This is a genomic window from Phycisphaerae bacterium, from assembly GCA_017999985.1.
Lineage (GTDB): Bacteria > Planctomycetota > Phycisphaerae > UBA1845 > Fen-1342 > JAGNKU01.
On record JAGNKU010000006.1, the window covers coordinates 233618 to 291288 of the forward strand.

The following is a 57671-nucleotide window of genomic DNA, read 5'->3' on the forward strand; positions in this document are numbered from 1 at the left end:
GCGGCCGTCGCGTTGCTGCGCGAGGCGCACGACCTCCAGCCCGAAGACACCGAGGTGACGCGCGCGCTGGCGAACGCGCTGGGACAAGTCGGGCAGCTCCCCGAGGCCGCCCGAATCCTCGATGACCTGCTGGCGCGGCGCCCGGAGGACGGCGCGGCCAACTATCTCCGCGCGGTGATCGCGGCGCACAGCGGTGATCCGGCCACAGCGCTGCAGCGACTCGAGCAGGCGCTGCAATGGGGCGCGGTCTCCGCCGCCCAGCTTGCGTCTGATCCGAATCTCGAGCCGCTGCGCGCCGATCCACGGTTCCAGGCGCTTCTGACTCCGCCGACCACCGCGCCGGCCGCGCCCTGATCTGCGCCCCGCGGCGGGCTGATCTACGGGTGCCGTGGCCGCGTCCGGGGCACGCAGGCACCGGCCCGTCGCCGACGCCGTGAAACCTGCGAACGCCGCCGATCCGCGGAAAAAACGCGCAACATATTGAAAAATATTGAGTTAGATCGCTTTCAGACATGCCGGTCGCGGCGCGGGCCCACGCGGCCCGCGGACGCCGGCCGATCGAACCGCCCCCGTCCGAGAACGCGTGATACCCCGGAAATTTGGACAAACAAAGCTTGCAACGGCCTGCCGCGCGGAGTATAAAGAGATCAGTGAGAGGAAGGGTGAGCGTCACCCACGTCGGTATTCATGGTCCCAGGAGGCAGAAGCAAACCTCCGTTTGGCAAGCTTCACAACAAAGGGAGAAGGAGATTATGAAGAAAGCACTGTGTGTAATTGCACTTTTGGCGATGGTGGCCAGCGCAGGCGCGACCGTCCGCGTCTTCGCGACCCCAGCCAGCGCCGGCATGGGCTTGGACATCACGGCCAATGCCTTCCAGCCGACGTTCAGCACCGTGACGGCGGACGGCAACAACATCAACGCGTATGATTTCTACTATGGCCACTTCACCGTGACCAACTACCCCACGCTCTCGACGCCGGCCGGCGACGCCATTACGCCGGTTGAAGTCCCCGAAGGCGACTTCGCCTACATCTGGGTGCGCTTCGAGTCCGAGCGCAAGGCCGCCACGATCAACGGCCTGAAGGTCGTCATTCGCGAGCTGGGCCAGACCGACCCGGCCGCTGTCACAACCGCGTGGTACGTCCAGAACGACAAGGGCAACACCGGCCCTGGTATGTCCCGCAAGCGCTGGGACGGCACCGCGACGCCTCCGGGCTATGCCGAGTGGCACAACAACCCGCAGGCCTTCGTGTCCGTTCAGGCGAACGGGCTCGTCAACCTGCCGACGGGCACCGATGCGCAGATGATGGGCACCTGGCTCGCCGGCACCTCGACGCAGCCGCGGTCGAGCGTCCACCTCTTGGGCGCCGTCCAGGGCATGCCGGGCAAGACCTATGAGATCTTGATCCCCAGCCTGCTCGACATCAATTACAGCGCTGATCCGCAGCCGACCGAAATCGCCGGCGGCGTGTTCAAGTTCCTGCCGGAGCCCACCAGCCTGATGCTGCTGGGTCTCGCGGGCCTGGTGCTGCGTCGCCGCTAATTCGCGGACCACGCTTCAACCAGCTCGGTAGTTGATCCCAGGAGCCGGGTGTTGAGCCCGGCTCCTTTCTATTTGCAGCGACACCGCTCCGACCGCGCCACCGCGAGAACGGTTGCGGCGGCGCCACCAGCACGTCGGTTTTCATCCGGGGCGCGTCGGACACCTGCTTGGCCACGAGCGTCCCCTGGGGCTTGCGTCAGCAAGCCGCTCGCCTACTTTCCGTTTGCCATACCCGAATGCCGCCGGGTCCGCTCCCGGCCCTTTTACGGGACGCACCCGGAATTCGGTCATACCCTCCACGGACGCGCCGGTACGGGTTTCGGCCCCGGAACCGCGTTTTCGAGCCCGCGCGGGCCATGCGCCCGATATTCGCACGGAAAAACTTGCGCCGCCCGCACTTGAAATCCCAAATTTGCGAGGCGTAAAACCTGTGCGTAAACAAAAGGGTGTATGTCACCCAAGTAAGAACACGGTCTCAGGAGGCTGGAAGCATACCTCCACTGGCACTTTTGGAAAGGGAGAACCGCACCATGAAGAAAGCACTGTGTCTTGTTGCGATGTTGGCACTTGTGGCGACGGCGAGCGCGGACGTCCGCGTCTTCGCAACCCCTGCCAGCGCGGGCTATGGCTTGGATAACGCAGCCAATGCTTTCCAGCCCACGTTCAGCACGGTCACACCGGGTGGCGACAACATCAACGCGTACGATTTCTACTATGGCCACTTCACCGTGACCAACTATCCGCCGCTGGGCACGCTTCCCGGCACGGTTGCCACGCCGATCGAGATCCCGGCCGGTGACTTCGCCTACATCTGGCTGCGGTTTGAGTCCGAACCCAAGGGCGTGACCATCAACGGTCTGAAGGTCTTGGTCCGCGAAGTCGGCACGACCGAGCCGGCCGCCATCGACGCCGCCTGGTACGTCCAGAACGACAAGGGCAACACGACGCCGGGCATGTCCCGCAAGCGCTGGGACGGCACCTGCACGCCTCCGGGCTATGCCGAGTTCCACATGAACCCGCAGGCGTTCGTGGCGGTGACGGCGAACGGCATCACGAACCTGGCAACGGGCGTTGATGCGCAGATGATGAGCACCTGGTTGGCGGGCACCACCACCCAGCCGCGCAGCAGCGAGGCCCTCATCGGTGCGATCCAGGGCACGCCTGGCAAGACCTACGAGATCCTGATCCCGAGCTTCCAGGACATCAACTACACCAACGGCACCTCGCCCGCTGGCCTCCAGGGCGGCGTGTTCAAGTTCCTGCCCGAGCCCACCAGCCTGATGCTGCTGGGCCTCGCGGGCCTGGTCCTGCGTCGGCGCTAGTTCGCGACGCCGCCAGCTAAGTAGCTGATCCGAGGAGCCGGACGCCACGTCCGGCTCCTTTCTTTGCGCGCGGGGCGTGGCGGCATGAGCCACTCGGCGATCTAAAGCGGGATCACGCCGGCGGCGCGGAGGAGCGGCACCTGCGCCGCCAGCGCCCGCGTGGCGGCCACATCCTGTCGGAGTTGGGCCGCCAGCTCGTCCGGTCCGGAGAAGTGCTGCTGTTCGCGCAGGCGCTCCAGGAAATGCAAACCGACACGCCGCCCGCGCAGGTCCCCGCGGAAGTCCAGCAGATGCGCCTCGACGCGCGACCGCTGTTGCGCGAAGGTGGGCTGTGGACCAATGTTGACCGCGGCCAAGTGCAGCGCGTCGTCTTCGAGCTGGGCAATCGCCGCGTACACGGCCTCCTGCGGCAGCGGCTGTCGCACGTCCTGCAGGTTCGCGGTCGGAAAGCCCAGGCGGGCCCCGCGCGCGTCGCCGCCGCCCGTCCGGCCCACGATGCGGTACGGTCGCCCGAGCATGGCATGCGCCTCGGCGACGCGCCCATCGCGCAGCGCCTGGCGAATCGACGAGCTGCTGATCGTCGGATGCGTCGGCAGCTCGGCGCAGCGGAGCGCGGGCACGACGTGGAGCTCGTAGCCCCAGCGCGCCGCGTGCACGGCGAGCGTTTCATTGTTGCCGGAGCGGCCGCGGCCGAAATTGAAGTCCGGGCCTTCGACCAGCGCGCGCGGCCGACAGTGCGCGACCAGGCTGGCCAGGAAATCGTCGGCGTGCTGAGCCAGGAAGGCGGGCTCGCTGCGCACCACGATCGCGTGCGCCACGCCCAGCCGCGCGAGCAGCGCCAGCTTTTCACCCAGCGTGCCGAGCGCAGCCGGGGCCCGCTCGGGGGCCAGCACCGCCAACGGATGCGGATGAAACGTCAGCACGGCGACTTCCGCGCCGAGCCGCAGTGCCACCTGCCGGGCCGTCGCCAGCAACTGCGCATGGCCACGGTGCACGCCGTCGAAATTGCCGATCGAAAGCACGACCCCCGCGGGCGGCGCGGCGAACTTCTCCAGACCGTGGCAGATGTTCATGCCAGGAGCATAGTCAGGGCCTCAGGCGCTGTCGAACTGTTCCGCCGCGACGAGATCGGCGTACGTCTCGCGCCGGCGAATGAGTTCCGCGGTGCCGCCCGTCACGAGCACCTCGGCGGCCCGCGGCCGGGAGTTGTACTGGCTCGCCATGGCCATGGCGTAGGCGCCACAGGTAAAGACGGCCAGCAGGTCGCCGGCCGCCAGCGGTGGCAGCCGGCGGTCCTTCGCGAGGAAGTCACCGCTCTCGCACACGGGCCCGACCACGTCACAGGGGGCCAGGCCGGCGAACGGCTGGTCGGGCGCGAAATCCGACGGAACGCGGTCGCCGGCGTGTACCGGCCAGATGAAGTGATAGGCGCTGTAGAGCGCCGGGCGAATCAGCTCATTCATCGAAGCATCGACGATCACGAACCGCCGGCGACCCGTGTCCTTGGTCCACAGGACGCGCGCCAGCAATACGCCGGCGTTCGCGGCGATCGAGCGTCCCGGCTCCAGGATTACGTGGAGCCCACGTCCGCGCAGGAGCGGGACGATTGCGGCGGCGTACGCGTTGGCGTTGGGGGCCTCGCCGCCCTTGTAGTGCGCGCCGAAGCCGCCGCCGATATCCAGCGTGTCGAGTTGGAAGCCGGCGGCGCGCAGCCGGTCCATGAGCTCCAGGGCGCGCTGAATGCCCAGCACGTACGCGCGCGGGTCGTAAACCGGCGAGCCGATGTGCAGGTGCAATCCACAGATGTCGAGCCCCGGCTGGCGCGCGAAACGCTCGAACAGCGCGGGTGTCTGCTCCAGCGCGACGCCGAACTTCGTCTCCTTCGTCCCGGTCGTCGTGTAAGCGTGCGTCTGCGGATCGACGTCGGGGTTGATCCGCACCGCGACGCGGGCAGTGCGCCCCAGTCGACGAGCCACCGCGCCGAGTTGTTCGAGTTCCGGCGCGGATTCGACATTGAGCAGCCCGACGCCCGCTTGCAGCGCCGCCTCCATCTCCGCGGCCGTCTTGCCGACTCCCGCGAAGACGATCCGGGCTGCCTCCGCCCCTGCGCGCCGCGCCCGGTACAGCTCGCCGCCGCTGACGACGTCAAAGCCGCTGCCGGCCGACTGCAGCAACCGCAGGATGTGGAGGTTGGGGCAGCACTTGACCGAATAGCAGATCAGCGGATTCAGCTCGGCAAACGCGCTGCGCAGCCGTTCGAAGTGCAGGCGCAACGTGCCGGCGGAGTAGACGTACAGCGGCGTGCCGAAACGCGTGGCCAGGTCGTCGACCGCGCACTGTTCGCAATGCAGTTGTCCGCCGCGATACTCGAACAGGTCCATGCCACACACCATCCGGCGCGCGAGCGCACCGCGAAACTCAGGGGCCCACGCGGACGCGCAACCCCAGCTCCTCGGCCCGCTGGGCAAGGTCGGCTTCGTCCATCCAGCGCACGTAGTATTCCTGTTGCGAGACGTTGTAGATGATGACATGACGCCCCGCCGGCAGGAACAGGCGGTTGTGCGGCCGTTCGCAACAGCACACACCGACTTCGCGGGCAAACGCCGCGTGCTCAGTGAAGCGCCAGTTCTCGAGCACGTGCAGGCGCCACACGTCGCCCAGCTCGGACGCGATGGCCGGCAGCGGAAACTTCTGCGGGTCGCGCAGCCAATCGGCGTGGTGGCTGCGCAGGACGCGCGCCGCCGTTTCCATGCGCGTACGACAGGTCTGAATCGCCTCCCGATCGCGATTCACGACCGACAAGACCACCATCAGCAGCGTCAGCCCGACGAACACGGCCACACGCCACAGCACGCGCCGGCGGCGGCGGCGCAGCGCCTGCAGCAGGACGCGCTGGCCCGCGACGGTCGACGCGGCGGTGACGGGAGGCTCGGGGTTCATGCGTCCGATCCGGCAAACACGGGCTAATCCTCGGGCGGCGCTTCCCTCGCGCAGACTCCTATTCTATAGTTGCGGCCCGTACCGTAACAGCAGCACGCCTGGAGGACCCGATACGTGAGCCTGGCGGACAACGAGACCCTCTGGCTCGGCGGCGGGATCCTGGTCACGGCCGTGATCGCCGGCGCGGTGTTGTTCTGGCTGGGGGCTGAGTTGCGTACGCGCCGCGCCAGGACCACGCCCCGGCCGCCCGGGTCGCCGCCACCGGATCCGGACCCGCCGCGCCCCGCCCCATAACTGAGTACCCGAGCCCTGCAGGGCCTCATGATCGGACGCCACGCCACGCCGCCGCAAGCGCCGCGACCTTCACCGCGTGCCCGTCGCAGCGGAGCACATCGGCGTCCGTGACGCTGCCGATGACGCGGCCGGCGACCGCCGCCTGCGACAACGCGGCCTCCACGGCGCGCCGCTCGGGCGTTTCAACCAAGTACGCGGCGCACAGCTCGTCGAACGGGCCCGATCCCGCGGCCGGCAGATCAGGCACGGTGGCGCCGTGCGCCGCCGCGATCGCCATTTCCGCCAGGGCTACCAGCCAGCCGCCCGTGGACACATCGTGCGCCGCCGCGACAAGCCCGCGACGCATCAGCTCCGCGACCGTCGCGTGAATGCGCGCCGCCTGGGCGAACGAGAACCCGATCGGTGGCAGGCCACCAACCAGCAGGATGTCGCTGCCGGGCCGCTTCAGGTCGGGCGTGAGACACCGCTCCGCATCGGCGACCACGCTCAGAGCGCTGATCAGCAGCGTGGCGGGAATTGCCAAGCGGCGCCGGGCGCGGATCCGCTCCTCGAGCGCCGGCAGAATGCCGCGCAGCCACCGCGCGTCCGCGTCGTCGCCGGCGGCACGTTGCCGCAGCGTCGCCAACAGCGGCTCCACGTCCGCCGCATCAAGCGCGAACTCGTTGTTGAGCGAGTCCTTGCCCGAGATGAACGGCGTGCCAAAGGCCGTCGCCACGTCGTAACAGGCCTGGCACGCCCGCACCAGCGCGCCGAGCTGTGTCGGATCGTCGCTGCGCCCCCAGCAGAAATTGTCGAGAATCGCCGTCGCCGCTGGGTCGCCGCCGACACACACGATGTTGCGAACGGCCTCGTCGATCGCCGCCGCCGCCATCCAGTACGGATCCACGTCCGCAAGATGCGGTGCCAGACCGCAGCCGAGCACGATGGCGCGCGGCGACGCCAGGCGCGGCCGCAAGACCGCCGCGTCACCCGGTCCGCGCCCCGGCCCGGGCAGAGGCTTGACCACGCTGCCGCCCTGCACCTCGTGGTCATACTGCCGGATGATCCACTCCTGCGAAGCGACGTTGGGGCGCGCCAATTCGCCAAGCAGCCGCTCACCGAGATCGCCGGCGGCACCCCGCGATGTCACCGTAGCAGCCAGGGCCGAGGCGTCCGTCGGCGGCCACCACTCGGCGGCACGCTCCAGCCGCGGCACGCCTTCATGGAGGAAGTGCATGTCCAGCTCGCCCACCACGCGGCCGTGAAAACGCAGAACGATGCGGGCCGCCGCAGCGTGCGGCGCGTCCGAAGCAGGGCCAAAGACGCCGATGACGGTCGCTTCCACTTCCTCGGCCCGCATGAGCGCCAGGAATCGCTCCAGGTTCGCCGGCGGGACGGCGACAACCATGCGCTCCTGCGCTTCGCTGATCCAGATTTCGTCATAGCGCAGCCCGGCGTACTTGAGCGGCACGCGCTCGAGCTCGACGACCGCACCGATCCGGGCGGCCATTTCACCCACGGCGCTGCTCAACCCGCCGGCGCCGCAGTCGGTGATCGCGGTATACAGGCAGCCCCCCGCGGCATCGCGCGCCTGCAGCACCGCGTCGAGGAAGCGCTTCTCGGTGATGGCGTTGCCAATCTGCACAGCGTGCGAAAATTCGTCCGCGTGCGTATCGGTCAGCTCGGCCGACGAGAACGTCGCGCCGTGGATGCCGTCGCGGCCGGTGCGCCCGCCGATGACGACGACCAGGTCGCCCGGCTGCGCGGCCTTCTCGACCATCGTGCGCGGCAGGAGGCCCACGGAGCCGCAGAACACGAGCGGATTTCCGAGGTAGCGCGCATCGAAGTAGACGGCGCCGTTGACCGTCGGAATGCCCATGCGATTGCCGTAATCAGCCACGCCGCGCACGACGCCGCGCAGCACGCGCCACGGGTGCAGCACACCCTTGGGCAGCGGCGCCTGCGGCCAGTCCGACGGCGCGACGCAGAACACGTCCGTGCTCGCGATCGGCTTGGCCGCCAGACCGCAGCCAATCACATCGCGGATCACGCCGCCGATGCCGGTCGTCGCACCGCCGTATGGCTCGATCGCGGACGGGTGATTGTGCGTCTCGACCTTGAAGGCGATGCCGTAGTCGTCGTCAAACGCGATGACGCCGGCGTTATCCTGAAACACCGAGAGGCACTGCGGGCCACGCTGGGCCGCCATCAGCTCCTGTGTGGCGCGGGCGATCGTCTCTTTCAGCAGATTGCCGTAGTGGCGTGTTTCGGTGTCGCCGGCGCCGGACGAAGGGAGCGGCGCACCTCGGTAGACCATCGCGCTGCGCAGGGTCTTATGCACGCAGTGTTCCGACCAGGTTTGCGCCAGCGTCTCGAGCTCCAGGTCCGTCGGTTCGCGCCCGCGCGCCCGAAAATGGGCCTGGATCGCCAGCATCTCCGCACGCGAGAGAAACAGGTGGGCCTCGCGCGACAGGCGGTCCAGCGCCGGTCCGTCCAGATCACACAGGGCCACGTGCCGGACCTCGAAGCGATACTCCGGCGGACGCAGCGCCGGTTGGACGCCCGCCGTGCCAGGGACCACCTGCTCGATACAGTCGTTCGCGAGCACCCGCCCCACCGTCTCGTATACCGCGCGCTCGTCCAGGGCACCGCCCAGGACAAAGCGGCGTCCCGTGCGGACGGCTGCCACCGCGAAACCCTCGGCCTCCAGCTCGGCCCGCGTGCTCTCGGCGACCGGATCCATCACGCCCGGACGCAGTTGGATCTCGAACCCGACGGCCCCCGGTGGCGGAGCCGGGATGCGGTCGCCCGCTGCATGAATCGCCGCCGCCTCGGTGACCGGGTCGGTCAGCAGTTCGGCGGCGATTCGTTCGACGTCGTTGCGCTGCAGGTCGCCTTCCAGGAAGAAAAGCCGTGTCGCGGCCGCTGAAGTAAGCCCCGGCAGGCCGGCATCCCGCAAGATCGCAACCAGCGTGTCACTGGTGCCCTCACCCGCGGCGGCGATCCGCGGTGCGATTTCGATTCGATACACGCTCATGGTTCGCTGTCCGCCTCCGTGGGCTGCCGCGCGCTGCAACTAGCGTTAAGGGAGCGTGAATAATACCAGGGGCAGGTTTCTGCGTCGCCTGGTTGATGAACATGCGTGGTCCATTGGCAGCGACTGAGAGAGCATGGCTTAGTCACCGGGATTCCGGGAGCGATTCCGATAAATTCTGTGGAGCAAAACTCATAACTCGTTATTTCATAAGCTATTGCGTTGACATCACGCCGGATGGAAGACGGAAAACCGTCCGCAATTCCGCGCCGGCCAGGAAAATAGACTTGCCTGCGGTGGGTCCAAAGTCGTACCATTACGCCCTAACGCAGGCAGACTCTGGGTGCGGGTCGGAGACCCGCGAATGGCGCGGCCTGTCTGGTTAGGAGCTTATGAGCACACAACCCAATGGTGCCAGCACGCCCGTCGTCAGCACGGCCCACGTGCTCGAGTTTGAGAAGCCGATCGCAAAGATGGAGCAGGAAATCCATCGACTCGAGGCACTCCAGGCTGAGTCCGGGCGCGACTACTCAGAGGTCATCACGGGGATTCGCGCGCAGTTGCAGAATGCATTGCGTCAATCCTATGCCGACCTCACCGCGTGGGAGAAGGTGCTGATCGCGCGCCACCCCCGCCGGCCACTCACGCGCGATTACATCCGCATGCTCACGCAGGACTTCTGCGAGCTGCACGGCGACAAGCTGTATGGCGATGATCGTGCGATAGTCTGCGGTTTTGCCCGTCTGGCGGGCCACCGCGTCATGCTTATCGGACATCAGAAAGGCCGCGAGACGCGCGAGAAGATCGAAGTCAACTTCGGCTGCGCGCACCCCGACGGCTACCGCAAGGCGCTGCAGAAGATGCAGCTCGCCGCCAAGTTCAAGGTGCCGATCGTCTGCCTGATCGATACACCGGGGGCCTACCCGGGTGTCGAGGCCGAGGAACGCGGCATCGCCCGCGCGATCGCTGTAAGTCTCATGGAGATGTCGCGCCTCCCAACCCCGATCGTGGCGGTCGTGATCGGCGAGGGTGGCAGCGGCGGGGCGCTGGGCATCGCGGTAGCGGACCAGGTCGCGGTCATGGAGCACGCCTACTACTCGGTGATCAGCCCCGAGGGGTGTGCCGCGATTTTGTGGAAATCGGGTGAGCAGGCGGCGCTGGCGGCCGAAGCCCTGCGGCTCACGCCCCAGAACCTAAAGCGGCTGGACCTGATCGATGCGATCATCCCTGAGCCGCTGGGGGCGGCCCATCGCGACCCGGACACGACCGCCAAGAACTTGGAGGCGTGGATCGGCAAGACTCTGCGCGATTTGCGGCGGCTGAAGCCCGAGACTCTGTTACGACGCCGCTATGAACGGCTGCGAAAGCTGGGATCGTTCTTCACGGATCCCAAGCACATTGAAACCAAGACCCCCAAGCGCGCCCGGCGAACGCGGACGACGGCGCCCGCGACTGGGAACTGAGAGATCGCCCGCCTGGAAGGGGGCGTGGGCCGATGCTACTGGGGTACTTACGGGGTCCCAAGCAGTCGGGGCCCCTGACGATACGACCGAGACTCGCAGATCGCGCGCGGCCTGGGCGCGGTCGGCGGGCGGGCCGCCGGGAGCGCTGTCGGAGTGCTTGACCCAGCCTTACGCCCGACGGATATCGCGATAGCGCGTGGCGGATCGCTGCGGATCTGCTGGTCGGACGGTCGGCTGAGCGACATTCCGCTGCCCGTCCTGCGGAAGGCGTGTCCATGTGCACAGTGCCGGGAGTCGCAGGGCGCGAAGGCTGGAAGCGGGTTGCCGGTGATACCCGCACCGGCGGCACAGGCCGCGATGACCGCCGTGGCCGGCGCCGAGCTGGTCGGCTACTACGCGGTGCGGATCCGGTGGCAGGATGGTCACGACGTTGGGATTTATGACTACGAGCTGCTGCGGCGGCTCGGGAGTTCCGGGGAGCGGCAAGAGGACGGCGGTGCGAACGAAACGCACGCAAGGGACGTAGAATGTTAGGGGCGTCCGTGGATTTTGTTGGGCCTCGGGCATGGGCTGTGATATACTGAGGTTCCTAACCGAGTAGTGAGGTTTTACCCTTGTCAGAACGAACGATGCACAACGCGGACGTCACAAGTCCGGCGCTCCAAGCTGTTGATCTGCATTTATTTGTGTATGATCGCGCACTCCACCCAGAGTTGTTCCAGCACTACGCGAACCACCGGGTGCTGCAGTCGCGCTACCATGCCGACATCTGGATTATCGGTCTAAGTCACGTCGTTACCGTGACCAGCGGTTCACACTGCCTGACCGAGCTGCTGACGCGCGAGAGCGAGGTACTCCCGACGCGTGGCGTGCTGTCGCGCTTCCGACTGAAGGGCGAGCGCGATCACGAGCGCAAGACGGCCGATGGCTGGAGCTACCTGGTCAGCACTCAGGTCGAAACGATGGACGAGGCCCTGTACAAGTCCGTTCATCACGACCTTCTGCGGCACACCGAGAAGCGCGGCTGGTTCCAGTCGTATGAGCAGTGGGCGGACGGCGACCTCACGCCGTTCACGTACATCGACCACGAGGCCCGTGACCGCGAGTTCCACGTGCATGCGTTCCATGCCTATCCACAGGAGCGCACGTTGGTCAAAACGCAGTCCATCATCGAGTTGCCGGCCTAGTCCGGCCAGCCTGGCCCAATCCGCGGCCACCCGGTCTGGCGCACGCCGCGGGTGGCCGCGTGCTTACCGATCCCCGGCATGGAATTTGCGGCCACCATGAAGCCGACACGCGCGCCAGACGTGATTCAGATCGCCGGGGCCCGCGAGCATAATCTCCAGAACGTCGCCCTGACCATTCCGAAGAACCGGCTGATCTGCTTTACCGGCGTCTCGGGGAGCGGCAAGAGCAGCCTGGCGTTCGACACGCTTTACGCCGAAGGACAGCGGCGGTACGTCGAATCGCTCAGCGCGTACGCGCGGCAGTTCATGGGGCAGTTGCCCAAGCCGGACGTCGACCAGATCTCCGGGCTCGCGCCGGCGATTTCCATCCAGCAAAAGACGAGTGGCTGGAACCCGCGCAGCACCGTCGGCACAATCACGCAGATACACGACTACGCGCGCGTGTTGTTCGCGCGGGCCGGCGTCCAGCATTGCCCGCGGTGCGGGCGGGTGATCGCAGCCCAGACGCGCGAGCAGATGCTCGCGCGCATCCTGGCCCTGCCCGAGGGCACGCCGATCATGGTTCTGGCACCCAAGGTGCGGGCCCAGAAGGGCGAGTACCGCGATCTGTTTCAGGAACTCATGCGCCAGGGCTACGTGCGGGCGCGCGTCGACGGCCAGGTGGTCGACCTGTCCGATCCGCCGGCCCTCGACCGCTACCGGCGGCACGACATCGAGGCTGTGGTGGACCGCTTGACGATCCGACCCGCGGTTCGCGCGCGGCTGGCGGACTCGCTTGACACGGCGCTGACGGCGGGCGAGGGCACGGTCATCATCGCGACGGTGGAGGGCGAGGGCAGCGCCGGGCCGCGCGCGGTGCGCCGTGGCCGGCCCCCGTCGGCGGTCGCAAGCCGCGACATGCTGCTGGCCACGGGGTTCGCGTGCGCCGTGTGCGATGTCAGTTTCGCACCGCCCCACCCGCAGATGTTCAGCTTCAACAGTCCCCAGGGTATGTGTCTGCAGTGCGACGGGCTCGGGACGCGTTACGATTTCGACCCCGACTTGCTCGTGCCGGACCCGGCGCTGAACTTCCTGGCGCCGTGCATCGCGGCTTTGCGTCACAAGCCCGGGCGCTGGCGGCGACATCTGTACGAGGGTGTCGCGCGACACCTCAACATCGACCTTCACACGCCCTGGCGCGACCTGTCGGCCGCAGCGCGGCACGCGCTGCTGTACGGCACGGGCGCTGCGCACATCACGTTTGAGTGGAAGGGACGCTACGGCACGTGGAAGCATGGCGGGACGTTCGAGGGCGTGGTGGCCGAGCTGCAGGCCCGGCATCGCAAGACGACGTCGGCGATGGTCCGGCGCTTCTATGAACAATTCATGCGGCAGGCCCCGTGCACGCAGTGTCGCGGCGGACGACTGAATGAGCAGGCGCTGGCAGTGCGCCTGAGCGGGCGACCGGACGGGCCAGGCAGCCCCAGTGCGAACCTGAACATCCACGAAGCGGCGCAGCTTCCTATCCGGCGCGCGCTCGGGTTCTTCTCGAACCTGGAACTGGACAGTGTGCGGAGCATCATTGCCGCCGAGCCGCTCAAGGAAATCCGCGCCCGGCTGCAGTTCCTGCTGGACGTCGGCTTGGACTACCTGACGCTGGACCGCGCGGCGCCGACGCTCTCGGGCGGCGAGTCGCAGCGCATCCGGCTCGCGAGCCAGATCGGCTGCGGGCTCGTGGGCGTGCTGTACGTTCTCGACGAACCCAGCATCGGGCTGCACCCGCGTGATCATCGCCGGCTGCTGGCGTCGCTGGAACGCCTGCGCGACATGGGCAACACCGTGGTGGTGGTCGAGCACGACCGCGACACGATGGAGGCGGCAGACTACCTGGTCGACTTCGGGCCGGGCCCCGGGGCGCGCGGCGGGCGTGTGGTTGCCGCCGGCCTGCGCGACGAGCTGGCCGCAGCCGCGGAATCCGTCACCGGCGCGTATCTCGCCGGCCGCGCCAGCATCGAGGTTCCGCCGGCGCGCCGTCCGATCACGCGAACGAAGCGGCGCCGGTCGTAGGCGGGCTCACGCGGCACACGGTGTATTGTTGAATGAGGCGACGTATTCGGACGCGCAGGCCGCGCCCGCGCGCCGCGGCGCGCGGATGGCCGCTCACGCGTCGTCGCGCCGGCGGCGTGCGGTAGCGGGAATCGGCTCGTTTTCGGGCGTGCCAGCGCGTGCCTGCAGCGCGGTACCCCCGGCAGCGGGGTTCCAGCGGCGCGGTAATCGGCGGGCGGCTTCTAACCGATACGAGACTGAGTTTGTATCGCGGCGTTGCCCCGAGGACGCATGGTCCAATGCCCGTAACGATGATTTGTCCCAACCTGAAGTGCGGCCGCACGGTCGTCGCCGCCGACTCTGCCCGGGGCAAGGTCGTGCGCTGTGCCCATTGCCAGGCGCTGTTTCTCGTGCCGCGCGACGTGTCACGGCACACACGTGAGACGCGCCCGGCGGATCCCGCCGGCGACGAAGCGAAGCGACGGAACCCGTAGACGCAGAAACGCGCGGCACCCGCCGCCGGAACACGAGAGGGAGCGTCGGAGATGAATCCACCGAACGCGGAGCGGCCACGCCAGTCCGGACAGCCCGGCGCGCGGCGCGGGAGCAATCTGCGGGTCGCCTTCGGCCATGAACCGGAGCTGATCAGCGCCTGCCTGGAGGGCCTGGAAGCGAGCGCGCCGGAGCGGGCCCGGCAGATTCTGAAGGCGGCCCAGGCGGCGCTCAGCGATTTCCCGGACTACGCAGATCTCCATTATCACGCCAGCCGCGCCGCCCTCGCGGCGGGGGAATACGAGACGGCCACGCGGCTGCTGGAGTCCGCGCTGCGTGTGAACCCGGGCTACGTGGATGCGCTGCTGCTGGCGGCGCGCGTCGCCCTGCAGGGGCACCGGCTGGCGGACGCACGCCGACACCTGGAGACCGCCCGCGACCGGGGCGCGGACTACCCGGATTTGCACATGCTGATGGGGGGCGTGTGCTGCAAAGAAGGAAACTGGCAGGCGGCGCGCGCGGAGTACGAGCGTGCTCTGGAACTGAACGCCAACCTGGCGGAGGCGCGCGCCGCGCTCGCGGCGCTGCGACCGGAGCCGCGCAGCGGGACCGACGATGAGCTACCTGCTTGAAGCGCTGGGGCGGGGTCTGCTCGCGGACCTGCGCTCTGCATTCGAGAAACAGTTGCCCGGCCAGCAGGAAGATGACCTCGGCCGGCTGCAGACGCGTTTTTCGGCGTCGCCGACCTCGCTGGACCTGGCCATGCGGCTCGGGATGGCATACCTGCGCGAGATGCGCCTCGCCGAGGCGTGCCGGGCCTTCGAAACCGCCACGCAACTCGGGCCGAGCGCGGCGCCGCCGCGACTGGCACTGGCGTGCGTCTATGACGAGCTGGGCCGGCTCGACCGGGCGCTCCAATCCCTGACCGCCGCCCAAGCCTGTGACGACCGCGACCCGGCCATCGCCTTCGGCATCGCGTTCTGTCACGAGCGGCTGGGGGACGGACGGGCGGCGCGCCAGGCCTATACCCGCGCGATCGAGCTGTGTCCGCAGTTGCGGAACGCGTACGAGCGTATGGCGGCCATCGCGATGCAGGCCGGCGAATGGAACGAGGCGATCACCCAGTACGAGCGCCTCGCGGAAATGGAGCCGGACGACCTGGACGTGCTGCTGACCCTGGGCAACTTATACCTGCAGGTCCAGCGGCCGGTGGACGCCATCGAGCAGTACCAGCAGGCGCTGCAGATCGAGCCGGACGGGCACGACGGCACGCTGGCGACCGCGGACAACCTGGTTGAGGAGGGCCGGCTGGGCGAGGCGATCGTGACGCTCGAGAAGCTGGTGCACAAGTATCCGGGCATGGCCCCCTTCCATGTCCGGCTCGGGGACCTGTACGTGAAAGCCGGCGACGACACCCGCGCCATCGAGGAATACCACACCGCCCTCGCCACGCAGCCGAGCTTCCTCGAAGCCACCGTCAAGCTGGGCACGCAGCACATGCGCCAAGGGCGCTACGTCGACGCCGCGGTGACCTTCAACCGCGCCGTGGAGCTGAACGACCGGCTGATGACGGCATTCGTCGGCCTGGGCGTTGCGCAGTACGACTCCGGTCGCAAACACGAATCACTCGCCACGTTCGACCTGGCCGCCAGCCTCGAACCGAGCACGACGCTGCTCTTCTCGGAAACGACGCGGCTGCACCTCAAGTCGGAGCAGCAGCGCCACGTCGGCGACGACGACAGCGACCGCGACGAGCATGAAGTGGCCATCGACGCGGGGGACAGCGAGACCCTGCTGCAGGAAGCCCTGCGGCGCCACGAACAGGCGCTGCTGCACTCGCCGAACCACGCGGACCTGCACTACCGCTACGGGCTGCTGCTGCGACAGGTCGGGCGTTACGACGAGGCCACCACCGCGTTCCGCAGCGCGGTCGCGATCAACCCGAACTACTGCAAGGCGCTGGTCAAGCTGGCGATCTGCCTGAAGGAAGCGGGCGCGGTCGACGAGGCCATCGCCACGTTCCAGCGTGCCCTGCACCTCGACGAGAAATACGTCGACGTGCACTACGAGCTGGCGCTGCTGTTCGCCCAGCGCAACCAGTTCGACCTGGCGGCGGAACAGTTCGAGCAAGCCGCCGCCGCACGCGGCCAGAAGATCGCGTTCCGCGAGAACCTGACGCTGGCGCTGCAGAACGTCGGCATGATCGACCGCGCGTCGGCGACGTGGCGGCTGCTGTGCGAGCTGGCCCCGCCCGACGACGCGCAGCTCACCACCCGCGAGCAAGCCCTCCGAAACACGAAGCACAAGTAGTCACGCAGACAACTCGCGGTGCCGCCCGCGGCAGGCTAGACTTGTGGCGCGCGCCAGCCGGTTGCGCGCGCCCACGAAGGCATTACCGAGACCATGATGAAAACCGTGATTGTGCTGAACAACGACCAGATGGGCCACGGCGACCCGGCCCTGGGTCAGAAGATCCTGGCCACGTTCTTGCGGAAGCTGCCCGCCGTCGCCGGCGTCACCGCCATCGTGCTCTACAACAGCGGCGTGAAGCTGATCACGAAGGGTTCCCCGGTGCTGACCGAGCTCACCCAGCTCCATGAGATGGGGATCGACCTGCGGCCGTGCGGCACGTGCCTGAACTTCTACCAGCTCCAGCCCGAACTCGTGCCGGCGTCGAACATGGACGAAATCCTGCGCGAGCTGGCGGCGGCGGAGAAGGTCATCACGCTCTAGGCATCACCACTTCTTGAAGACGAAGAACACCGCGCCGACGATCAGGCCGAAGCCGACGAGGTAGTTCCACTTCAGCGGCTCACGCAGGTAGAGCACCGAGAAGCCGCAGAACACGATCAGCGTGATCACTTCCTGCAGCGTCTTGAGCTGCGCGGCGTTGAACTGCTGGTGCCCCCAGCGGTTCGCGGGCACCTGGAAGCAGTACTCCACGAACGCAATCAGCCAGCTTACGAGGATGACTTTCCACATGGCCACCCCCTTGAACTTCAAGTGGCCGTACCAGGCCATCGTCATGAACACGTTCGAGATCGTCAGCAGAATGGCGGTTCGCATTGCGGTTTCAGTTCCTATCGGGTACGCCGGCCGCCGCGCACGAGCGACCGTGCCCAGAGTTTAGCACGTCCGACGCCGGATGCGCAGGCCGCGCTCCGGCGCGACCCGGACGGAACGCGGTAGAATATGGGCGATGGTCTTTCACCCGGATCGCAGCCCGATGCGTAAGCGACGCCTGGTGCGCGCCGGCCAGCTCTTGATCCTTGTGCTGGCGGCACTTGCGGTGGCCCTGCCCTTGATCCTCCGCCCGTCGGTCGGAACGCGTCCCGCATCGCCGAGGCCCGCCGTAGTGGACAGCAATGGCCCAGCCGAAACCGAGCCCCCGCCCGCGGAAGAGCCGGTCCCCTACCAGCCGGAGCCCACGACGCCGGGACCCGCTCGCGACGAGGCGCCGGCATCAACGACCGATCGCCGGCACGTAAGTCAGGGCCCGCCAGCTCCGGGAGCGGATGCGACCTCGCGCCCAGCCGCGGCCGGACGCAACTCCGAATGGGACCGCTCGGACGAAGCCAAGCGGCGCGGCATGGAGCAGTTCGGCGGTACGCCGCTGACGGAGGGCGCCGTCGAGTCCGGTCTGGCATGGCTCGCAGCCCACCAGGCGGAAGACGGCACTTGGGACCGCCTGCACTTCGACCGCCGCTGCCCGCGTGATGACCGCTGCACGGGCGTCGCGCTGCAGCGTGAGACGGACGACCTGACGGCGGGCGTGACGGGCCTGGCGCTGCTCGCGTTCCTGGGCGCGGGCTACACGGACCGTGCCGGCCCCTACCCCGAAGTGGTGCGCAGCGCGGTGGGTGCGCTGTTGCGCCGGCAGGAGCCGCACGGCGGGTTCTCGCAGGGCGACAGTATGGCCGGCTACAACGACGCCCTCGGAACCCTGGCGCTGGCGGAGTATCTGGCGCTCACGCAGGACGACCGCGTCCGCGCGCCGCTCGCGCGGGCGGTCGCGCGCATCGTGGCGAATCAGCAGGCGCGCGGCGGCTGGGACTATGTCCGCTCTCCAACCTCGGGCCGAAATGACACTTCCATCACGGCGTGGATGGTCCAGGCGCTGCATGCCTGCGCGGCGGCCGGTGTGGCGGTACCGCAGGAGACGCTGGTGCGCGCCGCCATGCACTTCACGCAGGCCACCGAGCCGGACGGGCGGGTACGCTACGCCGATGCCGGCGCGGGCTACGAGCTGGATGCCACTCTGCACCCGGTCTACAGGTACGGCGTCGGGATGCTGGCGGCGGGACTGACGTGCGAGCAACTGCTGGGCTGGCGCCAGGATAGCACGACGCCGCTGCTGCAGTGCGCGCTGCTGGCCAGTGAGCTGCCGTCGGCGGCGCGGGCGCGGGGACGCGACGCGACGGGGGCGCACAACGAGTACTATTGGTACTATGGCACGCTGGCGATGTTCCAGCGCGGCGGCGACGACTGGGAGCGCTGGAACGCCCGGCTGCGCGACGCGATCCTGCCGCTGCAGGATCGCTCCAAGACCAAGTCGGGTAAGAAGCGGCACACGTACGGCAGTTGGCCGCCGTATGGCGCCAGCTGGGGGCAGTTCGGGCGGATGGGCGGGCGCGTCTATACGACCGCGATCTGCACGCTGACGCTGGAGATCTATTATCGGCACACGCCGGCGTTCCTGGCGGGCGAGCTGCACTTTACGGCGGATGACTGGCGGATGCACCTGCGCGCGCGGACGCCGCGCGATCGGCTGGCGCTGGTGGCGTGCCTGGCGCAGTTGCGCGTCGAGGTGTGCGAGCCGGTGCTGGTCGATCTGCTGGCCGACCCGGAGCGACCGGTCGCGTTGGCGGCGGCGGAAGCGCTGGCCATGATCGACTCGCCGATGGGGGTGGCGCTGATCGATGACGTGATCACGATGCTGCCGCCGTGGGAGCGCGCGGGGCTGGAGCGGGCGCTGGCGCGCGGCAAAGCGGTGGCGGCGCTGCCGTCCGTCGAGGGGGAGGTGCGGATGTTCGACGCGCGCGCCGGGCTGGCGACCCTGGAGTTGCCACGGAGCTACGTCGGCATGCCCGTACGCGTGCTGCGCGGCGACGACCTGATCGCACAGATGCAGGTAATTCAGCGCTTCACCGGGCGTAACGTGGTGGTCGCCCAACTCGTGTCCGACCGGCGCGCGACACCGCAACGTGGCGACCGCGTCGTCGGGCCATGATACGTCGCGCGCGTGCAAGAGCTGCGGGGGTAGCGCAACGGATGCCGGTGATCGGGCGATTCGGAGTGTGGCACGCCAGTCACCGCGCGCGGATTACTGCAGCAGCAAATCCCACGCACTGAACAGGTTATCGATCTCGTCGCGCGTTGCCACCGTCCGCCAGCGCGCGATCTGGCACGGCATCTGCCCTCTGACGGCTACGTGCCCGAGCGCGGCCTGCACGGATGCGGCGCGCGGGGCACGAGCTGGCGCAGGAGTCGCCGGATGCAACGACAGCTTCCGATTGCGTCCAGGGCACGGGTCGCAAGGCCCACCCCCGCGTCCGGAGGTCGCGTGCCTCAGGAGCACATCAGGACACCGGACAGCGACGCTGCGCCGCGGGACTGGAGCCAATTGGGGCGGCGGGTGCTGGCCGAGGCGTGGTACCGGCTCACGGATGAGCACGGGCCAGGTCGCGGCATTGCGGCCACACCCGTCGTCCCGGCTCCCCATGACAAGGAACAGCCGTGATCTACGGGCTGTACAACTCGGCCGCGGGAATGCTGACCAGCGAGTACCGCCAGGCGGTGCTGGCCAACAACATCGCGAACGCCGACACCGTCGGCTTCCGGCGCGACATCGCGACGTTTGCCGAGCGCGTGCCGGCCCGCGCCGCCGGTATTCGCCAGGGTGCCAGCGCGGTTGACCTGGCCGGGCTCTCCGGCGGGATGTGGCTCGGCGAGACTTTTACCGACCACACGGCGGGCACCCCGGTCGCGACCGGCAATCCGTACGACGTGGCCCTGGACGGACCGGGCTTTCTGGCGGTCGAGGTGGACGGACAAACGCTCTACACGCGCGACGGGCGCATGACCAGACGCGACGACGGGCTGCTCGTCGCGGCGAGCGACGGGGCGCCGATTCTGGGCCGCGGCGGCATGCCGATCCGGCTCAATCCGCACGGCGGCGACATCAGCGTGGACACGCAGGGGCGCGTGCAGCAGGACGGGGCCGTTGTCGGCGAGCTGGAACTGGTGGACTTCGCCGACTACGGCACGCTCCGTAAAGCCGGAGCGGCGCGCTTCGCCGGCCCCGCTGAAGGGACCGTGGAAGCCCCCGTGCTGGTGCAGGCGGGCTACGTCGAGAGCGCGAGCGTGCAGCCGGTAAACGAGCTCGTGAGCATGATTCAGGCCGCGCACGCGTACCAGATGAACGCGCGCATGATTGCGCTCCAGGACGAATCGGCCGGCAAGCTGATCAACGTGGTCCTGCGGACGTAGGGCCGCGGGAAAGAACGTGACTCCGCGGGTGCGGGTCACGCGTGAAGGATTGTGAACCATGGCCATCACCGCACTCCATACCGCCGCGACGGGCATGCAGGCCCTGTCGACGAAGATCGATGTGATCGCGAACAACATCGCGAACGCCGACACGCCGGGGTTCAAGGCCGCGCGCGCGAACTTCCAGGATCTGCTGTACCAGATTCGCGCGCAGCCGGGCGTGCAGACGAGCGACGAAAGCGAGACGCCGCTGGGCACGGAGGTCGGCCTGGGCGTGGCCCTGAGCAACACGCAGGTGATCTTCAAGCAGGGCTCGGCGACGCCGACCGGCGAGCCGCTGGACATCATGATCCAGGGCGACGGGTTCTTTCAGGTCGAGCTGCCCGGCGGAGCGACGGGGTACACCCGCGCCGGGAACTTCGTCCGCAACGCGAACGGTGAACTCGTGCTGGGCAACAGCTACGGCTACCGTCTGAAGGATTCGCCGACCATTCCGGACGACGTTCCGAAGGAAAACGTCGGCATCTCGAGCGATGGCCGGATCATGGCGACGAACCCGGACGGCACGACCGAGGAGCTCGGTCAGATCGAGCTCGCGCGGTTCGTGAACCCCAACGGTCTGCTGCAGCGCGGAGCGAACATCTTCACGGCGACGCAGGCCTCGGGGGAGCCCATCGAGGGGACCCCTGGCGAGCAGGGCCTGGGCGAGATCATGGCGGCGCATCTCGAGCAGAGCACGACCGAGGCCGTCGCCGAGCTGGTCGAACTGATCAAGGCCCAACGCGTGTTCCAGATGAACTCACAGACGATCCAGGCGGCCGACGAGTCGCTGCGGACCATCGCCAATCTGCGGAGGTAGGCGTGATGAGCAGGCTACTGCTGCTGGCGGTCTGTCTGATGGGGACGGCGGGCGTGGCCGGCGCCGCCGACGCCGACGCCGATACCGTCTCCCTGCGGCTCCGCCCGCAGACGACGGTGTACGGCGAAGCCGTCACGCTCGGGGACGTGCTGGTGTTCGCGAGCGCGGCGGACGAGCTGACCGAGCGCATCGCCGGCGAGCCGGTGTGCGCCGATGCGGCCCGACCGCTGACCGCGGTGAGCCACGACACGATCGTGCGGCGTCTGGACGAACTGGGCGTGAACCTGTCGCGCGTGCTGGTCGGCGGCGCGCTGCAATGCGTGATTACGCGGCCGCCGCCGGCGCAGCCCCTGGAGCCCGAGTCCGTCGCGGCCCCGCTGCTGGGCGCGCCGGCCGCGCCCGTCGCGGAGGGGGGGCGCGCGCTCGCGGAGGTTCTGCGGGCCCACGTCAATGGCGAGCTGGCCAGTCTGGGCGGGACCGCGGAGATCGACTTCGAACGCGCGGGGCAGGAGTTTCTGCAGCTCACGACGCCGCCGTGGGATTTCGGCGTGAGCAGCAGCAGCCGGGACAAGCTGGGGCTGCGTGAGTTTCACGTGGTGATCCGCCGGGACGGCCATGTGCAGCGCAAGGTGGACTTGTACGCCCAGGTGCGCCTGGTGCGTCCGGTGGTGGTGGCCCGGCGGCCGCTAAACCCGGGGAATTTCATCCGAAGCGACGACGTGGCCGTGGAGACGCGGGTGTTTGCGGATGCGGCGCACCGCGGCCCGAGCCAGATCGAGGAAGTCGTTGGCCAGCAGATCAAACGCTTCGTGCCCGCGGGCGAGGCCGTGCGCGCCGATGCCATCAAGCCCGCCGACCTGGTCGTACGCTCGCGGCCGGTGACGGTCACGAACGACAACAGCGCCGTACATGTGCGGTTGACCGGCATGGCCCTGGATTCTGGCGGCTACGGCGACACGGTGCGCATCCGGATGGGTGACACCCGCGGCGAGCGCCAGTTGCTGCGCGGCGTGGTGACCGGCCTGGGTACGGTGCGACTGGTGGAGGGCAACCTGTGAGCCACACGCGCACACTGCGGCGGGTCGAGTGGTGGCTCGCGCTGGCGGCAGCCGTGGTCGCGCTGACGGCCGCGCCGCGTCCGGCGCAGGCGCAGAACAACTCGCTGCTGGGCAACGGATGGCGGGCGGCGGACGCGGCGCGCGACACGCCGGCGCCGGCGTCCAGCGGCGCGGCACTGCTCGGCACCGCGGGCAACGCGCGCGCCACGCTGGCCCAAGACCGTCCGGAGCCCAAGCCAAACACGGTGCTGCTGCGCAGCTCGCCGTTCGCGGTGAAGACTCCCGATCCCGAGAAGATCAAGGTCCATGACCTGGTCACGATTATCGTGCGCGAGAGCAAGACCGCGACGACCGACTCGAAACTCGAGTCAAAGAAAGACTGGAAGCTGGACTCGGCCCTGACGAAGTGGATCCGCTTCAGCGACAAGCACGGGCTCATCCCGGCGAAGCAGGAGCAGGGCAGCCCGGCGGTGCTGTTCGACTTCAAGAACGACTACAAGGGCGACGGCTCGTATGACCGCAAGGACGAGCTGACCACGCGCGTGACGGCGCGGGTCATCGACGTGAAGCCCAACGGCAACCTCGTCCTCGAGGCGGTCAAGGAAATCATGATCGACGACGAAGGCTACCGGATCACACTGACGGGCGAATGCCGGAGCAAGGACGTGATGCCGGACAACACGATCCTGAGCACGCAGATCGCTGACCCGGTGATCGACGTGCAGCACTCGGGCGCGGTGCGGGACGCGACCCGCCGTGGCTGGATCCAGCGGGCGCTCGACCTCGTACGGATCTTCTAGGCACGGGCTAAGCCCCGGCCGGCGTGCCGGGGCCAGGAAGGCTGACGGAATGCGTAGATGCACACCGACAATCGGACTGCTGCTGGCCGCGACGGCTGGCGCCCTCGGCGCCGACGTCCGCGTGCAGGACATCGCGCGGCTCCAGGGCCAGCGCACCAACCGGCTGATGGGCTACGGCCTGGTGGTCGGCCTGCCCGGCACGGGCGACGGCGAGAAGTACCTGCCGACCATGCGGTCACTGGCCCGCATGCACGAGCGCTACCACGCGCCGATCCTGGACGAGGCCGAGGTCAAGGGCAACCGCAGCATCGCGCTGGTTTCCGTCGAGGCGGTGATCCCCGAGCACGGCGCCCGCGAAGGCCAGGCGCTGGACGTGATTGTCTCCGCCGTGGGCACCTGCAAGAGCCTGCGGGGCGGGCAATTACTCACGACGCCGCTGCAGTACGCCATGTTCGCCGAGGACGATCCGGCCACGCAGCGGATCCTGGCGCTGGCCGCCGGGGCGCTGGAGACGCCGGACGAGAAGACACCGACGCGCGCGGTCATCCGCGCGGGTGCGGTGCTGGAAGCGGATTTCCTGTACACGTTCATGCAGGACGGATGCATCACGCTGGTGCTGGATGACGCACATGCGGGGTGGACCTGGGCGCACATGGTCGCGCGGGCCGTGAACCACGAGCTGTCCAGCCCCGCCGGCCGCGGGGCGCCGGCCGACGCAGGCGCGACGGTGGCGAACGCGACGCCGGCGGTGGCCACCAGCCCGAGAAACGTGGTGGTGCGCATCCCGCCGTATGAGCTGGACAGTCCGGCCCGCTTTATCAGCACGGTGGAAGAGACGCCGCTGTTCGATCTGCCGGCGCCGGCTGCCGTGGTGACGATCAACCGCACGACCAAGAACGTCGCGTTCACGTCGGGGGTGCGGGTCTCACCGACCGTGCTCCAGATCCCAGGCGTGGGGACGGTGCGCATCGGCACGACGGAAACGCCGCCGGACACGCCGCCGACGCCCGGCAACACGATCGGGTTCAACGAGCTGTTTGACACGCTGTCGGCGATCAAGGTGACCCCGGACCAGTTGATCGACGCAATCGAGCACCTGCACCGCAGCGGCACGCTGCACGCGCAGATTCAATACAAGTAGAGGCCCAGGCATGGCTTTGACTATCACCCGCGCCATGATCGCCCGCCCGACGGCCATCACCGGCCGGACGGACGTGACGCCGCAGACGTTGCGCGCCTTGCTGGCGGCGGGCCGCAAGCTGGACGAGACCGATCCGGCGGTCGTGCGGCAGACGGCAGCGCAGTTCCTGTCCGAGCTGTTCTTCAAACCGCTGCTGGCCGAGGCCCGCGAATTTCCGCTGGGGCGCGATTTCGCGGACGGCGGACAGACGGAATCGACGTTTGGAGCGAAGCTCGACGAGCGCTTCGCGGACGGTATCGCCACCGCCAGCAGCGGGCTGGTTCGGCAGATGACCCGGTACTTCGGCGCCGTGCCCCCGCCGGCGGCCTCGGACGCGCGGCGCGTGTCCTGGACGACGCAGACCCAGTTGGCCCCCAGGGCGGAGGTCCCCGCGGCATGAGCCCCAGTAACCCGACATCCCGTGCTCCCGCGGTGGCGAAGTCGCCGCCCGGCACCGGCGGCCTGGCGCCCCGGCTGCGTGAGCTGGGTGAGTGCCTGACGGCGTTGCACGCCGCGATGAAAACGCTGGGCGAGCTGGCCGCCGAGAAGCTCGCGGGGCTGCGCGCCGCGGACACGGCGGCGCTGGAGCGCTGTGCCCGGCGCGAGGAGGAAGTGCTGCGGGAAGTGTTCCGCGGGGAGCAGCGGCGCAAGGCAGTTCTTGCGCGCGTCGCGCAGGGACTGCACATGGCGGAGCCCGCGCGGGTGCGGCTGCCGGAGGTGGCCGAACGGCTGCCGGAGCCGCTGGCCTCGTCGCTGCGGGCCAGAAACGCGGCCCTGCGCGCGACCGTCGGCGACTTGCAGAGAAAAAACCGGCTCGCGGCCCGCGTGGCACAGAACCTGCAATCTCACATTCGCGGCGTGTTTGCCGAGGTGGCGCGCGCCGCCCAGGAGTCACTGGTGTACGGACCGCAGGGTCAACACGAGGTCGGACGACCACGCAGTTGGGTCGAGGCGATTGGGTGATGCCGTGGCAGTCTTAGGCGCCGCATTTCAGATCGGACGCAGCGCGCTGGCCGCGTATCAGAGCGCGATCGCCATCACCGGCCAGAACATCGCGAACGTCGGCAACCCGGACTACACGCGACAGACCGGCCGGCTCGTGGCGATGTACGGCGGCATGACGCTGGGCGGCGTCGCGCCGGGCATGGGGGTGAACCTCAGCGGCCTGCAGCGGCACGTGGACGAAGCGGTCGAGGCCCGCCTGCGGCTCGCCCTGGGCGACCGGGCCGGGGCCCAGACGGCCTACACCGCGCTGAATCGCATCGAGTCGCTGTACAACGAGCTGACGCAGTACGACCTGTCGACGCAACTGACGACCTTCTTCGGCAGCTTCTCCGACGTGCAGACCAATCCCGCGGACATCAGCGCCCGCAATCTGATCCTCGCCAACGCCGACACGGTCATCCAGACGCTCCAGCGGCAGCGCACCGGCCTGCTCAGCGAGATCAGCGATCTGAACGACACGGTGGCGTCGCTGGCCCGCGACGCCAACGCGCTGACCGAGCAGATTGCTAAGCTGAATGAGCTAATCGTCACGACCGAGGCGCAGTCGCCCGGCAGCGCCGGCGCCCTGCGCGACAACCGCGACGCGCTGCTGCGTCAGCTCGGCGAGCTGATGGACATCACGACCCGCGAGCAGGACAACGGCGTGGTCAACGTCTACGTCGGCAGCGAGCCGCTGGTGGACTTCAACCGCTCGCGCGGCCTGACCACCGAGACGGTGCGGGCCGACGGGCTGGCACGTACTACGCTGCGGTTCGCGGACAACAACAGCAGCGTAATCGCGCGGTCGGGCAAGCTGGCCGCGATCGCCGAGACCCGCGACGTACACCTGGCCGGGCAGCTCGAACGGCTGGACCAACTCGCCAAGGCCCTGATCTACGAGGTGAACTGCGTCCACAGCAGCGGGCAAGGACTCGTCGGCTACCAGCGGCTTCAGGGGAGCTACGCCGTGCACGACGCCAGCGCCGCCCTGAACAGCGCTGAAGCGGGCCTGCCTTTCGACGTGCAGAACGGCACGTTTTTTGTGCGCGTGCGTGACCAGGCCACCGGCCAGGTCACGACCCAGATGATCGAGGTCGATCTCGACGGACTGAACAACGACGACACCACGCTGAGCTCCCTGGCCGCCGCGCTGAGCGCCGTGCCGGGGCTCAACGCCACGGTCACGGGCGACAACCGGCTGCGCATTGATGCGGCCGCGGGCTTCGAGGTGTCGTTCGCGGACGACACGTCGCACGCGCTGGCTGCCCTCGGCATCGGCACGTTCTTCACGGGCACCGACGCCGCGACCATCGCGGTCAACGCGGCGCTCACGAGCAACCCGCGCCTGCTGGCGGCCGCGCTCGACGGCGCCGCAGGCGACGGGCGTAACGCCGGTCGCCTGGCCGCGCTCGGCAGCGCGACCAGCGCTCTGCTCGGCGGCGTGAGCATCGAAGCCTACCACGCGATGACGATCAACGGCCTGGCGGTGACAACCGCCGCGGCCAGCACGGCACAGGAGGCCGCCGACATGGTCTACAGCAGTCTGCTCGCGCAGCGCGAAGCGACCAGCGGCGTCAGCCTGGATGAAGAGGCGATCAACCTGACCAAGTATGAGCGGGCCTTCCAGGGCGCTTCGCGTTTCCTGAACGTCCTCGACTCGCTCTCGGACGAGATTCTCAGCCTGGTGAGCTAAGCGCCCCGGCGGAAAGTGGAAGCATGGCCGTCACTGGAATCAGCCTGGCACGCATCAGCCAAAACCTGAAGGCGTACAACCTTCTGGAGGCGCTGCGCCAGAACCAGACGGCCCTCTATCGCGTGCAGACCAGCCTCTCCACCGGGCTGCGGTTTCTCCAGCCGAGCGAAGACCCCTTGCGGGCGGCGAGCGCCATCCAGCTCGACCGGCGCCTCGACTGGATGAACAAGGTGCAGGGCAACCTGGAAAAAGCGAACGCCACGATGACCGAGGTCGACGCCGCCGCGCAGGAGGCGATCGAGCTGCTCACCGAGGCCCAGGCGCTGGCCGTGCAGGCCACGGGCGACACGCTGTCGACCGAGGAACGGCAGGCGCTGGCGACGGTCGTGGACTCGCTGCTAGATCGGCTCGTCACCGTGGGCAACCGGCGGCACCTGGACACCTATCTGTTCAGCGGCCTCGCGGGCGTGACGCCCTTCAAGCGCACCGGCGAGGGCGTGGTGTACTACGGCGACGCAGGCCGCATGGAAACCGTGCTGGACACCGATCTGTCGGAGGACTCGTTCACGATCTCCGGGCTGGAGTTCTTCGGGGCGGTCTCGGCGGAGGTCAAGGGGGTCGTCGATCTCGACCCGGCCGTGACGCGCGCGACGCGCCTGTCCGACCTGAACGGCGCGCGCGGCACCGGGGTCACGCTGGGACGAATCAACGTCGTGACGGCCACCGGCCAGGCCCAGATCGATCTGAGCGGCGCCGCCACGGTCGGCGATGTGCTCGACCGGCTCACGGCCGCGCTGCCGGCCGGCGTAGCGGTCGCGCTCGGCCCCACCGGCTTCCTGCTGACGCGGACGAACCCCGCGGCCGGCGAGATCACGATCAGCGACGTCGGGGGTGGCCACACCGCGGCGGACCTCGGCCTGGCCTGTCGCTTCAATGCTCCGGCGCGGGCCGGCGAAGACCTCGATCCGCGCGTGACCAGCCTGACGCGCCTCGCGGACTTGGACGGCGGCACCGGCCTGAACCTGGGCGGCGGCCTCGTGATTCACAACGGCGGGCAGAGCGCCACCATCACGTTTGACGGCGCCGTGACCATCGAGGACGTGCTCAATCGCATCAACCACGCGGGGGTGAACGTCTGGGCGCGCGTGTCGGACGACGGCCGCTCCATCAACATCGTCAGTCGCGTATCGGGGGCCGATCTGCGGATCGAGGAAAACGGCGGACAAGCCGCCACCGCGCTCGGCGTGCGTTCGCTGCACGCTGGCACGCTGCTCGCCGGATTGAACGGCGGCCGCGGCGTCGAGACGGTGCCGGGCGGCGATTTACGGATCACGACGGCGGACGGCACGACCATCGATGTCAGCCTCGACGGGGTGCTGACACTGCAGGACGTGCTCGACCGGATCAACGCAGCCGGCGGCGGCGCTGTCACGGCGGGGCTGGCGAACCCGGGCAACGGCATCGTCATCACCGACGGCACGGCCGGCGCCGGCACGCTGACGATCGCGGCGTTGAACGACTCGCCCGCGCTGCTCGACCTGGGTTTGGACGTGACCGCGACGGGCAACCAGCTCGTCGGCCAGGACATGAACCCGCTGCGCGCGGACAGCCCGTTCACGGCGCTACTGGAGCTGAAGGACGGGATGGAGCGCGACCATCGCCAGACCCTGACGTACGCGGGCGAGCGCATCGACCGGATCCTGAAGTACATGCAGCAGAAGCACGGCGAGATCGCCGCCCAGGCGCGCACGCTGGCGGACCGCGGCGAGCGGGTGGAGACGGAGATCACCGCCACGCAGACGATGCTGAGCGACGTGCGGGACGTGGACATGACGGACGCGATCGTGCGCTTCCAGCAGTTGCAGACGGCCTTGCAGGCGAATTTGAGCACGGCATCGCAGGTCCTAAACCTGTCGTTGCTGGACTATCTGGACTAAGGGCGTGGCCGGTCCCGGGACGGGGCCGGCGGCCGGGGAAACGAGGCAGACACAGGGTTGCGGGCCGCGGCAGTGGCTCGGCGAACCGCAACCAACGGTTGGTCCGCGGAGCGCGGGTCGGGCAATGGAAACGCCCGGTCCGACGGGCGGAGTGTATGGACAGCCGGCCTACGGCGGCCGGCCGCCCGTCGGGCGAACCACAGGACAGCGAGCCACGGGAGCAATGGGATGCTCATTCAGACGACGCGTTTCGGACCCATCGAGGTGGACGACGCCAAGATCATGTCGTTCAAGGACGGCCTGCTCGGGTTCCCGAACCACCACCGCTTCGCGCTGCTCCAGACGACCGCGGATCCCGCCTTCTTCTGGATGCAGTCGGTCGATGACCCGGACCTGGCGTTCGTGGTCTGCGATCCGCTGCTGTTCGTCCCGGACTACCAGGTTCCCATCCGCAAGGACGACGTGGCGGCCCTCGCGCTCAACGACCTGAACGATTGCCAGGTGCTCGTCATCGTAAACAAGGTGAACGGGGACCTGACGGCGAACCTGCTGGGACCGCTGGTGGTCGGTGCGCACTCGCTCCAGGCCAAGCAGCTCGTGCTGTCCGACAAGCGGTACGGGACCCGCCACCGCTTGGTGTCGGCGCCCACCGCCCGGACGGTGGCCAAGACGGCCTAAATCGGCGGTGGCATTCCGCCGGAGAGGTGCGGTATAATGTACACGGGAGTGCACCAGGTTGACGGAGGGCGTGAGGCGCAGCGTGATTGCCGCGCCGCGGGTTGGTCTGTGGACCCGCGTTCCGCCCGGGAGGGTGCCCTGGACACGAGCCCCGCGTCGACGCCTGTCCGGCTACGCATCGGCATAAACCAGGAAGGAGCCGCGTATGTTGGTGCTTTCAAGACAACGCGACGAATCAATCATTATCGGCGACAACGTGCAGATCACGATCGTCGATATCCGGGGGGACAAAGTGCGCCTGGGCATCGAAGCCCCGGCCGACATAACCGTGCATCGCAAGGAAGTGTTCGACGCTATTCAGCGCGAGAATCGCAGGGCCGCTGGTGTGACGACCGACGACCTGGCGGCGGTGCCCGCGCCCAAGCGTGGCCCGCGGCCGCGCCCCGCCAAGTAGTCGTCGAATCCCCCACTGTCACTCGTTCCCACCCCTGTATCAATCCAGCCACGAACCGTTCAAGGAGGATGGCCCATGGCTCGAATTAACACCAATGTCTCTGCGCTCACGGCCCAGAGAAACCTGAACAGCGCCTACAAGAAACTGAACACCACAATGGAGCACCTGAGCACCGGGCTGCGGATCAGCCGCGGTGCGGACGACCCGGCCGGCCTGATCGTCTCCGAGCGCCTGCGCGCCGAGATCAGCGCGGTCAAGCAGGCGGTCTCCAACACGGAGCGCGCCAAGCTGATCGTCGCCACCGCGGAAGGCGCGCTCGACGAGGTCTCCTCGCTCCTCAAGGACATCCAGGCCAAGATCGTCGAGGCCGCCAACGAAGGCGCGTTCTCCGCCGAGGAGATCGCCGCCAACCAGCTCCAGATCGACTCGGCCATCGACAGCATTACGCGCATCGCGAACACCACGACGTTCGCCGGACGCAAGCTGCTCGACGGCTCGCTCGCGTACACCACCAGCAACGTGGACCTGTCGCACATCCGCGGCCTGCACATCAACGCCACGCAGTTCGGCACGCGCGCCGCGATGGCCGTGAACGTCGCCGTCCAGTCCGCCGCCCAGCAGGCCCGGCTGGAGTTCCCGTACGCGGCCCTGTCGAACTCCCGCGAGGTCAGCATCGAGCTGCGCGGCACGCGCGGCGTGACGACGCTGACCTTCGCCAGCAACGCCACGGCCAGCCAGATCATCGAGGCCGTCAACGCCGTCGCCGACGCGACCGGCGTGGAGGCCACCTCGCATGTGACCTCGGGTGTGGCCCTGTACAGCCGCGACTACGGCAGCGCCGAGTACGTCAAGGTCCGCGTCCTGTCCGAAGGCCAGGAGTTCATGCGGGTCAACGACCTGCGTGAGGATAAGGGCACCGACGCCAAGGCGACCATCAACGGATCCGCGGCCCGCGCGCAGGGAAACCACCTGACGATGAAGACCTCCAGCATCGATCTGGAGCTGAACGTCGCCGCCGGCTGGGTCAGCAGCTCCTCCTTCTCCATCACGGGTGGCGGGGCGCTCTTCCAGGTTGGCCCGCAGGTCAACTCGAACCTGCAGGTGAATATGGCGATCAACTCGGTCCACGCGTCCGAGCTGGGCGATTCCGAAATCGGCTATCTGGCCCAGGTGAAGACGGGCGGCGAGTTCGCCCTCACCGAGGAGGAGCCGAACTACACGCGGGCCTCGGATATCATCTCCAAGGCCATCGACCAGATCTCGATGCTCCGCGGCCGCCTCGGCTCGTTCGAGCGCAACACGCTCGACACGAACCTGAACCAGTTGGGCATCACGTCGGAGAACTTGCAGTCGGCCGAGTCCTCGATCCGGGACGCCGACTTCGCGTCGGAGACCTCGCGGCTGGCCCGCGACCAGATCCTGGTCAACGCGGGCACCACGGTCCTGACGCTGGCGAACCAGACCACGCAGTCCGTGCTGCGGCTGCTGGGCGGCTAAAACGCGCCGGGGTCCACACGCCGCACCGACGGCCGGTCGTGCCGGTCGGCGGCCCGATAATCGGGCGGCCGGCGGCGCGACCGGCCGTCTGGCATCCGGTGGGCTGAAATTACTAAAGGCCCGGCGCGATCGGGACGATGCCCCCGGTGTCTCAAAGCCCTACAGACGGTCACAGGAACCGTCGTGGCAGCTGATTGGCAGCAGCACACCTGCACCGGCCGGGCGGATGATTTCCGCCGGCCGCCGTGTGCCGCCCTTGGAGGCGTAAGCCATGAGTCGTATCAACACCAACGTGTCGTCCATCATCGCGCAGCGCATCCTGACGACGCAGAACACGCGGCTCAACCAGTCGCTCCAGCGCCTGAGCACGGGTCTGCGCATCAATTCCGGCAAGGACGACCCGGCGGGCCTGATCGCATCCGAGACTCTGCGCGCCGAGAAAAACGCCGTGCAGGCCGCGCAGACCAACGTGGCCCGCGCTGTCAACGTCGTCGCGGTTGCCGAGTCCGGGCTGAGCGAGATCACCACCCTGTTGACCGACCTCGAGGACCTGGTCGACCGCTCGAGCAACGAAACCGGCATCAGTGACGACGAGCGCGTCGCCAACCAGCAGGAAATCGACCTGATCCTGGCCTCCATCAATCGCATCGCCAACTCGACCGAGCTCCAGGGCCGCAAGCTGCTCAACGGCGACCTGGCCTACACGACCTCGACGGTGTCGACCGCGAAGATCGCCCACCTGCAGCTCAACTCCGCCCGCGTGCCGCAGGGCGGCACCCGTTCGGTCGCCGTCCAGGTCACCCAGGCCGCTTCGCTCGCGGTCGTCAGCTACACGGGCGGCGCCATCGGCGCTACCCCGGTCACCATCGAAGTGCTCGGCAACCTCGGTGCCGAACGCATCACGTTCGCGTCCGCGTCCCTCGCCGACATCGCCGCGGCCGTCAACCAGTCGGCCGCCCTCACCGGCGTGTCCGCCACGGTCGACGGCTCGGTCGTGCGACTCACCAGCACCGAATACGGCTCGGCCCAGTTCGTCAAGGTCCGCGTGCTGGACAGCGGCACATTCACCGTCGCCGGCAGCGGCGAGGACTGGGGCCGGGACGTGGTCGTCAACGTGAACGGCCAGACTCTGACCGGCACCGGCCTCCAGGTGAGCGCACGCTCCACCGCGCTCGATGCCGACATCACGCTCAAGGATACCTTCGGCAGCGTCACCACTGGAGGGACTGCGCTCTTCGGCATCACCGGCGGCGGCGCCAAGTTCAGCATCTCGCCCAAGCTCGACTTGAACTCGATGGCGACGCTCGGCATCAACACGTTGACGACCGCGTCGCTCGGCGACGGCAACGTGGGCTGGCTGTACTCCATCGGGACCGGCCAGGAAAACGCCATGAGCGAGAAGAACTACTTCACGGCGCAGCGGATCGTGCGCCGGGCCCTGTCGCAGGTCGCGACGCTCCGTGGCCGACTCGGGTCGTTCGAGCGCAACACGCTCGATACGACGGCGAACTCGCTCAACATTCAGTTCGAAAACCTGTCCTCGGCCGAAAGTGCGCTGCGTGACACGGACTTCGCCGAGGAGACCAGCAACCTGACGCGGGCCCAGATCCTGGTGCAGTCGGCCACGAGCGTGCTCAAGCTGGCGAACCAGGCTCCGCAGAACGTGCTGGCCCTGCTGCAGTAAGCGTGCCGCGCAACTGACGTGTCCGGCCTCGCAGCCGACGCTTTCAACGAGCCCCGGTGACCCCGGGGCTCGTTTGCACTCCGCGCGCGGCGCGCTGAGATCAGTCGCCGCGCTGCGCCAGGTACCAGCGCACCGTCGCCGGCACCCCCACTTCGTAAGTCACCGTCGGCTGCCACCCCAGCACCCGCCGGGCCTTCTCCGCGGAAAAATACGACCGCCGCCCCATGAGCCACACGGCGTAGCGCGTCACGAACGGGGGTTTTCGCCAGCGGAACAGGTGCCCGAGGCACTCCAGCATGAACCCGACGAAGTACGCCGCCTGGTACGGCGCGTGCCGCTTCACCGGCGGCGCCCCGATCGCGCGGGCCAGCAGGTCGAAGTACTGCTGCTGGGTGATCTCGCCGTCATTGCTGCAGTTGAACGCCTCGCCGTTGCAGTCGGGGCGCGCCGCGGCGGCGATGGCGGCCTCGGCAATGTTGCCGGCGTAGACCACGTTGAGCCGGTTGTCGCCGCGGCCGAGGATCTTCGCCTGCCCGTTGCGGACCATCCGGTAGAGGCGCGCGATGGTCGTACGATCGCGCTCGCCGTAAATCCAGGCCGGCCGGATCACGGTTACCTCGATGCGCTTGGCGCGGTGCGCCTCCCACGCGAGCCGCTCGGCCGCGACTTTCGACTTGCTGTAATAGGCCCACTTGTACAGCTTGTAGCCCAGGTCGAAGGTCTCATCCACGGTGATGTCGTGCGTGTAGTAGCCGTAGGCGCTGATCGAGCTGACATGCATGAAACGTCGCACGCCGGCCGTGATCGCGGCTTCCAGGATGTTGCGGGTGCCATCGATCGTGATGCGCTGGAACTCTTCCCACGGCCCCCAGTCGCCGACCTTCGCGGCCGAATGATACACAACGTCGACTCCCGCGCAGGCAGCGGCCAGCGACGCGGGGTCGGTGATGTCACCCTCCGCGAACTCGACGCCCTGGGTCTTCAGCCAGGTCGTGTCGCTGCCGCGCCGCACCAGCGCGCGCACCGGCAGGCCGCGCTTGCGGAGTTGCTCAACAATGTGACTGCCGAGCAGGCCGGTTGCGCCGGTCACGAGGTTCATGCCGCCCATCGCGTGCCTCTACTCCCCCTGCCGCATGAACGCGATCGCATGGTCCGCGATCTGCGTCGCCCCCACGCCGCAATACTCCAGAACTTCTTCCGCCGTCCGCGTGGACTTGGGGATGCGCTGGCAGCCCAGCGTGGCGACCCGCAGCCGGCCACCACGGGCGGCAATCTCGGCCACCGCCGCCCCCCAGCCGCCGCCGTAATTGTCCTCGACGACGACCGCCCGGCCGCCCGCCCGCTGCAACGCCTCGCACAGCCGGTCCGCATCGATCGGCAGCGCGTACGCATCGATCAACGTGGCGCGGATGTTCTGCTGCGCGAGCAGCGCCACCGCCTGCCTGGCCACGTGGACCATATAGCCCGATGCCACCAGCGCCAGATCATCGCCGCCATTTAGGATGTGGAACCCGCCCGGCTCGAATTTCGTCTGCGCATCGTACAGCAGCGGCACATCCGGGCGATGCGTCCGCATGTAACACAACCCCGGGTGCAGAGTCATCAGTCGCGTGCACTGGTACGCCGCCACCGCATCCGCCGGATGATAGAACCAGCCCACCGGATTCCGGCGGTCATCGCCGCGCACGGTCGTGAACGCGCGGAAGAACGCGACGTCGAGCAGGCCCATCTGGCTGGGCCCGTCGGCCGCGAGCGAGATCCCCGCGTGCGAGCCGACCAGCTTGACGTTCGCGCGGGAGATGCTGGCCATCTCGACCTGGTCGTAGGCGCGGGCGATGAACTTCGCGAACGAGTTCACGAACGGCATGAACCCCGCGGCCGAGAGCCCCGCGGCGGCGGAAACCATGTTCTGCTCGGCGATCTTGCACTCGAAGAACCGCGCGGGATACGCCTTCGCAAACATCTCCGCGAAAGTCGAATTGCTGACGTCGCCGTCCAGCGCGACGACCTGCGGGAGCAACTCGCCGGCGATCTTGAGCGCCGCGCCGTACGCGCGCCGCGTCGACAACTTGCCCTTCTCCACGGCGCCCCCCAGACCCGCCGCCTGCATCGCTGCGTGAAACGACGGCCATTCCACGTCGGTCGGTTTGGCCCGCGCCGGCGCATGGGCGGCGGGTGGCGCCGGTGGCAGGCCGAGCTTGGCGCCGGCGGCCGGCAGGGCGGCCGCGGTGCGATCCAGCGCGGCGTAGGCTGCGTCGAGCGCGGACTCGGGCAGCGGCTTGCCGTGCCAGTTGCCCTTCTGCAGCTCCTCGACCCCCCAGCCCTTGATGGTGTGGGCCACGATCGCGAGCGGTTTATCGGACTTGCCCGCCTTACGGAACGCCGTCGCTACCGCCGCCGCATCGTGCCCGTCGATTTCCACGACGCGCCACCCGAAAGCCTTGAGCTTGGCCACCAGGCGGTCCGCACTCTGCTGGGGCGAGACGTTGGCCGCCTGGCCCTGGCCATTCGAGTTGAACACGGCACAGACATTCGTCAGGCCGTGGTCCACGATGAAGTCCGCCGCCTCCCAGATCTGACCCTCGCGCGCCTCACCGTCGCCGATGAGCACGTAGATTCGCCGGTCGCGGCCATCCAGCCGGGCCGCCAGCGCCAGCCCGGCCGCCACGCTCAGGCCCTGCCCCAGGCTGCCCGTGGCCGCGTCGAAGAATGGAACGCCCTCGGCGGGGTTCGGGTGGCCGTCCAGCACGCTGCCGACGGCACGGAGCTGGTCCAGCTCGTTGGCGGTGAGGCGAAACGCGGAACTCTCGCTGCGACCGACACTTGCGCCCAGGTCCGCCAGGGCGGCATAGACGATGGGAACCGCGTGTCCTTCGGACAGCACGAGGCGGTCAGCGGCCGGATGCCAGGGGTTGGCGGGGTCCCAGCGCATCTGGCGGTACATCAAGTGCACAACGATGTGGGCGAGCGAGAGCGCGCTCGAGGGGTGCCCCGAACCCGCCTTGGCCGTCATCCGCACGGCCAGCTTGCCGAGTTCCGCCGCTTTGTGGTGAATCGCCGCCGCCAGCGCCATCCTGGTCTCTCCCACGCACGATCCTTTGGTTGGAGGATAAAGGCCGGCAGTCTATCCAGGGGGCCCGGCGCGGGCAAGGGGCGCCGCGCCGTTGGCGCCGGCATGGGCGTCTGGCATAATACATGGTCTGCGATGTTACTGGGTTCACAGGTTAGCGACCGCCGCCTCGGCGGTTAGACAGCAGCGGTGACGGTCATGCATTACCCACATCGAATCAGCAAGATCAAACGCAAGCGCAAGTGCGGCTTCCGGGCGCGGATGCGCACGCAGAGCGGCCGCAAGCTCATCAACCGCAAGCGGCGCGTCGGGCGGCGCGTCAGCGTGGCCTGAGCCGGCGCGACCACCTTCACGCGGATCAGCAGTGGTCAAGGCGGGGCGCCGGGGTTCTGCGCACACCCGGATTCGACTTGCCCGCGCAGGGCCGGCGCGCAAGAACGGACGCCGCGCACCGGGGAGCACGCGGCGTCCGCATTCGGTCGAATTCAATCCACGCGGGTACGGCTGCGATCACTCTGCGAACCAGTCGCCGATGTAGTTGTCGAGACTGTCTTCGAAGTAGCTGCCGACGAAGTACCCGTCGTCCCACTCACCCGCGTAGATGCCCAGAGCGTACCCCAGCGTATCCGCATCATCTTCGAAGTAGATGTCGCCGAACTCGTCGACCCAGCCGAAGAGCGCGAACTGGCCCGCGCCCCAATAGGAAGTGCCCTCGACCGTGCCGTCGTCATACACCGTGAACTCGAACGTATGCGCCCAGCCGTCAGGCTCGCTCAGCTCACCGAGGTAGTCGCCGACGTAGTCCGAGTAATCGCCGACGTACGGTCCACCGTCGCCCCAGTCCACCTCGCCCTCGGCGATCACATCCACATCCTGGTAGAGGTAGATGTAGTCGCCATCCGCGGTCCAGGCCTGGAAGACGACCTGGAAACTGCCGGGCTCGAAGAACGTGATGCCGGTGCGCGGTGCGAACGGATTGTCGATGAAGTAGTTCCACGTCCCAACCACGAACCACTCCAAGTACACGAGCTCCGAAACCAGCGGGCCCTGGACCCAGCACTCCTCCGTTTCATCGACCACCATCGTGACCGGGCAGAAGCCGGCGAGCTCGTCGGCAGCGGGCACGCCGGCCCCGCCATCCCGGCCGACATTGACGGTGCACGTGTAGACGCCCAGCACGTCCGGGTCGTCCCACATGTCATGGACCAGCAGCGTGATTTCGAGGAAGCCCGCCGCCGTCGCGCGGAAGGTCGTCACCGGGGCCGTCGGGTCGCCGATGATGTAGCCGGACCCACTGCTGATGAACCAGTCGAAAATGAAGTCGCCCTCGTCGGCGCTGCCCGGGTCAAAGGCGATGTCGATGTCTTCGCCGAGCGGGATGATCCCCGGCGGGCAGATAATGCCGCGCTCGGGGTCGAGGTCGAACTGGGATTGCGGATCATACGAGCAGGCGAAGATCCGCGTGGGCTGGCGGACGTTCTGGTCGTGATAGCGCAGCCGCCCCAGCGTCGCCACCGGGTTCGCCTGGCTCAGGTCCACCAGGATCAGGTCCAGTTCGAGCAGCGTCCCGTCTTCGGACAGCTCACCGTTGATGAACGCCACGTCGAAGAGCTGATGCGCCTCGGCCACCGCCCCGCCCGCGAAAAGCTCGACATCAAACGTCAGGTCGGCCAGGAAGCGCCGCTCGATGGTGATGTTGCCGGCGTCATCGAGCTGTGTGCCCGTGAAGACCGGCGTGACCCACAGCTCGAAGCCGACTTCGCCGTCGGGCGTCAGGTTGACCGGCGTGCCGGAGAGATAGTTGATGGTGATGCCGGCGTCTTGACCGCCACTGAGGCTGAAATCCGGGAACACCAGGTGCCGGTCAAACTCGGTCTGGAGGACGCCGCTGTTGTCGAAGGTCAGCCGGTTGACGACGTCAGTCAGCTCGAGGCAGAAGCCCTCGGCGTCGAAGAGCTTGAAGGTCTTGCCGGCGAGGCGCTGGATGGCTTCGGGGATCACGTCGATGACCACGATGTCGCCGAGGTCGGTGCGCGCATCCACCTCGACGATGCCGACCAGGGACGCGATGTTGGCAATCAGGCCGATGCCGGCTTCAAGGTCACTGTCGATGAGCGGGCAGTCGGGGTTGGTCTCCGGGTCGGTGATCGAGACGATGACCTCCTCGCAGACTTCGAGGCCCTTCTGCAGCGCCGTCAGCTTCGTGGACATGCCCTGCGCGTGCAGCGCGGCCTTGGAAAAATTCGCAACCCGGCGGGCGCGAACCTCTTCCTTGCGTGTGTCGGTCTTGAGTCCCGCCGCGGCGCCGGTCACGCCGCCCTGGGCATCCGTGACGCGGACCGTGACCTCGTCGCCGTCATAGACCAGGTCGGCCGCGGTGTTGCTCGACAGGCGCGCATTCACGGGCCGGCCCGAGCTGTCGAGGGAGAGCTTGAGGGTCCGGCCGTCGGTCGTCAGGATGTTGGCCTCGGTGATCGTCGTGTCGCCGTTGGCTTCCTCCCGCGCGCGAAACGTGTACTGGTTGCCCTGCTTGTCGGTGGCGACGGCGAAGTTGCCCCCGCCGGCGTCAAAACTGACGCGCAGGGTCTCGTCCGTCGCGCCGCCATCCAGCGGACAGCCGCCCAACTGACTACCCAGCAGCGCTGCCCCCAGTACGCACGCCCAATGAATCTGCCTGCCTGTCATGATGCCCACCTTTTGTTAAAGGGACTCACACCGGTTCACGAACTGAACACACATGCGATGAGCCAGTTGCCCGCCGGACTCGCCGCAGGTGCGCTACGCGACGCACCTCCGTCTTCCGTGGCCAGACGAACCAGAATGTACCCGCGCGCAAGCGTCTCCACCACCATTAGCGGGCCATGCGCGCGCTTCTGACAAGCGCCGCCGGGCGCATGCGAAATGCGCGCCGGCGGGTCGCCGGCGCGCGTTCCTCTGTAACTCATTTCGCCGCAGTGAGTTGTGGCTGACTAGGGCTGGGTCAGCAGCGTCACAAACGGGTTGATGTCGCCGAAATCCGTCTGCCCGTCCGCGTTGATGTCCGCGTTCGCCCAGTGGCAACCGGGGTACGCGGCCGCGTAGGACGCCTCACCGTCCAGTGCCACGATGAAGGGGTTGATGTCGCCGAAGCCGATCTCGCCGTCACAGTCCGTGTCGCCGCGCGCCCATACTGTCAGCGTCGCAATCGCACTCGTGGCCGATCCGCAGGCATTGTTCACGACGACGTCGTAGTCGCCCGCATCCGCATAGTCGGCCGGCGCGATCGTGAGCGTCGCCGTCGTTGTGCCATTCAGACGCCCGCCCTCGTCCAGCGGTACACCCGCGTAGCGCCACTGGTAGGTCATCGGCTGCGAGCCCGTGGCCGCCACGGTGAACGTCACGCTGTCCCCGGCCGTCGTCGCCTGTGTAGCCGGCTCGGTCGTGATGGCCGGACAACTCGCGTCCACCACGTCACCGGTGACGACGACCGCATAGCCCTGGGCCCCGGAGTTCACGGCCGTCCCCTTCACGCGGACGGTCCAGATACCCAGCTCCGGCAAGTCGACATGCACCTGCTCGACGTTGTTCTTCGCGTCCGCCGTGCCGCCCGTCACCGACGTGCCGCCGGAGAACACGTTGCCGAGGTAGACCGCGCCCGTCGGCGAGGTCACCACCAGGTCGAGATTGTTGACCGGCGGGCTGGCCGAGTTGATGGCCGCGGGCGCATCGTGCCACACGAGCGTGACGCGGAGCTGAAGCGTGGCGCCGTTCACCGCCACGTCGTAGGCCGCGTAACCGCCGGTCGCCAGCGCCGTGGGGCTGTTGTTGCGCACGTCCTGCACCACGAGGCCGCGCGCATCGCCCAGGAAATACAGCGCGTTGTCCGCCAGCACCCGCCCCCAGCCTTCCTGGTTCGATGGATAGCCGGAGATGCCGGTCATGTCGACCGCCGAGTTGAGCAGCACGGCCTTGATGAGCGGGCCGGACGGGACGAACGCGTGGGCGGCGTCGGGGGCGCCCGTCGGATAGTAGCCGTCGGTGAAGTACTGCCGCACGAGCAGGCCGGTCGCCGCGATCGCCGGGCAGGCCATCGACGTGCCGGTCTTCGCGACGGTGTTGCAGGGCGTGCTGCTGCTGTAGTAAGCGGAAAGCGTGCCGCAGCCCGGCGCGAAAATTTCGGGCTTGCGCCGCCCGTCAGCGGTCGGGCCGGTGCCGCCGGAGCAGAAATTGCCTTGGCTCGGCGTGTCCTGCGACGCACCGATTGCGAGGCAGTTCTTGGCGTTCTCGGGGTTCTTGAGGTAGCTCTGGTTGGTCACGGCAAAACAGACGAGGTTGTCGTCGTACATCCAGGAGAAGTTGTCGATGGCGCGACACACGCCGTCATACGCGGTGGTGGCGTCGTTGCCCCAACTGTTGGTGTGGACGGTGGCGCCCTGCACGCGGTGCAGGTCCAACCGGCTGAACATCAACGACTCGGTCATGCTGGGCGTTACGTTGTGCACCATCTTGGCCAAGTAGGCCACGCCGCGCGTGTCCGTCCACACGCCGGCATCGCCGACAGCCGTGCCGGCGGTGTGCGTGCCGTGCGAGTCATTGCCCTGCGTCGTGTTGTAGGCGAGGATCTTGCGATGGTCAGGGCCGGGGACCACCGTGTCATAGAACGAGCAGTGTCCGACGGCGACGCGGCCGTCGATGTGCCCCAGGATCTGGCCCTCGCCGTGCAGGCCGTGGTCATATAACGGCGTCACGTTCGCGATGTTGCTCTGCACGATCCAGCGGTCGGTGCTGTTGCGCAGCGTGAATTCGGGATACTCCTCGACATACTGCACCGCCGGAATCGCGGCCAGCGCGGCCACGCTTGTCGCCGGCAACACCACGTTGAAGACGTCCTGACTGCCGTCCCAGTCCGTGGCGACAATCTCCGCGCCGGCCACCCGCGACAGCGCGTCGCGGCCGGTGCTGAGCGTTTCATCCGGGAACAGATACACGGTAACAGCGAGCTTGCCGGCGTTCGCAATGGCCTGCCGTTCGGGAGTCTGGAACGTCGTCTGGCCGATCCGCGGGTCGAGGCGCCACTCGGGGCGGTAGTCGCCGGCCCACCGCACGAAACCAAGCCGCTGTAACGCGCCGGGGGTGACAGCGGAAACGTCGGCGATGAAGGAATTGACCGGCAGGTAGTCGCCAAGCTTCACGCCCGCGTCGCGCAGGGCCGCGGCCCGGGCCGGGGTCAGCGGTCCGTCGAGCTGCAGCACGCCGTGCCGGGCATCGCGGAAGGCCTTGTCCGGGGTCATGGCCGCAAGATTCGGCAGCGTCGCCGTCGCGACCGCGCCGGTGCGGAGTTGCAGCATGCCGGCGGGCGGCGCCGTGCTGCCGTCCGGCCGACCGGTGGCGGCGGCGAACGGCGCGGCGCACAAGAGCCAGAACCCCACTCCCAGTGCGAACCAGCCTCGATGATGCGACATGGATGCGGTCCTCGTTAGCTTCTTGATTCTACGCCGGCCCCGCCCGGCATGCACAGCGGCGTCGCGCGGCTCGCGCTGCCTTCGCGATCAGTAACGGCCGACCGGAGTGTAACGGGAGCAACCAACGGCATTCTTCCCCGACCGAGACGGCCGCCACGCAGCGCGACAGACGGAATGGCTGATCCTCGGCCGTGCTGTATGCATTCTAGCCAGAAACGGTCCTATTTGTCAATCGAGCGCCATACGGCGGCGCACGCCGCCACTATCATCATCGGGCGGTTGCGGACGCGACTTGCGCCGCGCGAACCCGGCATTGTAAGTGCTTGTGGACGCTGATATAGTGTGCCTGACCGGGCGCGGACTCGCAGCCCGCGCCGCGTGGCGCCCGTAGCTCAACTGGACAGAGCATCGGTCTTCGGAACCGAGGGTTAGGGGTTCGAATCCCTTCGGGCGCGGTCGTTGGCCTGGCGGCCGCGTCGGGCCCGGGTGGGTGCTGTGTACGTCGGTCGGCGCCCGTGGATTCCCCGTGGATTCTCTGAAACGTACGCTGTATGGTTACGCTGGTGCGCGTCCAATACTGAAACTGGTGGGGCCTTGGGGTACGAACATGTCGAATTCCGGGTTCGCCGCGTCGTCCGTCGATCCGTCCGATACGCAGGACGAAGAACTGATTGGGATGGACCTGCTGCGGGCGTGTGAAGCGGCCGCGCTGAACGTCTTTCACTGGATCGGTAAGGGCGACAAGAACGCCGCCGACGCCGCCGCCACCGATGCGCTGCGCGGCATGCTCAACCTGACCGACATGTGCGGAACGTGCACGATCGGCGAGGGCATCAAGGATGAAGCGCCGGGCATCTTCATCGGTGAGAAGCTCGGCACGTGGCGGGCAGGTTCGCCGGTCGTCAGCATCGCCGTCGATCCCATCGACGGCACGACGCTGACTTCCAAGGGCCTGCCCGGTGCGCTCGCGGTGATCGCCGCCGCCAAGGCGTCCGGCGAAGACCACCGTACATTGGCGGCGATCCCCAGCTTCTACGTCGAGAAGATCGCGGTCGGGCCGCGCGTGAAGGAGGGCACGGGCATGGTCCGGCTGGGGGCGCCGGTGGATCAGAACCTGGAAATCATCGCGCTCAAGCTCGGCAAACGCGTCCGCGATCTGATCGTCTGCGTCCTCGATCGCCCGCGGCATGAGAAGCTCATCAATGACATCCGCCGGACCGGTGCCGCCATCCGCCTGATCGGCGACGGCGATGTCTCGGCGGCGATCGCCCCGAGCATCCCGGAAAGTAACGTCGATGTGTACATGGGCTCGGGCGGCTCGCCGGAGGCGGTGCTGGCGGCGGCGGCGATTCGGTGCCTGGGCGGCGAGATCCTGGCGCGCATGTGGCCGCGCGACGAGCACGAGCGCAAGCAGCTCGAGGCCGACGGCTACGGCGAACTGATGAAGAAGATCTTCACGACCGCGGACATGGCGGTGGGCGACGACGTGGTGTTCGTCGCGACCGGCATCACGGACAATTCGCTGCTGCACGGCGTGGCGGTGCGCGAGCATATCGCCACGACGTACTCGGTCGTGATGCGGGCGCATTCGCGGACGGTGCGCTATGTCAAGGCATACCACGACCTGACGCGGAAGACGATCCACCTGGCGAGCACGTCGCGGCACGAGCACCTGTAGGCGCGGCCGCGGCGCAGGCGTTTGAAACCATGGGTGCCCCAACGGTCCGCAACGGCCGCTGGGGCATCCAGCGTTTTGGGGTATCATCGGGGCATGGCGCTCACGATCCGGCGGCTGATCTCGTGGCTGGGCACGCTCGCGGTGCTGGGCGCACTCGCGGTCGGCATCTCACGTCTGCCGGCCCAGGGCGGCCTGGTCGGTGAGTTGCGCTGGGTGTTCACGCAGCCGATCCCGGCGGCAACGAAGTACAGCCGGACACTTGAGTTGCTGTGGCAGGCCAAGCAGCGCGCGCCAGATGGCCCGTTCAACGTCATGCGTGTGCTTCTGCACGACGACGATACACGCGTCGTGCAGTGCGCGCTCGTCCTCGTAGGCGATTCGATCAGGTCGGCGGCAGCATTCGCGGTAGACTGGGGAGCGCGGCTCTTTGAAGAGTGGTTCGCACACAGTACAGCTGACCAACGGTTCGCGCACCTGCCGTACACACTGCTTCAGTGTTACTGGGACGCGGGCTCACGAATGTACGCTCCTCACTTTGCCGAGACATCCACGCGTGATGAAGTCGCAGCCGGGCAATTAGCGCCCTGGCGCGGCGCGGACGACGTGTGCTGGATCGTTGCCGGCACGCTCGAAAAAGGGCCGGACTGGCGGCCGCTCGCGGATGCCGGGGCTTTTAATGACGCTGCGCCTACACAACACATACGCGTGCGACTGCTCGTGCTCGATGCACTGCTGACACGAGACACCGCGTTCGTCCCGACGCCGCTCGACGAAAGTACGCTGCAGACAGAGCTCAGACCTCCACTCGAGCAGGTGCTCTCGCTCCTGACGGACTTGCGTGAGAAGGTCCGCTGGGCGGCGGGGCGCATTCTGACCGTGGCCGGCGACCGTCGCGGGCTGCCCGCGTTTCGCGAATGGCTGAAAGCACACCCGAATATCCCTCCTGGTGCGACGCAGATGCTCGCGGAACTCTTCGGCCCCGACTGGAGAACAGCCCCATGAGAGCCGTCGTGCAGCGCGTGACGGAGGCGCGGGTCACCGTCGACGACGCGCTCGTCGGTCAAATCGGAGCCGGGCTGCTCGTGTACGCCGCCGCGGCGCCCGACGATGGCGCGGCCGACGTGAGCTACCTCGCGGAGAAGATCGCGCACGTGCGCGTCTTTCCTGACGCGGACGGCAAGATGAATCGTTCGGTGATCGAGGCCGGCGGGTCGGTGCTGCTGGTCAGCGCGTTCACCGTCCAGGCGGACGCGCGCAAAGGCCGGCGGCCGTCGTTTGATACGTCGGCGTCAGGGCCGGTCGCCGAGCCGCTCGTGGAACAACTCGTCGCCGGCGTACGCGCGTACGGACTGACCGTCGCGACCGGCCGTTTTGCGGCGCACATGCACGTCGCTTCCGTGAACGACGGGCCGATCTGCATTCTGCTCGACTCGCGCCGCGTCGTGTAGTCTGCTGGTTCTCAGAATCGGGGAGTGCCAAGCTCCGCTTCTGCAGCAGCAAACCAGAGGTTTGCGCTCCCCTTCTCGCCCTGCAAGAGCCAAGAAGTGGTGAGAAAATTGCCATTCTGACCCTCCCCCTGCCCCCTCCCTAAGAGGAAGGGGAGTCCGCCGCTTCACCGGCGTCCGCCGGTTCCGGATGCGTCGTCACGCGGGCGAGGCCGGGGATCGCGGCGCGCAGGCGGTTCTCCAGCTCGCTCGAAATGTCATGCACCGCGCGGACCGGCAGCCCCGGCTCAAACGTGCAGTGCATCGACAAGAACAGCTCCCCCCCGGCCCGCCGCAACGCCACATCGTGACACGCCGTCACGCCCGGCGTGCCCGCGACAATCTCGCGTACCTGCCGCACGAGTTCTTCCGAGCTGTGCGTGATGTCGCGCGACGCGGCTCCGCGCTCACGCCGGGGCTCGATGTGCGTGGTCACAGCGGCGAGATTCGGCAGCTCGGTGTGCAACGCCGCCTCGAGCCGATCCGCGTCGGCGTGTGCCTGCCGCAGGTCCATGTCGCCATCGACCTCGATGTGCAACTCCATGAACAGCCGCCCATGTTCCTCGGACACCAGGATGTTGTGCACGGTCTGGCCCTGGTTCACGGCGATGGCGCGGATGCGCTCACTAAGCGTCTCGCCCGCGTCGCAGACGGGCTCGACGTGCACGACCACGTCCGCGTGGGGCAGCTCGGCCTGGACACGCGCCTCCGCCGCCCGGCTGATCTCATGGCTGGTTTCAAGCGAGAGTCCGCGCCGTACGCCGATCGTCAGATCGACGAACGTCTGGTTGCCGGACGGGCGCAGGCGGAGCTGGCGGCACTCGAGCACGCCGTCGAGCTGGCGGATGGCCCGCGCGACGCGCGCCGTCAGGCCCGTCGGCGCCCGATCGAGCAAGGCATCGACGGTCCGCCGGCCCAGCTTGAGGCTGACCCAGATGACGATCACGGCGACGATCAGGGCCGCGACGGCGTCTCCCCGTTGCAGCACATGCCCGTGGCCGGTGTACTCGCCGAGCTTCACAAGCCCGAGCCCGACCAGCACGACGGCGGAGCTCCACACGTCGGTGCTGAAGTGCAGCGCGTCCGCCTCCAGCGCCTGGCTGCCGTGCTTGCGCGCCACCTTCAGCAGCGCCCGCGAGCGCGAGATGTCGATGATGATGGAGATCACAATTACGCCGAAAGCGGCCAGTGTCGCCTCGACCTCGACCTGCTTGAAGAACAGCCGTTCGACCGCCTCGTAGATGATCCAGCCGCAGGTGACCAGGAGCAGCACCGTCTCGGCCAGCGCGGAGAGGTTCTCGATCTTGCCATGGCCGTAATGGTGCTCGGCGTCGGCGGGCCGGTCGGAGAAGCGCACGGCGAAATAGGTGATCAGCGCGGCGACGAGGTCGATGCCGGAGTGCGCCGCTTCCGCCAGCAGGCCCAGGCTGCCGGTCATCAGGCCGACGATCACCTTCATGGCGGTCAGCACGATGGCGGCGCCGACCGACGTCAGCGCCACGCGGCGTTTCTCGTGTCCCGCCGTGAGTCCGGCCGCCATGTGAGTCACTTCACCGCTCACGCGGAAACACCCTCTTCGCACCAAAGTGCAATCGGCCGGGCACACACGCCCGGCCTGATCGCGTCGCCTGCCTACGGCGGCACCGCGCCTCACGGCGGCGCGGTCCGGCGCGGCGTGGCTACTCGTTCTTTTCGAGGCGCCCGGTGCCGGTGATGTTCTGCGTGATCGTGGGCGCGCCCGAGTAAGTGACCACGCCCGAGCCGGCAATCACGACATCCAGCGTCTGCGCTGCCTGCACGTCGGCCGTGCCGACGCCGTCGATTTCGATGGAGACATCGTTGGCGGCGAGCGCGCCGGCCGAGACGCGGCCGGCGCCGTTGAGGTCGACCACCAGCGTCTCGGTCTGGCCGTCGAGGGTGATGACGCCGGTGCCGATCACGGAGGCGCTCATATAGGTGTTGTCGATGCCGCTGACGACGATCTCGCCGGTTCCGGTGATGCGCACGTTGCGGACGTTGGGGACCGTCACCTTGATGACGAGCGGCGTCACGGTCTGGAGGACGCGTTCCGGGCTGATGTAGAGCCGGCCATTCTCGACCTTGGTCTCGACGTACGGCAGGATGTTCTCGTCGGCGGTGATTTCCAGCGGCCCGAGTTCGCCCATGGTGACCTCGACGCGTCCGGAGCCGAGCAGTTCGAGCTGGGTGAAGTCCGCGACCGTGCGATTCTCGGTCTTCGCCACGCCATCGCCGAAGACCGTGAACAGCAGGGACGCCGAGCAACCCGACGCCGCCAGACAGAGCGCCAAGATGAAGACCCCGAGTCCGTTTCGCAAGGCACGCACGGCACACCTCCGGTCAGGTCGAAGCGTTCGCGGAAACTCGTCGGACACGGCCCGACGGCGATGGTGCGCATTGTGCGGGTGCGGCGGGGGAACGGCAAGCGGGGGCCTCGAAGGCACGCAGGGGAAGCCACGGAGCCACGGAGGGGAAGCGACGAAGCGACGGAGCGACGGAGGGTGGGTGCCGCGGCGGTCAGAGCCCCGAACGCGAGCGAGCGGGTCCGCGCAGCGCGCGATGTGCATGGGAACGTGGGAAGGTGGGAACGGGGGGACGTGGGGACGGGGGAGGCGACTGAGCGACGGCTCGTGTGGCATGGCCGCGTCCCGCGGGCAATGACGGCGCCGAACACACGCTGCTCATCGCGAAAACGTCCCTCACCCGCAACGCCGCGGCCATGTCAAGAGCAGTGGCACACGGTGCGTTATGCAGGCGGGATGGTCACTTCGAGCCAGCGGGTGTCCGCTGCGAGCGTCACGTCGCAACTAGTAATGGCCGCTGGGAGTAATGCGACGTCGCCGCAGCGAAATGCGCCGCCGGTGGAGAAGCGGCCGCCGCCCGCCAGAATGATCCAGATACGCACCCGGCCGGGCGGAATCGGCCAGCTTTGGCCGGTCGGAGCCTCCAGCACATCCAGCATGAAACGTGGGCAGGATGCGACTCGCGTCGCCCGCGTCGGACCGGCCCCCGGGACCTGCTCGGGCTGAGGCCGGATCATCTCCGCCGTCACGTCGTAACGGATGTTCGCCAACGCCTCGGCCACATGCAGCGTGCGCGGCCGGCCGGCGGAATCGACGCGGTCCCAGTCGTACGCGCGGTATGTCACGTCCGACGGCGTCTGCACCTCCGCGACCACCAAGCCGGCACCCAGCGCGTGCAACGTCCCGCTCGGCAGATAGAAGCAGTCGCCGGGGCGGGCATCCCACGCGTGCAGCAGCTCCGCGATGGCAGGCGTGTCCGCCGCGCGAGCCACGTCGTCCGCCGTCACGCCGGGCTTCAGACCAATGTACAGCCGCGCGCCCGGGTCGGCGTGCAGCACGTACCAGGCCTCGTGCTTGACGCCGGTCTGCGCGGCATGCGGGTCGCCAACCGGCTTCGGATGAACCTGCACGCTCAGGTTCTGGCACGCGTCGAGGAACTTGACCAGCAGCGGAAAACGCCCGTCGGCGAGATCGGCCGCGCCGAGCAAGTCCGGGCCCCACGCCGCCACCAGTTCCCCCAGGGTGCGACCCGCGAACGGACCGTCACGCACGCGCGACTCATGGCCCGGCAGGCTGACCAGCTCCCATGATTCGCCGATCGGCTCATCCGGCGGCAGGTGCTTGTTCAGCAAAGTGGCCAGGCGGCCTCCGCCCCACGGCTTGGGCACAAAGAGCGGCGTGAAGGTGATCGGCTGCGGCGCGGGGATCATCGGGATGCGGTCGCTCCTTCGCACGCCGGCGGCGCGGCGGGAAAGGTCAGATGCGGGCGCAGTGCGTCGACCGTCGCCGGCCCGATGCGTGCGACACGGTCCAGGTCGGCGGCCGTGCGGAAGGCCGGTTGCTCGGGCACCGACGCGCGATACGCGATGATGTGCTGCGCGAGTGTCGGACCGATGCGTGGCAGCAGCTCCAGTTCGGCGGCCGTGGCTATGTTCGGGTCGATACGCAGTTGAACCTGGGCCGCGGTGACGGGCCGCCCCGCGCGCGACTGCCAGCCGGCGTATCCAGTCGCGAAGTGCAGCACCAGCAGCGCGATCGCCGTGCCCAGCGCCGCCCGCCGCGCGGGCGTCGGCGGCTGCGCGGGCGCCGTCATGGTTCGCCGCCGGCGATGAGCCGCTTGCGCATTTCGAGCAGGCGACCGAACGCCGGTTTGGGGGTGAGGTTCGCGTGCAGCAGCCCGCCGCTGGCGATGACGTCGTCGGGTTGGTCGACGAGGGTCTGGATGCAGACCGTATCGACGTACGGCTTGGAGAGCGCGATCTCGCAGAGCGTGGTGAGCCAGTCGGCCTGCACGGCGTCCGACCAGGGGCCGTGCCATTCGCCGCCCGGGGTGGTGCCGTTCTGGGAATCGGGGGCGACGCACGACGGTGCCCCGAGGGCCGTGACGTGCAGCGGCTTGCCGAGGTTGGCGAGCTTGTCGATCAGGGCGCTGACCTGGAACGGGTCGCGCAGGTGGTAGCCGTCGCTGCCAATGCCGAACAGGAACTGCAGGCCGAAGCCGTCGAAGTTGATGCCTGACTGCACGGCCATGTCGGCGTACAGCAGCGGCGGGACGGTTTGCTGGTTGCGGGCGTAGTACTCACCCCAGGGCTGGTTGAGATCGATGAGCACCTGGGCGCGCGGCGCGATCTGTTTCGTGACGGTGGCCGCCATCCGCGTCAGCTCCATCGTCTGCTCGAAGCTGAAGCCGAAGACGTTGTCTGCCTGGAGCCCGCTGGCGACGACCCAGGACGTCACTTGGCGGGCGAAGCGCTGTACCGTGCGCTCGACGTGTTCGCGCGCGGCTTCGTAAATGGACTCGAAATCGTTCTCCCAGATATACATCCAGTCGGGAACCGAGCTGACCCCGAACGCCAGCAGCGGCCCGCCGCGCACGGCCAGCTTGTTCGTGCTGCACGCCTTGATGACCGCCTCCACCGCCTCGTACGCGGGCGCCTGCTCGGTCGGCTGAATGCTGCGCCAGATGAATGGCACGTAGGCAAAATCGAAGACATCGCCGAGGCGCTTGGTGATTGCCTGCTGGACCGTGGCGCCGGCGACGCGGACCCCCAGGAATGCCCGCCCGAAACCGCCGGTTTGCTGCCGGCGGCCGAGGAATACGCCGGCGTGGAAACGCGACATCTCCTCCGCCGCCCAGAGCCCATGCGCGAGCGATTCATCAGCGTGCTGAGCGGCCTCCTCCGGGTGGTCGGAGGTCTGGAGGGCCCGGATGAACGCGTCGCGGCTCTGATCGATCCGGGCGGCGATGTCGTCCATGCCGCTGTAGTCGAACAGGCCCCATTCCTCGCGTTTTACGGTCACTCGCATGAGCTGGTGGCGGGCCAACTCCACGTGCAGGTTGTACGGCTGCTCGCGGGCCGGCAGACGCGTGGTCTGCAACTGGATGGTGCCGAAGCCCTCGACGGGCCAGAGCAGCGAGAGGCCGACCGGATCCTGCATCCGCGGCGTGCAGCGGATGACGCCGTCCTCCCAACGGATTTCCGCGCGCAGCGGCACGTTGTCGTTCCCGACGAGGTGGGCGCCGTGCAGATTGGGCGGATTTTTCCGCTGACGGGTGGGGTAGCACGTAAACCTGTGCACGTCGACCGGCCTCCAATCGCCGCCGCACAGACCGCCCCTGCCCCCGACGCGGTCGCACGGTGAACAACCATGATAAGGCCGCGCCGCGTTGCGGGAAAGCAGAACCTGCCACCCCCCCTGCCGCACCCCCCGGCCTGCTCGCCAGCCCCGACCACCGCCGAGGCTGAAGCCTCGCCGGCGGCATTGCGGAGGCGTGTCCGGCGGCGGAGCGGATGGCGGCCAGAGGTCCGCGGCAGCCGCTCCGCCGCGCCCGTCACCCTTAGCGCCAGAGCGTGCCTTCGGGCTCGATCTCCTGCACCACCAGCGGGTCCGCCGAGCGCGAGGGGATCTCGAACGCCAGCGACGGCAGCGTCTCGTCGAAGCGATGGCGCAATTCGATGCGTGCCCAGTCGTACGGCGGGATCATGACGTGCCAGAACACGTGCAGCTCCCACTCGTCCGAGAGGTAGAGGTAATGCGTCACCACGAGGATGTGCGGGGTCACGATGGTGCCCGCCCACTCCGTGGCGCTCGTGATCCCCAGGGCCGGGCGGTTCTCCTCGAGCCAGGGGATGAAGAGGTCGCGCACCGGCTCCGCCTCCGGCCCGACGAGGTCTTCCTCCTCGGACGTGACGTGGATGTTCACCGTCGCTGTCTCGACGTCGCCGCCGCGCGCCGCCTGGATCGTGACCGTGATGTCGCGGCCGGTATCCGGCACCGAATTCGGGTCATCGGCCGGAGCGGGGACGACGCTGATTTCGGCGACCTCGCCGGCCTTGATCGAACGATTCTGCACCGTGACCGTGGCGCCGGGCGCGGTCGCGGTCACATCGACAACACCGGCCAGCAGACTGGGCAAGTTCGGATCATTCTCGATCGTCACCAGCAACAGGCACCGCTGGCCCGGAATCGAGTCTGTGACCTCTGCCGGAACGACCGTCAGTGTAAACGGCACCGGCGTCAACCAGTCGGCCAGGTCACACCCGCCACACAGCCCAACCAACACCGCAACAACCACCCATCGTGACACGGCTCGCCTCCTTTGGCCACCGAGCAGCATGCGCTCCGGCCGGGCGCCCACCATAGGCGCGCACACACCGACGACCGGATCGACCAGTCTGCCGCATCTGGACACCCCGCGCCCGCACAACGCTGGACCGGCCCACACGCGGGCCGGTCGCGAAGGTCCAGTTCAATCTATGAAGGCCGAAAGTGTCTCGTCCAGAGAGCGGCCGCGCTCCCGGCAGCGCGCTACAATTTCTGACAGTTGGCGGCCCCCGTTGCCGGACAGAGCGGCGTCGGCCACAATCCGGTGGGCCCTACTCAAAGGGAGCAGCGATGGCAACCCTCGCCCAGACGCTGGCCGAGCACGCGCACCAAACGTCGTTCCGCGATCTGTCTCCGAAGGTCGTCCACGAGGCCAAGCGTCGCGTGCTCGATTCCATCGGCTGCGCCCTCGGGGCGTGGACCAGCCGCCCGGCCAGCGTGACACGGGCGCTGGCCCAAAGAGTCGCCATTCCGAAGGGAGCCAGCCTGTTGGGTTCGCGCTACCGGACGACGCCGGACCTAGCCGCCTTTAGCAACGGGGCGCTCGTCCGCTACCTGGATTTCAATGACACATACCTCAGCCGCGAACCAGCCCACCCGAGCGATAACATCCCGGCGGCCCTCGCCGTCGGGCAGGCGTGCGGCGCCCGCGGGCACGAGATCATCACGGCCATCGCGCTGGGCTACGAGCTGCAATGCCGGCTGTGCGATGCGGCGTCACTGCGGGCGCACGGCTGGGACCACGTCGTGTATGGCGCGTTCTCCACGGCCCTGCTCGCCAGCAAGCTCTACCAACTTTCGGTGGAGCAGACCGTCCACGCGCTCGGCATTGCCGGCGTGTGCAACTTTGCGACGCGCCAGACGCGGACCGGACAGCTCGCTGACTGGAAGGCCTGCGCATTCTCGAACGCCGCCCGCAACGGCGTGTTTGCCGCGGCGCTCGCGCGCGAGGGGCTGACCGGGCCGCACGAAATCTTCGAGGGACCGAAGGGGCTGTTCAACATGGTCACCGGTCCGTTCGAGCTGCGCTGGGCCAGCGACCCGGACGACTGGATGATCCGCCGGACGTACGTGAAGTTCTGGCCGGCGGAGTATCACTCGCAGTCGGCGATCGACGCGGCGTTGCAGTTGCGGCCGGAGATTGGCGATCCCGACCGGATCGAGAGCATCCGGATCGAGAGTTTCGAGGCAGCGGTGAGCATCATTGGCAGCGAGCCCGAGAAGTGGCGGCCGACCAGCCGTGAGACGGCGGACCACAGCATGGGGTACTGTGTGGCAGTGGCCCTGTTGGACGGCGAGGTCACGCAGAATTCGTTCTCCGATGCGAAGATTCATGACACGCGCGTGCTCGACCTGCTCGACCGCATCCGCATCGTGGAGACCGACGAATGCAACGCGGGCTATCCGGACGGTATTCCGAACAAGCTGATTGTCCGGCTGCAGGACGGACGGGAGCTGACACGGCTGGTCAAATACCCGCGCGGCCACGCCGGCAATCCGATGACCGACGCGGAGGTGATCGCGAAGTTCCGCGCGCAGGCCGCCGGCGTCGTCAGCGATGCGACGGCGCAGCGCATCGTCGATCTGGCGCTGTCGCTGGACGAGCTGGCGGACGTAACCCCCTTGCTGGAATTCGAGCCGGCCTAGCCCGCGCGCCCGGCGCGCGCGAGTTCGCGCCCTATGATCGAAGTGTGACGACAGGTTGAACCACGACGATGGAAGGATCGCCCATGAGCGAGCAGGCCACCCTGGCGTACGGCGGCAAGACGTATGCGCTGCCGGTGAAGACTGGCACGGAGCACGAGCAGGCCGTCGACATTTCGGAGTTGCGGGCCCAATCAGGGCTGATCACGCTCGATGACGGTTACGGCAACACGGGCTCGTGCGTCAGCAACATCACCTTCATCGACGGTGAGAAGGGGATCCTGCGCTACCGGGGCTATCCGATCGAGGAGCTGGCTGAGCACTCGACCTTCATCGAGACGGCCTACCTGATCATCTTCGGCGAGCTGCCGACCGAGACGCAGTTGGCCGAGTTCCGCAATCTGCTGCTCGAGCACATGTTCATCCACGAGGCCATGCGGCACCACTTCGAGGGCTTTCCGCCAAACGCCCCGCCGATGGCCATTCTCTCCGCCATGATCAACACGCTGGGTTGCTTCCAGCCCAGCCTGACCGAGCCGGAAAAAGACGAGCACTTCATCGACTCCGCCGCCCGGCTGATCAGCAAGGTCCGCACGATCGCCGCCGCCGCGTACAAGAAGTCCATCGGCGACCCGATCGTCTACCCGCGTTTCGACCTGTCGTACACGGCGAATTTCCTGCACATGCTGTTCTGCCGGCCGAACAAGATCTGCCGGCCCGACCCGGCGATCGAGCGGGCGCTGGACCAGATCTTCATCCTCCATGCGGATCACGAGCAGAACTGCTCCACGTCCACCGTGCGGATGGTGGGGTCATCGCAGGCCAACCTGTACGCGTCCGTCGCGGCGGGCGTGTGCGCGCTGTGGGGACCGCTGCACGGCGGGGCAAACGTCGCGGTCATCGAGATGCTGGAGACCATCCGAACCAGCGGGGAATCCATCCCCGCCTTCATCGCCAGGATCAAAGACAAGCAGGCCCACGCGCGGCTCATGGGCTTCGGCCACCGCGTGTACAAGAACTATGACCCGCGGGCCCGGTTTATCAAGCAGTCCTGCGACGCGGTGCTCAGCAAGCTGGGGATCCAGGACCCGCTGCTGGACATCGCGCTGCAGCTCGAGGAAGTCGCGCTCAAGGACCCGTATTTCATCGAGCGCAAGCTGTACCCGAACGTGGACTTCTACAGCGGCATCATCATGCGAGCCGTGGGCATTCCGCTGGACATGTTCACGGTCCTGTTCGCAATCGGGCGTTTGCCCGGCTGGATCGCGAATTGGCGCGAGGTGCACTTGAACCCGCACGCGCGCATCTATCGCCCGCGGCAGGTCTACAACGGACCGACGCAGCGCAAGTACGTACCGGTCGAACAGCGCCGCTGACGACGATTCGCGGCGGCGCGCCGCGACAGCAGAATCACGCTGTGTGCCCTGGTGTCTTGGTGGTGAGAATCGAGTGATGAGCACGACACCCACGCGCAGCGCACGGCTGCGGGCCGCGCTGCGCGATCACACGGTCGTCATGCCGGGCGCGTTCAACGCACTGACGGCGCGGGCCATTGAGCAGGCCGGCTTCGAGGCCGTCTATCTCTCCGGCGCCGCCCTCGCCAACAGCCTGCTCGGCGTGCCTGACGTCGGCCTCACCACGCTCTCGGAGGCCGCCTATCACGCCACCCGCTGCGCCGCCGTCACGACCGTGCCGCTGATTGCCGACGCCGACACGGGCTTCGGCGGGCCGGAAAACGTGGCGCGGACGGTCGTGGAGTTCGAGCGCGCCGGCCTCAGCGGGCTGCACCTGGAAGACCAGGAATTCCCCAAGCGCTGCGGACACCTGGCCGGCAAGGACCTGGTGGCCATGGATGAGTTCTGCGCAAAGGTGGCCGCGGCCGTCGCCGCCCGGCGGGACCCGGATTTCCTCCTGATCGCGCGCACCGACGCGCGCGGCGTGACCACGTATGACGATGCGGTCGCGCGGGCGCATGCGTATCTCAAGGCCGGGGCGGACGCGATTTTCCCGGAGGCGCTGCAGAGCCGGGAGGAATTCGAGCGCTTCGCGCGCGATGTGCCCGCCCCCCTGCTCGCCAACATGACCGAGTTCGGGCGTACGCCATACTTGTCCGTCAGCGAGTTCGCCGCCCTGGGCTATCGCATCGTGATCTTCCCGGTGACACTGCAGCGCGTGGCGCTGAAGGCGGTGACGGAGGCATTGGAAGAGCTGCGCACGAAGGGCACGCAGCGCGACATGCTGGAGCGGATGCAGACACGGCGGGAACTCTATGATCTGCTGGGCTACGCAGACGGCAAAGATGGTATGCAGGGCGTTTAACTAACACGAGCCACGGCCTGGCCGCGACAGACCGTGCCACCCCGATTGCTGCCCAATGGAGAATCAGCATGACCGACGCGATCGATGCATACCATCCGGGACTCGAGGGCGTGATCGCCGGCGAGACGTCGATCTGCTGCGTCGAGCAGGGCCGCCTCCTGTACCGCGGCTACGACATCGCCGACCTGGCCCGCCACGCCAGCTTCGAGGAATGCGCGTTCCTGCTGCTGCACGGGGAGTTGCCCACGCCGCAGGAGTTGACGCTGTTCCAACAGCAGATCGACGGCGAGCGCGAGCTGCCCGGGGCCGTGGTCGATGTGCTGCGCGCCATCCCGCGCCAGGCGCCGATGATGGACGTGCTGCGCACCGGCGTATCGTTGTGCGGAAACTTCAGCAGCGCGCGGTCGCAGGGCCGCAGCAGCCTGCTCACCCGCGCCGTCCGCGTGCTCGCCGCCGTGCCGGCCCTGATCGCGGCCCGGCTGCGGGCCATGGACGGCAAGTGGCCACTGGAGCCGAAGCCCGGCCTCTCGCACGCGGGGCAGTTCATTTACATGGCGTTCGGCCGCGAGCCGACGGAGCTCGAAGCCCGCGTGCTGAACCTGACGCTCGTGCTGTACGCCGAGCATGAGTTCAACGCGTCCACGTTCGCCGCCCGCGTGTGCACGAGCACGCTGAGCGGCCTGCATTCATCCGTGGTCGCGGCCATCGGCACGCTGAAAGGTCCGCTGCATGGCGGCGCGAACGAGGAGTCCCTGAAGCTGATCCAGCGTTACGCGTCCGCCGCCGAAGCCCGCAAGGGCGTCCTCGACGCATTGGCGCGCAAAGAGAAGATCATGGGCTTCGGCCACCGCGTGTATCGCAACGGCGACCACCGGGCGACGATTCTCGAACCCTACGTGGACAAGCTGGCGGAGATGCGCAACGAACAGTGGCGGGCCGAGGTCTATCACGCGATCAAGCAGACCATGTGGGACGAGAAGAAGCTGCATCCCAACGTCGATTATCCCTGCGGCCTGGTCTACCACTTCCTCGGCTTCCCGACGGACATCTTCACACCGCTGTTCGTGACCGCCCGCGTCGCTGGCTGGTGCGCCCACATCATCGAGCAACACCAGCACAACCGCCTGATCCGCCCGCGGAGCCGCTACACGGGGCCCGCGTTGCGCACCTACCAGCCGCTGATCGATCGCTGACCGGCCGCGACGTTTCGCGTTGACACGCGCCGCGGGACCTCGCACACTGCGTCCATGGCGTCGTTCTGGTTCTGGGCCTTCCTCGCCTACTATGCCATCGCCCTGGTGGCGATCGCCCGCATTCTCATTCGGCCCAAAGAGCCGACCGCCATGGTGGCGTGGATCTTCGCGCTGCTGTGCGTGCCCGGCCTGGGCCTGCTCGCATACTGGCTGTTCGGCTCGCGCCGCTTGCGCCGCAAGGTCCGCCGCCGGCGCCGGCGCGTGGCCAGCCTGCTGGCCGAGTTCAAGCGCCGAGCCGAGGAGCGTTCGCACCCCAGCACCGAAACGCACGACGCTGAACTACCCGCCGACCTCGCGGGCATCGCCCAGCTTGGACAGCGCCTGGTCGATATGCCCCCCGTCGGCGGCAACGAAGTCACGGTGCTGGAAGAAGCCAACGCGACGTACGCCGCCCTGTCCGACGCCTTGCGCGCCGCCCAGCATCACATCCACCTGGAGTACTACATCTGGCAGCCGGACGAGACCGGCCGCCTCTTCCGCGACATCCTGATCGAGCGCGCCCACGCCGGCGTCCAGTGTCGGCTGCTGCTCGACGCCGTCGG

General features: G+C 68.0%; 50 protein-coding genes and 1 tRNA gene (2 of these 51 running past the window's edge). 36 read left to right on the forward strand and 15 right to left on the reverse strand.

Translation table 11 applies throughout. The annotated features are described in order from the left end of the window. The 3 genes from KA383_10085 to KA383_10095 form a co-directional block, all read left to right on the forward strand. On the forward strand, positions 1-354 hold the 3' portion of the coding sequence (locus KA383_10085; GenBank protein ID MBP7746473.1) for a fused MFS/spermidine synthase. The gene continues 2772 nt to the left of window position 1, outside the view; the window shows 354 of its 3126 coding nt (coding positions 2773-3126); its start codon lies beyond the left edge, outside the window; it ends in the stop codon at positions 352-354. A gap of 398 nt (positions 355-752) precedes the next feature. Then, a complete protein-coding gene (locus KA383_10090; GenBank protein MBP7746474.1) occupies positions 753-1544 on the forward strand; it encodes a PEP-CTERM sorting domain-containing protein in 792 nt (263 codons plus the stop codon). Between the two features lie 530 nt (positions 1545-2074). Further along, positions 2075-2866, forward strand: a complete 792-nt coding sequence (locus KA383_10095) for a PEP-CTERM sorting domain-containing protein (GenBank protein MBP7746475.1) — start codon at positions 2075-2077, stop codon at positions 2864-2866. 101 nt (positions 2867-2967) lie between these two features. On the opposite strand, the gene ribF is transcribed toward KA383_10095, so the two are convergent. The 3 genes from ribF to KA383_10110 are packed head-to-tail and all read right to left on the reverse strand — an operon-like array spanning position 2968 to position 5806. Continuing rightward, positions 2968-3939 carry a riboflavin biosynthesis protein RibF gene (gene ribF, locus KA383_10100; protein ID MBP7746476.1) on the reverse strand — a complete coding sequence of 324 codons (972 nt, stop codon included), beginning with the start codon at positions 3937-3939 and terminating at the stop codon, positions 2968-2970. 21 nt (positions 3940-3960) lie between these two features. Next, positions 3961-5247, reverse strand: a complete 1287-nt coding sequence (gene lysA / locus KA383_10105; protein ID MBP7746477.1) for a diaminopimelate decarboxylase — start codon at positions 5245-5247, stop codon at positions 3961-3963. Between the two features lie 37 nt (positions 5248-5284). Next, positions 5285-5806 carry a hypothetical protein gene (locus tag KA383_10110; protein ID MBP7746478.1) on the reverse strand — a complete coding sequence of 174 codons (522 nt, stop codon included), beginning with the start codon at positions 5804-5806 and terminating at the stop codon, positions 5285-5287. A 114-nt stretch (positions 5807-5920) separates the two neighbouring features. Between KA383_10110 and KA383_10115 the strand changes: the two genes are divergently transcribed. After that, positions 5921-6100, forward strand: coding sequence for a hypothetical protein (locus KA383_10115; GenBank protein MBP7746479.1), 180 nt, complete (start codon positions 5921-5923; stop codon positions 6098-6100). A 25-nt stretch (positions 6101-6125) separates the two neighbouring features. On the opposite strand, the gene KA383_10120 is transcribed toward KA383_10115, so the two are convergent. Continuing rightward, entirely contained in the window at positions 6126-9116 is a 2991-nt protein-coding gene (locus tag KA383_10120) for a phosphoribosylformylglycinamidine synthase (GenBank protein MBP7746480.1), read from the reverse strand. Between the two features lie 389 nt (positions 9117-9505). Between KA383_10120 and KA383_10125 the strand changes: the two genes are divergently transcribed. The 8 genes from KA383_10125 (at position 9506) to KA383_10160 (ending at position 17013) form a co-directional block, all read left to right on the forward strand. Then, the gene (locus KA383_10125; GenBank protein ID MBP7746481.1) at positions 9506-10576 is read left to right on the forward strand and encodes an acetyl-CoA carboxylase carboxyltransferase subunit alpha; all 1071 of its coding nucleotides are present in this window, start codon (positions 9506-9508) and stop codon (positions 10574-10576) included. 153 nt (positions 10577-10729) lie between these two features. After that, positions 10730-11110 carry a DUF971 domain-containing protein gene (locus tag KA383_10130; protein ID MBP7746482.1) on the forward strand — a complete coding sequence of 127 codons (381 nt, stop codon included), beginning with the start codon at positions 10730-10732 and terminating at the stop codon, positions 11108-11110. 80 nt (positions 11111-11190) lie between these two features. After that, positions 11191-11763 (forward strand): DUF2617 family protein, encoded by a 573-nt coding sequence (locus KA383_10135; GenBank protein ID MBP7746483.1) that lies wholly within the window; start codon positions 11191-11193, stop codon positions 11761-11763. A gap of 96 nt (positions 11764-11859) precedes the next feature. Further along, positions 11860-13809: an excinuclease ABC subunit UvrA gene (gene uvrA, locus KA383_10140; GenBank protein MBP7746484.1), complete on the forward strand. Its 1950-nt coding sequence runs from the start codon at positions 11860-11862 to the stop codon at positions 13807-13809. A 278-nt stretch (positions 13810-14087) separates the two neighbouring features. Beyond that, entirely contained in the window at positions 14088-14282 is a 195-nt protein-coding gene (locus KA383_10145; protein MBP7746485.1) for a hypothetical protein, read from the forward strand. Between the two features lie 51 nt (positions 14283-14333). Continuing rightward, entirely contained in the window at positions 14334-14912 is a 579-nt protein-coding gene (locus KA383_10150) for a tetratricopeptide repeat protein (GenBank protein MBP7746486.1), read from the forward strand. Further along, positions 14896-16590: a tetratricopeptide repeat protein gene (locus KA383_10155; GenBank protein MBP7746487.1), complete on the forward strand. Its 1695-nt coding sequence runs from the start codon at positions 14896-14898 to the stop codon at positions 16588-16590. Before KA383_10150 ends, KA383_10155 begins: the two co-directional genes overlap by 17 nt. 96 nt (positions 16591-16686) lie before the next feature. Next, positions 16687-17013: a DsrE family protein gene (locus KA383_10160; protein ID MBP7746488.1), complete on the forward strand. Its 327-nt coding sequence runs from the start codon at positions 16687-16689 to the stop codon at positions 17011-17013. A gap of 3 nt (positions 17014-17016) precedes the next feature. On the opposite strand, the gene KA383_10165 is transcribed toward KA383_10160, so the two are convergent. Continuing rightward, positions 17017-17346: a DMT family protein gene (locus KA383_10165; protein ID MBP7746489.1), complete on the reverse strand. Its 330-nt coding sequence runs from the start codon at positions 17344-17346 to the stop codon at positions 17017-17019. Positions 17347-17506: 160 nt separating this feature from the next. Between KA383_10165 and KA383_10170 the strand changes: the two genes are divergently transcribed. The 14 genes from KA383_10170 (at position 17507) to KA383_10235 (ending at position 33593) form a co-directional block, all read left to right on the forward strand. Then, positions 17507-19510, forward strand: coding sequence for a terpene cyclase/mutase family protein (locus KA383_10170; GenBank protein ID MBP7746490.1), 2004 nt, complete (start codon positions 17507-17509; stop codon positions 19508-19510). Positions 19511-20016: 506 nt separating this feature from the next. Beyond that, on the forward strand, positions 20017-20769 hold the full coding sequence (locus tag KA383_10175) for a flagellar hook-basal body protein (protein MBP7746491.1): 753 nt from the start codon (positions 20017-20019) through the stop codon (positions 20767-20769). Positions 20770-20827: 58 nt separating this feature from the next. Further along, positions 20828-21628 carry a flagellar basal-body rod protein FlgG gene (gene flgG, locus KA383_10180; protein MBP7746492.1) on the forward strand — a complete coding sequence of 267 codons (801 nt, stop codon included), beginning with the start codon at positions 20828-20830 and terminating at the stop codon, positions 21626-21628. Between the two features lie 5 nt (positions 21629-21633). Further along, complete coding sequence (gene flgA, locus KA383_10185) at positions 21634-22686, forward strand: flagellar basal body P-ring formation protein FlgA (GenBank protein MBP7746493.1); 1053 nt, start codon at positions 21634-21636, stop codon at positions 22684-22686. Continuing rightward, positions 22683-23486, forward strand: a complete 804-nt coding sequence (locus KA383_10190) for a flagellar basal body L-ring protein FlgH (protein ID MBP7746494.1) — start codon at positions 22683-22685, stop codon at positions 23484-23486. Before flgA ends, KA383_10190 begins: the two co-directional genes overlap by 4 nt. Positions 23487-23535: 49 nt before the next feature. Continuing rightward, positions 23536-24627 (forward strand): flagellar basal body P-ring protein FlgI, encoded by a 1092-nt coding sequence (locus KA383_10195; protein MBP7746495.1) that lies wholly within the window; start codon positions 23536-23538, stop codon positions 24625-24627. 10 nt (positions 24628-24637) lie between these two features. Next, the gene (locus KA383_10200) at positions 24638-25066 is read left to right on the forward strand and encodes a hypothetical protein (GenBank protein MBP7746496.1); all 429 of its coding nucleotides are present in this window, start codon (positions 24638-24640) and stop codon (positions 25064-25066) included. Further along, the gene (locus tag KA383_10205; protein ID MBP7746497.1) at positions 25063-25629 is read left to right on the forward strand and encodes a flagellar protein FlgN; all 567 of its coding nucleotides are present in this window, start codon (positions 25063-25065) and stop codon (positions 25627-25629) included. The genes KA383_10200 and KA383_10205 overlap by 4 nt, the downstream gene beginning before the upstream one ends. A 4-nt stretch (positions 25630-25633) precedes the next feature. Continuing rightward, complete coding sequence (flgK, locus tag KA383_10210; protein ID MBP7746498.1) at positions 25634-27343, forward strand: flagellar hook-associated protein FlgK; 1710 nt, start codon at positions 25634-25636, stop codon at positions 27341-27343. Positions 27344-27366: 23 nt separating this feature from the next. After that, entirely contained in the window at positions 27367-29280 is a 1914-nt protein-coding gene (locus KA383_10215; GenBank protein ID MBP7746499.1) for a hypothetical protein, read from the forward strand. 228 nt (positions 29281-29508) lie between these two features. Then, positions 29509-29958, forward strand: coding sequence for a flagellar assembly protein FliW (locus KA383_10220; GenBank protein ID MBP7746500.1), 450 nt, complete (start codon positions 29509-29511; stop codon positions 29956-29958). A gap of 205 nt (positions 29959-30163) precedes the next feature. After that, on the forward strand, positions 30164-30412 hold the full coding sequence (gene csrA / locus KA383_10225; GenBank protein ID MBP7746501.1) for a carbon storage regulator CsrA: 249 nt from the start codon (positions 30164-30166) through the stop codon (positions 30410-30412). Between the two features lie 75 nt (positions 30413-30487). Then, a complete protein-coding gene (locus KA383_10230; protein MBP7746502.1) occupies positions 30488-31909 on the forward strand; it encodes a flagellin in 1422 nt (473 codons plus the stop codon). A gap of 271 nt (positions 31910-32180) precedes the next feature. Further along, positions 32181-33593: a flagellin gene (locus KA383_10235; protein MBP7746503.1), complete on the forward strand. Its 1413-nt coding sequence runs from the start codon at positions 32181-32183 to the stop codon at positions 33591-33593. 100 nt (positions 33594-33693) lie between these two features. On the opposite strand, the gene KA383_10240 is transcribed toward KA383_10235, so the two are convergent. Then, the gene (locus KA383_10240) at positions 33694-34701 is read right to left on the reverse strand and encodes an NAD-dependent epimerase/dehydratase family protein (GenBank protein MBP7746504.1); all 1008 of its coding nucleotides are present in this window, start codon (positions 34699-34701) and stop codon (positions 33694-33696) included. A gap of 9 nt (positions 34702-34710) precedes the next feature. Next, positions 34711-36666, reverse strand: a complete 1956-nt coding sequence (locus tag KA383_10245; GenBank protein MBP7746505.1) for a transketolase — start codon at positions 36664-36666, stop codon at positions 34711-34713. Positions 36667-36861: 195 nt separating this feature from the next. Between KA383_10245 and rpmH the strand changes: the two genes are divergently transcribed. Next, positions 36862-36996 carry a 50S ribosomal protein L34 gene (gene rpmH, locus KA383_10250; protein MBP7746506.1) on the forward strand — a complete coding sequence of 45 codons (135 nt, stop codon included), beginning with the start codon at positions 36862-36864 and terminating at the stop codon, positions 36994-36996. A gap of 177 nt (positions 36997-37173) precedes the next feature. Here rpmH and KA383_10255 read toward each other — a convergent pair whose 3' ends face one another. Together KA383_10255 and KA383_10260 are read right to left on the reverse strand one after the other, a co-directional pair. Then, complete coding sequence (locus KA383_10255; GenBank protein MBP7746507.1) at positions 37174-39348, reverse strand: hypothetical protein; 2175 nt, start codon at positions 39346-39348, stop codon at positions 37174-37176. A gap of 284 nt (positions 39349-39632) precedes the next feature. Further along, positions 39633-42104, reverse strand: coding sequence for a S8 family serine peptidase (locus KA383_10260; GenBank protein ID MBP7746508.1), 2472 nt, complete (start codon positions 42102-42104; stop codon positions 39633-39635). Positions 42105-42485: 381 nt separating this feature from the next. Between KA383_10260 and KA383_10265 the strand changes: the two genes are divergently transcribed. From KA383_10265 to dtd, 4 genes are all read left to right on the forward strand, one after another. Then, positions 42486-42559: transfer RNA gene (locus KA383_10265), tRNA-Arg, on the forward strand. A gap of 152 nt (positions 42560-42711) precedes the next feature. Next, positions 42712-43782 (forward strand): class II fructose-bisphosphatase, encoded by a 1071-nt coding sequence (glpX, locus tag KA383_10270; GenBank protein MBP7746509.1) that lies wholly within the window; start codon positions 42712-42714, stop codon positions 43780-43782. 93 nt (positions 43783-43875) lie between these two features. Beyond that, positions 43876-44784 (forward strand): hypothetical protein, encoded by a 909-nt coding sequence (locus tag KA383_10275; GenBank protein ID MBP7746510.1) that lies wholly within the window; start codon positions 43876-43878, stop codon positions 44782-44784. After that, a complete protein-coding gene (gene dtd / locus KA383_10280; protein MBP7746511.1) occupies positions 44781-45230 on the forward strand; it encodes a D-tyrosyl-tRNA(Tyr) deacylase in 450 nt (149 codons plus the stop codon). Before KA383_10275 ends, dtd begins: the two co-directional genes overlap by 4 nt. Positions 45231-45369: 139 nt before the next feature. Here dtd and KA383_10285 read toward each other — a convergent pair whose 3' ends face one another. From KA383_10285 to KA383_10310, 6 genes are all read right to left on the reverse strand, one after another. Beyond that, positions 45370-46806, reverse strand: coding sequence for a cation-efflux pump (locus tag KA383_10285; protein ID MBP7746512.1), 1437 nt, complete (start codon positions 46804-46806; stop codon positions 45370-45372). A 139-nt stretch (positions 46807-46945) separates the two neighbouring features. Further along, entirely contained in the window at positions 46946-47611 is a 666-nt protein-coding gene (locus KA383_10290; protein MBP7746513.1) for a DUF2807 domain-containing protein, read from the reverse strand. Positions 47612-48030: 419 nt separating this feature from the next. Further along, a complete protein-coding gene (locus KA383_10295) occupies positions 48031-49017 on the reverse strand; it encodes a class I mannose-6-phosphate isomerase (protein MBP7746514.1) in 987 nt (328 codons plus the stop codon). Further along, positions 49014-49400 carry a helix-hairpin-helix domain-containing protein gene (locus KA383_10300; GenBank protein ID MBP7746515.1) on the reverse strand — a complete coding sequence of 129 codons (387 nt, stop codon included), beginning with the start codon at positions 49398-49400 and terminating at the stop codon, positions 49014-49016. The genes KA383_10295 and KA383_10300 overlap by 4 nt, the downstream gene beginning before the upstream one ends. After that, entirely contained in the window at positions 49397-50887 is a 1491-nt protein-coding gene (locus tag KA383_10305; GenBank protein MBP7746516.1) for an endo-1,4-beta-xylanase, read from the reverse strand. The genes KA383_10300 and KA383_10305 overlap by 4 nt, the downstream gene beginning before the upstream one ends. A gap of 259 nt (positions 50888-51146) precedes the next feature. Next, positions 51147-51896 carry a hypothetical protein gene (locus KA383_10310; GenBank protein MBP7746517.1) on the reverse strand — a complete coding sequence of 250 codons (750 nt, stop codon included), beginning with the start codon at positions 51894-51896 and terminating at the stop codon, positions 51147-51149. A 308-nt stretch (positions 51897-52204) separates the two neighbouring features. On the opposite strand from KA383_10310, the gene KA383_10315 reads away from it, so the two are divergent. From KA383_10315 to cls, 5 genes are all read left to right on the forward strand, one after another. Next, entirely contained in the window at positions 52205-53560 is a 1356-nt protein-coding gene (locus KA383_10315; GenBank protein ID MBP7746518.1) for an MmgE/PrpD family protein, read from the forward strand. Positions 53561-53643: 83 nt separating this feature from the next. Beyond that, positions 53644-54933, forward strand: a complete 1290-nt coding sequence (locus KA383_10320; protein ID MBP7746519.1) for a citrate synthase — start codon at positions 53644-53646, stop codon at positions 54931-54933. A gap of 76 nt (positions 54934-55009) precedes the next feature. Then, positions 55010-55876 carry a methylisocitrate lyase gene (gene prpB, locus KA383_10325; GenBank protein ID MBP7746520.1) on the forward strand — a complete coding sequence of 289 codons (867 nt, stop codon included), beginning with the start codon at positions 55010-55012 and terminating at the stop codon, positions 55874-55876. A gap of 68 nt (positions 55877-55944) precedes the next feature. Beyond that, positions 55945-57069, forward strand: a complete 1125-nt coding sequence (locus tag KA383_10330) for a citrate synthase (protein MBP7746521.1) — start codon at positions 55945-55947, stop codon at positions 57067-57069. Positions 57070-57123: 54 nt separating this feature from the next. Then, positions 57124-57671 carry the 5' portion of a cardiolipin synthase gene (gene cls / locus KA383_10335; GenBank protein MBP7746522.1) on the forward strand. The gene runs 901 nt beyond the window's last position, so the window shows 548 of its 1449 coding nt (coding positions 1-548); it begins with the start codon at positions 57124-57126; its stop codon lies off the right edge, out of view.

Excerpts from the sequence above, each read along its gene's own strand:
- KA383_10090 (MBP7746474.1), top strand. The coding sequence starts at position 753 with ATGAAGAAAGCACTGTGTGTAATTGCACTTTTGGCGATGGTGGCCAGC.
- KA383_10095 (MBP7746475.1), top strand. The coding sequence starts at position 2,075 with ATGAAGAAAGCACTGTGTCTTGTTGCGATGTTGGCACTTGTGGCGACG.
- ribF (MBP7746476.1), bottom strand. The coding sequence starts at position 3,939 with ATGAACATCTGCCACGGTCTGGAGAAGTTCGCCGCGCCGCCCGCGGGG.
- lysA (MBP7746477.1), bottom strand. The coding sequence starts at position 5,247 with ATGGACCTGTTCGAGTATCGCGGCGGACAACTGCATTGCGAACAGTGC.
- KA383_10110 (MBP7746478.1), bottom strand. The coding sequence starts at position 5,806 with ATGAACCCCGAGCCTCCCGTCACCGCCGCGTCGACCGTCGCGGGCCAG.
- KA383_10120 (MBP7746480.1), bottom strand. The coding sequence starts at position 9,116 with ATGAGCGTGTATCGAATCGAAATCGCACCGCGGATCGCCGCCGCGGGT.
- KA383_10125 (MBP7746481.1), top strand. The coding sequence starts at position 9,506 with ATGAGCACACAACCCAATGGTGCCAGCACGCCCGTCGTCAGCACGGCC.
- uvrA (MBP7746484.1), top strand. The coding sequence starts at position 11,860 with ATGAAGCCGACACGCGCGCCAGACGTGATTCAGATCGCCGGGGCCCGC.
- KA383_10145 (MBP7746485.1), top strand. The coding sequence starts at position 14,088 with ATGCCCGTAACGATGATTTGTCCCAACCTGAAGTGCGGCCGCACGGTC.
- KA383_10150 (MBP7746486.1), top strand. The coding sequence starts at position 14,334 with ATGAATCCACCGAACGCGGAGCGGCCACGCCAGTCCGGACAGCCCGGC.
- KA383_10155 (MBP7746487.1), top strand. The coding sequence starts at position 14,896 with ATGAGCTACCTGCTTGAAGCGCTGGGGCGGGGTCTGCTCGCGGACCTG.
- KA383_10160 (MBP7746488.1), top strand. The coding sequence starts at position 16,687 with ATGAAAACCGTGATTGTGCTGAACAACGACCAGATGGGCCACGGCGAC.
- KA383_10165 (MBP7746489.1), bottom strand. The coding sequence starts at position 17,346 with ATGCGAACCGCCATTCTGCTGACGATCTCGAACGTGTTCATGACGATG.
- KA383_10170 (MBP7746490.1), top strand. The coding sequence starts at position 17,507 with ATGCGTAAGCGACGCCTGGTGCGCGCCGGCCAGCTCTTGATCCTTGTG.
- flgG (MBP7746492.1), top strand. The coding sequence starts at position 20,828 with ATGGCCATCACCGCACTCCATACCGCCGCGACGGGCATGCAGGCCCTG.
- flgA (MBP7746493.1), top strand. The coding sequence starts at position 21,634 with ATGAGCAGGCTACTGCTGCTGGCGGTCTGTCTGATGGGGACGGCGGGC.
- KA383_10195 (MBP7746495.1), top strand. The coding sequence starts at position 23,536 with ATGCGTAGATGCACACCGACAATCGGACTGCTGCTGGCCGCGACGGCT.
- KA383_10200 (MBP7746496.1), top strand. The coding sequence starts at position 24,638 with ATGGCTTTGACTATCACCCGCGCCATGATCGCCCGCCCGACGGCCATC.
- KA383_10205 (MBP7746497.1), top strand. The coding sequence starts at position 25,063 with ATGAGCCCCAGTAACCCGACATCCCGTGCTCCCGCGGTGGCGAAGTCG.
- KA383_10215 (MBP7746499.1), top strand. The coding sequence starts at position 27,367 with ATGGCCGTCACTGGAATCAGCCTGGCACGCATCAGCCAAAACCTGAAG.
- KA383_10220 (MBP7746500.1), top strand. The coding sequence starts at position 29,509 with ATGCTCATTCAGACGACGCGTTTCGGACCCATCGAGGTGGACGACGCC.
- csrA (MBP7746501.1), top strand. The coding sequence starts at position 30,164 with ATGTTGGTGCTTTCAAGACAACGCGACGAATCAATCATTATCGGCGAC.
- KA383_10230 (MBP7746502.1), top strand. The coding sequence starts at position 30,488 with ATGGCTCGAATTAACACCAATGTCTCTGCGCTCACGGCCCAGAGAAAC.
- KA383_10235 (MBP7746503.1), top strand. The coding sequence starts at position 32,181 with ATGAGTCGTATCAACACCAACGTGTCGTCCATCATCGCGCAGCGCATC.
- KA383_10240 (MBP7746504.1), bottom strand. The coding sequence starts at position 34,701 with ATGGGCGGCATGAACCTCGTGACCGGCGCAACCGGCCTGCTCGGCAGT.
- KA383_10245 (MBP7746505.1), bottom strand. The coding sequence starts at position 36,666 with ATGGCGCTGGCGGCGGCGATTCACCACAAAGCGGCGGAACTCGGCAAG.
- rpmH (MBP7746506.1), top strand. The coding sequence starts at position 36,862 with ATGCATTACCCACATCGAATCAGCAAGATCAAACGCAAGCGCAAGTGC.
- KA383_10255 (MBP7746507.1), bottom strand. The coding sequence starts at position 39,348 with ATGACAGGCAGGCAGATTCATTGGGCGTGCGTACTGGGGGCAGCGCTG.
- KA383_10260 (MBP7746508.1), bottom strand. The coding sequence starts at position 42,104 with ATGTCGCATCATCGAGGCTGGTTCGCACTGGGAGTGGGGTTCTGGCTC.
- glpX (MBP7746509.1), top strand. The coding sequence starts at position 42,712 with ATGTCGAATTCCGGGTTCGCCGCGTCGTCCGTCGATCCGTCCGATACG.
- KA383_10275 (MBP7746510.1), top strand. The coding sequence starts at position 43,876 with ATGGCGCTCACGATCCGGCGGCTGATCTCGTGGCTGGGCACGCTCGCG.
- dtd (MBP7746511.1), top strand. The coding sequence starts at position 44,781 with ATGAGAGCCGTCGTGCAGCGCGTGACGGAGGCGCGGGTCACCGTCGAC.
- KA383_10285 (MBP7746512.1), bottom strand. The coding sequence starts at position 46,806 with ATGGCGGCCGGACTCACGGCGGGACACGAGAAACGCCGCGTGGCGCTG.
- KA383_10295 (MBP7746514.1), bottom strand. The coding sequence starts at position 49,017 with ATGATCCCCGCGCCGCAGCCGATCACCTTCACGCCGCTCTTTGTGCCC.
- KA383_10300 (MBP7746515.1), bottom strand. The coding sequence starts at position 49,400 with ATGACGGCGCCCGCGCAGCCGCCGACGCCCGCGCGGCGGGCGGCGCTG.
- KA383_10315 (MBP7746518.1), top strand. The coding sequence starts at position 52,205 with ATGGCAACCCTCGCCCAGACGCTGGCCGAGCACGCGCACCAAACGTCG.
- KA383_10320 (MBP7746519.1), top strand. The coding sequence starts at position 53,644 with ATGAGCGAGCAGGCCACCCTGGCGTACGGCGGCAAGACGTATGCGCTG.
- prpB (MBP7746520.1), top strand. The coding sequence starts at position 55,010 with ATGAGCACGACACCCACGCGCAGCGCACGGCTGCGGGCCGCGCTGCGC.
- KA383_10330 (MBP7746521.1), top strand. The coding sequence starts at position 55,945 with ATGACCGACGCGATCGATGCATACCATCCGGGACTCGAGGGCGTGATC.